Source organism: Janthinobacterium sp. HH106, from assembly GCF_001758725.1.
Classification (GTDB): Bacteria; Pseudomonadota; Gammaproteobacteria; order Burkholderiales; family Burkholderiaceae_D; genus Janthinobacterium.
This window is the reverse complement of the sequence record NZ_LRIC01000031.1, coordinates 1-57,671: the sequence shown is the minus strand read 5'-3', so window position 1 is coordinate 57,671 and position 57,671 is coordinate 1. Positions and strand designations below refer to the sequence as shown.

The window sequence follows — 57,671 nt, the reverse complement described above, 5'->3', positions numbered from 1 at the left end:
AAGGGCGTGGCGCGCAGCCAGATCGTCATTCTCGAAGCGCTGCTGAAACTGCGCCAGGTCTGCTGCGACCCGCGTCTGGTGAAATCCTTGCCGGCGAAGAAGCAGTCGGCCGGTTCGGCCAAGCTGCTCGACCTGATGCAGATGGTGGAAGACTTGCTCGACGAAGGGCGCAAGATCCTCGTTTTCTCGCAATTTACCAGCATGCTGGAATTGATCGAGGAAGAGCTGGAATCGCGCGATATCCCCTACGCGCTGCTGACGGGCGAAACGAAGGACCGGGGCGCGCAGGTGGCCGCCTTCCAGCAGGGCGCCGTACCGATCTTCCTGATCAGCCTGAAGGCGGGCGGCGTGGGCTTGAACCTGACGGCGGCCGACACGGTCATCCACTACGATCCGTGGTGGAATCCGGCGGCGGAAAACCAGGCCACGGACCGCGCCTGGCGCATCGGCCAGGATAAGCCTGTGTTCGTCTACAAATTGATTGCGAAGGGCACCCTGGAAGAAAAAATCCAGCTGCTGCAGCAAAAGAAATCGGAGCTGGCGCAATCGATCCTGGCCGAAGGCGAATCGCAGAAGATGGCCCTCACGCAGGAAGACTTGCAGCAGATTTTCGCCCCGCTGGAAGATTAAGGGCAGCGCACGCTTATACTTGGCAATTCTTTCTTGCCAGGTATAACGCATGCTGCCTATTTTCCTCCTGCTGCTTGCCGGCGCCGTCCTCATGGCGCTGCGCTTCGTCCAGTTGCGCCGCGCCCTGCTGCGCGCGCGCGCCGGCGAAGCGACGTTCCGCCTGCTGGCCGAACATGGGCGCGACGCGGCCTTCCTGCTCGACGCCACCACCCTCGAATTACGCTACATCAGCCCCGCGGCGCAACGCCTGACCGGTTACGACCTGGCAGCCTTGCGCGAACACGCGGCACGCCTGGCGGCGGACGTGCCGGCCCGGCTGCAGCGCTGGCGCGATGGCGACACCAGCCGTTTGACCCTGCTGCGCGAAGTGGAATTGCCGCACGCCGACGGCCGCCTGCTGGCGCTGGAAATCAGCTCGACCATCGTGCCTGTGGCAGCGGGGCGGGGCGTCACCATCGTCGGCACGGTGCGCGACGTCAGCGTCGCCCAGGCGCAGGAAGCCGAGCGGGAAAAGGAGCAGAAGCGTTTCGCCTCGATGCTGTCGCATGAATTCCGCACGCCGCTGGCCACCATCGACGGCGCCATCCAGCGCCTCGTCTCGACATCCCGAGACGCCGACGAGGCCACGCGCAAGCGCTACGTGAAAATCCAGGCGGCCGTCGACCGTTTGTTGGCCATGATCGACGACTATTTGTCGCCCGAACGCATGGCGGCCATCGGCCGCGAACGGGCGGCCGATGGCATCGCGCCGCTGGCCTTGTTGCAGCAGGCGGCCGCCACCGTGCCGGCCAGTCACCGCGTACAGCTGGAACTCGATGAAGACTTGCCGGCCCGGCTGCGCTGCGACGTGCCCGGTATGGCCCTGTGCCTGAAAATCCTGCTCGACAACGCGGTCAAGTTCAGCCCGCCGGGCAGCAGCATCACCGTGTCGGGCAAGCTGGTGCCCGAAGGCGGCGTGGCGCTGTGTGTGCGCGATGCGGGGCCCGGTTTGCGGGAAGAAGAACTGGCGCAGCTGTTCGAAAAAGGTTTCCGTGGAACCGATGCCACGCATGCCGGTGCGGGCCTGGGCCTGTACATGGCGCGCGCCGTGGTGGACGTGCATGGCGGGAGTTTACAGGGGCATAATCTGCCCGAAGGCGGGGCTATTTTCCGCATTTGGCTGCCGCTTCCTGGCTAGACTAGAAAAAAGTTGCTTCCGCTGAAGGCAACCGTGATAATTCCTTGACGTAAACCTATTGTGCCGTCCATCATGGTGCAGAAGTGAATGGCATGGTTTGCCCACGGTAGCTCACTAATGGAAGAATGGCGTTGCAATGACGAAAATACTGATCGTCGAAGACAATCTGGACTACGCCGAAGACATGGCGGAGTTTCTCGTTGAGCTCGAACACGAAGTGCATATCACCAGCTCCGCTGGCGGGATGTGGACGGCGTTGAGCCATGGCAATGTCGGGGTGGTCGTGCTGGACCTGGGCTTGCCCGATGAGGACGGCTTCAACGTCATCCCCCGCATGCGCCAGCTGTATCCGCAGATCGGCGTGCTGGTGCTGACGGGGCGTGTCGCCTTCGACAGCCGCATCCTCGGCTTGCGCCTCGGCGCCGACCACTATCTGACCAAGCCGATCAAATTCCCCGAACTGGCTGCCCACATCGAGGCGCTCGACCGCCGCGTCGGCCCGCAAGATCCCGTTCCCGAGCCGGGCAAGTGGACCTTGAAAGTAAGCGCTCGCCAACTTGAATTGATGGGCGCCGTCATCGCCCTGACGGAAAAGGAATTCAACTTCCTGCACCTGCTGACCATCAATACCCGCCCCGTGCCGCGCGACGTCATCGTGGCCGGCATGGGCGGCGAAGATCCGGATGCGGGCCGCCGCGTCGACATGCTCGTGTACCGCCTGCGCAAGAAAGCCAAGACGGGCCTGGGCCAGGACTTGCCGCTGCGCAGCGCGTATGGCGAGGGCTACAGCCTGTCGGCCAGTTTTAACCTGTCCTGACCGCCAGAGGCGGCCAGTAGCATGAAACGGCGCTTCCTATCTGGCCTGTTGTTGATCGTTGCACTGGCCAGTACCGCTCTCTGGCTGCGCAAGGAGTGGAAAATTGATAGTTGCCTCGATCATGGTGGTCGTTGGGACTACCAACTTGCCGCCTGCGAAGGTGCATAGTCTCCTGCAGGACAATTCAGGGACAGAGTCAATCGCTTTTTCCAGTATTTCAAATAAAACAGGGTCAGAGTCGCGTCCTGCGCTCGCAAGTGTGTAAAATCAAGGCCTTAGCCTTCACTTTTCGATTTTGCCATGGCCCGTTTGCCCCGCCTCATCATTCCCGCACTGCCCCATTACGTGATCCAGCGCGGCAGCAACCGCCAGAGCGTGTTCCAGGACGCGGCGGACTATGCCCAATTTCTGTCCTGGCTGAAAACGGGCGCGAAAATGTTCAAGGTGGCCATCCATGCCTACGTTTTATTGCCAGATCAGCTACATTTATTGGCGACACCAGCCGATGCGACGGGCCTGGGACAGCTGATGCAGTGGCTGGGACGCTATTACGTGCCGTATTTCAACCAGAAATACGGCCGTGAAGGGGCGCTGTGGCAGGGACGCTACAAAACTTCCGTCATCGATCCCGACAATTTCTTCCTTACTTGCTGCCGTTACCTGGAATGCGTGCCCGTGCAAACGAGGTTGGCGGGCCAGGCGCTCGATTACAGCTGGTCCAGCTATGCCCACCACGCCGGTGTGCGGCCCGATCCCGTCATCACCGACCATGCGCTGTACTGGGCGCTGGGCAACACGCCGTTCGACCGCGAGGCGGCGTATCTGCGCCTGTTCGAGCAGGGACTGGGCAGCAGCGAGGTGAAAACCGTGGAACAGGCTGTTTTGAAGGGCTGGCCGCTGGGTTCCGACGCTTTCAAGCAGGCGCTGGAGCAGAAAATGCAGCGGCAAGTGCTGCCCGCCAAGCGCGGCCGTCCCCGCAAAGTCGCGGCCGCAACGGACGCCAATTGAAAAGCATTCGCATTTAAAACAAAAAATGGTTGCTTTCTGACGTTTTATTGAAATGGCTTCGACTGTGTCCCTATTAAATTTTTAGAGCGACGGAATCGAATTTAATTCGACTCCGACCCTAATTGTTCTGGTTGAGTTTTTTGTTGCGTTGCACTACTCTAGTTTTTCGATAGTCATATGCAGCGGAGAAGCCCATGAAAGCGCAAGGCCTGTACGACCCAGCCAATGAACACGATGCCTGCGGCGTCGGTTTCGTCGCCCATATCAAGGGCAACAAGACCCATTCGATCGTCGAACAGGGTTTGCTGATTCTGAAAAACCTCGATCACCGGGGCGCCGTCGGCGCCGATGCGCTGATGGGCGATGGCGCCGGCATCCTGATCCAGATTCCCGACCAGTACTACCGCGAAGAAATGGCCAAGCAGGGCGTGGAATTGCCGCCGCCTGGCGAATACGGCGTGGGCATGGTCTTCCTGCCGAAGGAACACGCGTCGCGCATCGCCTGCGAACAGGAAATCGAACGCGCCGTGCGCATCGAGGGCCAGGTCGTGCTGGGCTGGCGCAACGTGCCCATCGATACGGACATGCCGATGTCGCCCACCGTGCGCGCCAAGGAACCGGTCATCCGCCAGATCTTCATCGGCCGTGGCCCGGACATCATGGTCACCGACGCGCTCGAGCGCAAACTGTATGTGATCCGCAAATCGTCGGGCCACGCCATCCAGGCCTTGAAGCTGTTGCACGGCAAGGAATTCTTCGTGCCGTCGATGTCGGCCCGTACCATCGTCTACAAAGGCTTGCTGCTGGCCGACCAGGTGGGCGTGTACTACAAGGACTTGCAGGATGCGCGCTGCATCTCGGCCCTGGCCCTGGTGCACCAGCGTTTCTCGACGAATACCTTCCCGGAATGGCCGCTGGCCCATCCCTACCGCCTGATCGCCCATAACGGCGAGATCAACACGGTGAAAGGCAACTTCAACTGGATGCGCGCGCGCGAAGGCGTGATGAAGTCGGCCGTGCTGGGCGACGACCTGCAGAAACTGTTCCCGCTGATCTATGAAGGCCAGTCCGACACGGCGTGCTTCGACAATGCGCTGGAATTGCTGCTGATGGCCGGCTACCCGATCGCCCAGGCGATGATGATGATGATTCCGGAAGCGTGGGAAAACCACACGACGATGGACGACAACCGCCGCGCCTTCTATGAATACCACGCGGCCATGATGGAACCGTGGGACGGCCCCGCCGCCATGGCATTCACAGACGGCCGCCACATCGGCGGCACCCTGGACCGCAACGGCTTGCGTCCGGCACGCTACATCGTCACGGACGACGACCTGGTGGTGATGGCGTCGGAATCGGGCGTGCTGCCGATCCCGGAATCGAAAATCATCCAGAAATGGCGCTTGCAGCCCGGTAAAATGTTCCTGATCGACCTGGAAGCGGGCCGCATCATCGACGACCAGGAACTGAAAAACACTTACGCGAACGCCAAGCCGTACAAGGCGTGGATCAACTCGGTGCGCATCAAGCTCGACGAGATCAAGCTGGCCGAAGGTCAAGCCAAGCAAGACCGCGCCCAGGGCGAAAAAGCCCAGCCATCGTTGCTCGACCGCCAGCAGGCGTTCGGCTACACGCAGGAAGACTTGAAATTCCTCATGGCGCCGATGGCACTGGCCGGCGAAGAGGCGACGGGCTCGATGGGCAATGACTCGCCGCTGGCCGTCATGTCGAACAAATTGAAGCCTTTGTATAACTACTTCAAGCAATTGTTCGCGCAAGTGACGAATCCGCCGATCGACCCGATCCGCGAAGCGATGGTGATGTCGCTGGTGTCCTTCATCGGCCCGAAACCGAATTTGCTCGACACCAACAACGTCAACCCGCCGATGCGCCTGGAAGTGGCGCAGCCCGTGCTGGGCTTTGACGACATGGCGCGTCTGCGCAACATCAGCGCCCACACGGGCGGCAAGTTCAAGTCGTACGAGCTGGACATCTGCTACCCGCTGGCCTGGGGCAAGGAAGGCGTGGAAGCGTGCCTGGCCTCGCTGTGCGCGGAAGCCGTCGACGCCGTGAAATCCGGCCACAACATCCTGATCGTCTCGGACCGCGCCATTTGCGCCGACCAGGTGGCGATCCCCGCGCTGCTGGCCACGTCCACCGTACACCAGCACCTGGTGAGCAAGGGTTTACGGGCGTCCACCGGTCTCGTCGTGGAAACGGGCTCGGCCCGCGAAACGCACCACTTCGCCTTGCTGGCCGGCTATGGCGCGGAAGCCGTCCACCCGTATTTGGCCATGGAAACCCTGGCCGAGATGGCGCACGGCTTGCCCGGCGACCTGTCGGGCGACAAAGCCATCTATAACTACACCAAGGCGGTCGGCAAAGGCTTGATGAAGGTCATGTCGAAGATGGGCATTTCGACCTACATGTCGTACTGCGGCGCGCAAATCTTCGAAGCCATCGGCCTGAACAAGTCGCTGGTCGACAAATACTTCAAGGGCACGGCCTCGAACGTGGAAGGCATCGGCGTGTTTGAAGTGGCGGAAGAAGCGCTGCGCCTGCACGCGCTGGCCTTCGGCAACGATCCCGTGCTGGTCGATAAGCTCGACGCGGGCGGCGAGTATGCGTTCCGCGTGCGCGGCGAAGACCACATGTGGACGCCGGACGCGATTGCGAAATTGCAGCACTCCACGCGCAGCAACAATTTCTCCAGCTATAAAGAGTATGCGCAAATCATCAACGACCAGAGCCGTCGTCACCTGACCCTGCGCGGCCTGTTCGAGTTCAAGCTCGACCCGACCAAGGCGATCCCGCTCGACGAAGTGGAACCGGCCAAGGAAATCGTCAAGCGTTTCGCCACGGGCGCCATGTCGCTCGGTTCGATCAGCACGGAAGCGCACGCGACCCTGGCGGTGGCCATGAACCGCATCGGCGGCAAGTCGAACACGGGCGAGGGCGGCGAAGATCCGAACCGCTACACGCAGGAATTGAAGGGCATCCCGATCCGCCAGGGCGACACCATGGCGTCCGTCGTGGGTGCCGAGCAGATCGTCGTCGATATTCCGCTGCAGGAAGGCGATTCCATGCGCTCGCGCATCAAGCAGGTGGCGTCGGGACGTTTCGGCGTCACGGCCGCCTACCTGAACTCGGCCGACCAGATCCAGATCAAGATGGCGCAGGGCGCCAAGCCGGGCGAAGGCGGCCAGTTGCCGGGCCATAAGGTGTCCGAATACATCGCCAGCCTGCGCTTTTCCGTGCCGGGCGTGGGCCTGATTTCGCCGCCGCCGCACCACGACATCTATTCGATCGAAGATCTGGCGCAGCTGATCCATGACTTGAAGAACGCCAACCCGCGCGCCTCGATTTCCGTGAAGCTGGTGTCGGAAGTGGGCATCGGCACGGTCGCTGCCGGCGTCACCAAGGCGAAAGCCGATCACGTGGTCGTCGCCGGCCACGACGGTGGCACGGGCGCCTCGCCTCTGTCGTCCGTGAAACATGCGGGCACGCCGTGGGAGTTGGGTCTCGCAGAGACCCAACAAACGCTGGTCTTGAATGGTTTGCGCAGCCGCATCCGCGTGCAGGCCGACGGCCAGATGAAGACGGGCCGCGACGTGGTCATCGCCGCCCTGTTGGGTGCCGACGAGATCGGTTTCGCCACGGCGCCGCTGGTGGTCGAAGGCTGCATCATGATGCGCAAATGCCACTTGAATACGTGCCCGGTAGGCGTGGCCACGCAAGATCCGGTGCTGCGCGCCAAGTTCTCGGGCAAACCCGAGTATGTCGTCAATTACTTCTTCTTCGTGGCAGAGGAAGCCCGTCAATTGATGGCGCAGCTGGGCATCCGCACGTATGACGAGCTGATCGGCCGTGTCGACTTGCTCGACAAATCGAAGGCGATTTCGCACTGGAAGGCGCAGGGGCTGGACTTTTCGTCCATTTTCTACAAGCCGGAAACCCCGGATGGCCAGGCTTGCCGCCACGTGGAATTCCAGGACCATGCGCTGGAAAAGGCGCTCGACCACAAGCTGATCGCGCAAGCGCGCGCGGCGCTGGAAAAGGGCGAGCGCGTCTCCTTCATCTCGCCCGTGCGCAACTTGAACCGCACGGTGGGCACCATGCTGTCCGGCGAAGTGGCGAAGAAGTACGGCCACGCCGGCTTGCCGGACGACACCATCCACATCCAGTTGCAAGGCACGGCGGGCCAGTCGGCCTGTGCCTTCCTGGCGCACGGCATCACGATCGACCTGGTGGGCGAGGGCAACGATTACGTCGGTAAAGGCTTGTCGGGCGGACGCATCATCGTGCGGCCCAATACCGAGTTCCGCGGCTGGGCCGTGGACAACATCATCATCGGCAACACGGTGCTGTACGGCGCCATCGCCGGCGAAGCCTTCTTCAACGGCGTGGCTGGTGAACGCTTTGCCGTGCGCAACTCGGGCGCCACCACGGTGGTCGAGGGCCTGGGCGACCATGGCTGCGAATACATGACGGGCGGCACGGTGGTGGTCCTGGGCAACACGGGACGCAACTTCGCGGCCGGCATGTCGGGCGGTATCGCCTATGTGTATGACCCGGCGGGCGACTTTGCCAGCAAGTGCAACACGGCCATGGTCAGCCTGGACAAGGTCGTGTCGGCGGCGGAACAGCATGTCGACCGCGACGCCTGGCACACGCAGCACCGCGACGGCGTGCCGGAAGCGGACGAAGTCATCCTCAAGCGCCTGATCGAGCGTCACTTCAAGCACACGGGCAGCACCCGCGCCCGCGTCCTGCTCGACGACTGGGCTGCGGCGCGCGGCAAGTTCGTGAAAGTCTTCCCGAACGAATACAAGCGTGCGCTGATCGAGATGGCAGCGGACGCCGCCATGGAAGTGCAAGCCGTCGCCGCCTGAGCCAGCCAAGCTCATTGCCAAATGAATGACCAGGGAGCGGCCCGGCCGCTCCCCGCCAGCCAAATACAAAGGAAACATCGTGGGTAAAATTACCGGCTTCATGGAATTCAAGCGCCAGGACGAACACTATCTGGAGCCTGCCGCGCGCCTGAAGAACTACAAGGAATTCGTCTTGCACCTGTCGGACGCGCAAGCGACCGTGCAGGGCGCGCGCTGCATGGATTGCGGCATTCCCTTCTGTACCACGGGTTGCCCCGTGAATAACATCATTCCCGACTGGAATGACCTGGTGTACCGCGGCGCCTACCGCGAAGCGCTCGATATCTTGCATTCGACGAATAACTTCCCGGAATTTACGGGCCGCATCTGCCCGGCGCCGTGCGAATCGGCCTGTACCCTGGGCATCCATGAAGATCCGGTCGGCATCAAGTCGATCGAACATAAAATCATCGACATGGGCTGGGAGCACGGCTGGGTCACGCCGCAGCCGGCGAGTTTTAGCACCGGCAAGAAAGTGGCCATCGTCGGCTCCGGTCCTGCCGGCCTGGCGGCGGCGCAGCAGCTGGCGCGCGCCGGCCATGCCGTCACGGTGTTTGAAAAGAGCGACCGGGTCGGCGGCTTGCTGCGTTATGGCATCCCCGACTTCAAGATGGAAAAATCGCACATCGACCTGCGCGTGAAACAGATGGAAGCCGAAGGCGTGGTCTTCCGCACCAGCGTGCTGGTCGGCAAGGATTTCCCTGCGCATGTAAACAACTGGGCCAAGGAAACCATTTTCCCGGAAGACCTGGAAAAAGAATTTGACGCCGTCATCATGGCCGGCGGCGCCGAGCAGCCGCGCGACTTGCCCGTGCCGGGCCGCGAATTGAAAGGCGTGCACTTCGCCATGGATTTCCTGCCGCTGCAAAACAAGGTCAACGCGGGCGACAAGCTCAAGGACCAGATCAAGGCGACGGGCAAGCACGTGGTGGTGATCGGCGGCGGCGACACGGGTTCCGACTGCGTGGGCACCTCGAACCGCCACGGCGCCGCCTCGGTGGCCCAGTTCGAACTGATGCCGCAGCCGCCGGAACAGGAAAACAAGCCGCTGGTCTGGCCGTACTGGCCGACCAAGCTGCGCACCTCGTCCTCGCACGAGGAAGGCTGCGAGCGCGACTGGGCCGTGGCCACCAAGCGTTTCGAAGGCAAGGGCGGCAAGGTGGAAAAGCTGATCGCCTGCAGAGTCGAATGGAAAGACGGCAAGATGAGCGAAGTGCCGAACTCGGAATTCGAGATGAAGGCGGACCTGGTCTTCCTGGCCATGGGTTTTGTTTCACCAGTACAACAAGTGTTGCAAGCGTTCGGCGTCGATACGGATGCGCGCGGCAATGTCAAGGCGACAACGGATGGCGCCGGCTGCTACCAGACCTCGGTGGCCAAGGTGTTTGCGGCCGGCGACATGCGCCGTGGCCAGTCGCTGGTGGTGTGGGCCATCCGCGAAGGGCGCCAGTGCGCGCGCGCCGTCGATGAGTTCCTGATGGGGGCATCCCTGCTGCCACGCTAATTAACGAGCAACTGTTCGTTTTTTGACAGGGCCACGGCGCGGATTGCGGCGTGGCCCTTGTTATTTTAGTTATCAAGTGGACGGCCATGAACGCCGGCGGATGGGGGCGCGATGCGCAGGTCAAATTTCCACTACAATATCTGACTTTCAATTCATTAGTGTTGTATTCTTCCCCTTTACGGGGCTGTCCCAAGGGGTGTCTCAGCAGAGGTTGGCGTTTCTGCACTACAATACGCCATTAAAATAGTGAGCTTCGTCGTGCCAAATCTTGTTGAGATCCGTGATTTACACTTTGCCTATGGAGAACGTTCGATTTTATCGGGCCTTCAAATGGATTTCCCACGTGGAAAAGTTGTGGCCGTCATGGGTGGCTCCGGCAGTGGCAAGACGACCGTACTGCGCCTGATCGGCGGGCAGCTGCGCCCCAGTTCCGGTTCCGTGAATGTGGACGGCCAGATCGTGCATACGCTGGGAACCGACGAGTTGTATCGGCTGCGCCGCAAGATGGGCATGCTGTTCCAGCACGGCGCCCTGTTTACGGACCTGACGGCGTTCGAAAACGTGGCGTTCCCCCTGCGCGAACATACGGACTTGAATGAAGAGCTGATCCGCACCCTGGTGCTGATGAAGCTGCACGCCGTGGGCTTGCGTAATGCGGCGCAATTGAAGCCGGCCGAGATTTCGGGCGGCATGGGCCGCCGCGTCGCGCTGGCGCGCGCCATCGCGCTCGACCCTGAACTGATCATGTACGACGAGCCGTTCGCCGGCCTGGACCCGATTTCCATGGGCGTGACGGCCAATTTGATCCGCAATCTGAACGATGCGCTGGGCTCCACGTCTATCCTGGTATCGCACGATGTGAAGGAGTGTTTCGCCATCGCTGATTACGTCTATTTTCTGTCATCGGGCAAAATTGTGGCGCACGGCACGCCGGCCGAGATGGCCGTGTCGACGCATCCGTACGTCAAGCAATTCGTCAATGCCGAGGCCGATGGCCCCGTGCCGTTCCATTACCCGGGCAAGTCGCTGGCCGACGACCTGGGCCTGCATGCGGGAGCGGGCCGATGATCGCGCGTTTCCTCGCGTCGATCGGAGCATGGTTGCGCAATTCGGTACAAGACCTCGGCTTTGCCGTGCGTTCGTTCTTTATCATCATCGCCTCGTCGGGCGGCCTGTGGCGCCGTCCGCGCCTGGTGATCGAGCAACTGTTTTTTATCGGTAACCGCTCGCTGGTGATTACCGCCGTCTCCGGCCTGTTTGTCGGCATGGTGCTGGGTTTGCAAGGCTATTACACCTTGACCACGTATGGCGCCGAGCAGTCGCTGGGCTTGCTGGTGGCGCTGTCGCTGACGCGCGAACTGGGCCCTGTCGTCACGGCGCTGCTGTTCGCCGGCCGCGCCGGCACCTCGCTGACGGCGGAAATCGGCCTGATGAAGGCGGGCGAGCAACTGTCGGCCATGGAAATGATGGCCGTCAACCCGATCCAGCGCGTGCTGGCGCCCCGTTTCTGGGCCGGCGTGATCGCCATGCCGATCCTGGGCGCCATCTTCACGGCCGTCGGCATCATCGGCAGCTACCTGGTCGGCGTGGTGCTGATCGGCGTCGATGAAGGCTCGTTCTGGTCGCAGATGCAAGGCGGCGTGGATGTCTGGAAAGAAGTGGGCAACGGCACCATCAAGAGCCTGGTGTTCGGCATCGCGGTGACCTTCATCGCGCTGTTCCAGGGTTACCAGGCGCAGCCGACGCCGGAAGACGTGTCCGGCGCCACCACGCGCACGGTGGTCATTTCGTCGTTGATGGTGTGGTGGCTCGATTTCATGATGACGGCGTTGATGTTTAGCAAGTAATTGCCGATAGGCGACAAAATTATCGGCCTGGGCAGTGTTCTGCGCAGGTGGCGGCAAGTAAAAATTATTTAGGATTGTTTATGCAACGTAAATCTTTGGATGTCTGGGTCGGCTTGTTCGTCTTGCTGGGTGTGGCGGCATTGATGTTTTTGGCGCTCAAGGCCGGCAATATGAGCTCGCTGTCTTTCAGCAAGACGTATACCATTACGGCCAAGTTCGACAATATTGGCGGTCTCAAGCCGCAGGCGCCCGTCAAGGGCGCTGGCGTGGTGGTGGGGCGCGTGGCGGAGATCCGCTTTGACGACAAGACGTATCAGGCGCTGGTGAAACTCGACATCGAAGATGGCTACAAATTTCCGAAAGACAGCTCGGCCAAGATTTTGACGGCCGGTTTGCTGGGTGAGCAATATATCGGCCTGGAAGCAGGCGGCGATTTGGCGAACTTGGCAGAGGGCGACAAGATCGCCCGTACTCAATCGGCCACAGTGCTGGAAGACCTGATCAATCAGTTCATCTACAGCAAGGCAGCGGAAGGAAAGGACAGCAAATGAGCGAGTCGACCAAGAAACCCCAAGGCAGCCTGGCGCGTATCAGCCTGGCCCTGGCCATCGCCGCCAGCGTGAGCGCTTGCGCCACCGGCACCAATCCGCGCGACCCGCTGGAAGGGTATAACCGCGCGATGTTCAAGTTTAACGATACCGTCGACCAGGTGGCGCTGAAGCCCGTTGCCACGGCCTACAAGACGGTGACGCCGTCGTTCGTGCAAACGGGCGTGGGCAACTTCTTCGGCAACCTGGCCGATGTGTGGAGTGCCGTGAACAACTTGCTGCAAGGCAAGGGTGAAGCGGGCTTGCAAGACGTCGTGCGCGTCAGCATGAACTCGACCTTCGGCATCCTCGGCCTAATCGACATCGCGTCGCAGGCCGGCATTCCCAAGCATAACGAAGACTTTGGCCAGACCCTGGGCTGGTACGGCGTCCAGTCGGGTCCGTACGTGATGCTGCCGCTGCTGGGTCCATCGACCGTGCGCGACACGGTGGCCTTGCCGCTCGATATCGCGGGCGACCCATGGCGCTACAAGGATCCCGTCAATGTACGCAATATCGGCACGGTGACGCGCGTGGTCGACAAGCGCGCCGCGCTGCTCGACGCGACCAACCTGATGGAAGCGGCCGCGCTGGACCGTTATGAATTCATCCGCGACGGCTTCCTGCAAGCGCGTGAAAGCAAGGTTTTCGACGGCGATACGGACCGCCGCGACCGCAAAGTGCCAAAAAACGACACCAGCGATTACGAGCCGGAGTACGAGGCCAAACCGCAAGCTGCCAATGACGCGCCTGCGGCCACGGCCGCCGCCGAGGTGGCGCCAGCGGACCTCGTAACATCTGGTAGCAATACCGTTGCTTCCGAGGCCAGGCCCCAGGAGTAAACTCCGGTACAGAAACACCACGGCTGCGATCAACGCCAGCCGGTGCATAGCAACACCATGAAAGGTAGAACCATGAAATTGATGAAACAACTGCTGGCGATGGCGACCATCGCCTTTGCCACCGCCGCCCAGGCCGCTCCTGCTGTCGAAGCGCCGGACGTCTTGGTCAAGCGCATCAGCCAGGACGTGATCGACACGGCCAAGAACGACAAGGCCATTCAGGCTGGCGATATCAAGCGCGTCACCGAGTTGGTGGAAAGCAAAATCCTGCCTTACGTGGATTTCCAGCGCATGACGGCCCTGGCCGCCGGCCGCTTCTGGCGCGACGCCACGCCGGACCAGCAAAAGCAGCTGTCGGCGGAATTCCGCACCCTGCTGATCTACACGTACTCGGGCGCCCTGTCGCAGATCAAGAACGAAACCGTGGAATTCAAGCCGCTGCGCGCCGACCCGGCTGACACGGAAGTGGAAGTGCGTTCGCAGGTCAACGTGGCGCGCGGCGAACCCGTGCCCCTGAACTACCGCGTGGCGAAAACCCCGTCCGGCTGGAAGATCTATGACATCAACGTGCTGGGCGCGTGGCTGGTGGAAACGTACAAAAGCAGCTTCGCCAGCGAGATCAGCAAGGGCGGCATCGATGGCCTGATCAAGACCTTGCAGGCAAAAAACAAGGCCCTGGCCAGCCGTCCCGCTGCCAAAGCCAAATAATCGGCTATCATATAGCTCCAGACCCAGCTCCAGATCAGCGCAGCCCGACGCCATGCCCGACTCTCTCGACACCTTGCAGTCCCTGACTTCCCTGACCGTGCACAATGCCACTTCGGCATTGGAGCAGGGTCTGGACGCCATCCGCTCGGGTCAGACGAAGTTCGACTTGCGCAACGTCAAGGCCGTCGATTCGGCCGCCGTGTCCGTCATGCTGACGTGGCAGCGCGCCGCGCAGGACGCGGGCGGCGTGCTGGAGCTGAAAAACCTGCCGAACAACCTGAAAAACCTCACCAAGCTGTATGGCGTCTGCTCGCTCGTTTCGAGCACCTTGACGGCCGACGACTGCGCCAGCGCCGGCGGCCACGCCGAGCGCAGCCCGTCCGACCTGCATCATCATTGATCCTGTCCCACTCCCCGCATCAGCAGTAGCTTTCAAGCCGGCAGGCCAGCAGCGCCGCCGGATTGATCTCCAAGTGTTCCACGAAGTTTCCAACTATAATTGACTGTTGCGCCACCCTCCACGGAAGGGGCGCCCTGCGCCGGCCTGCCAGCCTGGCTTTCCCCGGCAGCCGGCGCATCACACCAGACGCATTACACTTGAAACAAGCACATGACCGCAATTCAAATCACGAATGTAGAAAAGAGCTATAAATCGCTCAAGGCGCTGGGCGGCGTGTCGCTGGCCATCGAAGAAGGCGAGTTCTTTGGCCTGCTCGGTCCCAACGGCGCCGGCAAGACCACCCTCATTTCCATCATCGCCGGCCTGATACGCCCCGACGCGGGCACCGTCAAGATCCACGGCCACGACGTGGTCAAGGACTTCCGCAATGCGCGCCGCAACCTGGGCGTGGTGCCGCAGGAACTCGTGTTCGACCCGTTTTTCACCGTGCGCGAAACCCTGCGCCTGCAGTCCGGCTACTTCGGCCTGCCGAACAACGACAAGTGGATCGACGAGGTCATGGAAAACCTCGACCTGACCGGCAAGGCCGACACGAATATGCGCGCGCTGTCCGGCGGCATGAAGCGCCGCGTGCTCGTGGCCCAGGCGCTGGTGCACAAGCCGCCCGTCATCGTGCTCGATGAACCGACGGCCGGCGTCGACGTGGAACTGCGCCAGACCCTGTGGAAGTTCATCTCGCGCCTGAACCGCGAAGGCGGCCACACGGTCGTGCTGACCACCCACTACCTGGAAGAGGCGCAAGCCATGTGCCAGCGCGTCGCCATGCTGAAAAGCGGGAAGGTGGTGGCGCTCGACACCATGTCGGCGCTGATCCGCCGCATCGCCGGCTCGCAGCTGCAGGTGCACCTGAAACACGGCAGCCTGCCGGCCGACCTGCAGCACCTGGTGCTGCACCCGGAAGAACAGCAGGCACCGAACAAGTTCAGCCTGCGCGTCAACGAATACAGCGAAGTCGAGAAAATCCTCGCCCGCCTGCGCGAAGCGGGCGTCGAGATCGATGAAATGCAATTGCAACAAGCCGACCTGGAAGATATCTTCTTGCAGATCATGGATAAAGGTACCGTATGATTTCGACAGGATTTCGCACCCTCGTCTACAAAGAGACGCTGCGCTTCTGGAAAGTGGCGACGCAAACCGTGGCCGCACCCGTGCTCACGTCGATGCTGTACCTGCTGGTGTTCGGCCATGTGCTCGACGGCCGCGTGGAGCCGAGCCCCGGCGTTAGCTACACGGCCTTTCTGATTCCCGGCCTGGTGATGATGAGCGTGCTGCAAAACGCGTTTGCCAATTCCTCGTCCTCGCTGATCCAGTCTAAGATCACGGGCAACCTGGTGTTCGTGCTGCTCACGCCCCTGTCGCACTGGGAAATCTTCTCGGCGTATGTACTCGCTTCCGTCGCGCGCGGCCTGGCCGTGGGCTTTGGCGTGTTTGCCATCACCTGCTGGTTCGCCGACCTGTCGTTTGTCGCGCCGCTGTGGATCGTCATCTTCGCCTTCCTGGGCGCCGCCATGCTGGGCACCATGGGCCTGATCGCCGGCATCTGGGCCGAGAAATTCGACCAGCTGGCCGCCTTCCAGAACTTTTTGATCATGCCGGCCACCTTTTTGTCGGGCGTGTTCTACTCGATCCACTCGCTGCCGCCATTCTGGCAGACGGTATCGCACCTGAACCCCTTCTTCTACATGATCGACGGCTTCCGCTACGGCTTCTTCGGCGTGTCCGACGTCAGCCCGTGGCTCAGTCTTTCCATCGTCGCCGGCTTCCTCGTGATCCTGGCGCTGGCATCGATCCGCCTGCTGAAAAGCGGTTACAGATTGCGCCATTGATTACGGCACATCACATCACTACATTATTCAATATCAAGGACTTATCGTGACCACCACTCCAGAACTGATCCACGGCTACCTGTCGGCCGGCCTCGAATGCACGCACCTCGAAGTGGAGGGCGATGGCCAGCACTTCCAGGCCGTGATCGTCTCGCCCGCGTTTGCCGGCAAGCGCCTGATCCAGCGTCACCAGATCGTCTACGCGGCGCTGGGCGACCGCATGCGCGAAGAAATCCACGCGCTGTCGATGAAAACCCTGACACCTGAAGAATTCCAAGGATAAGCACATGGACAAGCTCCTCATCAACGGCGGCAACCGCCTGAACGGCGACATCGCCATCTCCGGCGCGAAAAACGCCGCCCTGCCCATCCTGTGCGCGGGTCTGCTGACCGCGGGCGACCTGGACCTGACCAACGTGCCGCATTTGCACGACGTGGCCACCATGCTCAAATTGCTGGGCCAGACGGGCCTGAAAGTGCAGCAGGACGGCGACCGCGTGGTTCTCAACGGCAGCGCCATCGACACCCTGGAAGCGCCGTATGAACTGGTGAAAACCATGCGCGCCTCGATCCTCGTGCTGGGCCCCATGCTGGCGCGCTTCGGCGAAGCCAAGGTCTCGCTGCCGGGCGGCTGCGCCATCGGTTCGCGTCCCGTCGACCAGCACATCAAGGGTTTAGAGGCGCTGGGCGCCGAGATCCGCATCGAAGCGGGCTACATCTACGCCAAGTGCGCCAAGCTCAAGGGCGCGCGCATCGTCACCGACATGATCACCGTCACTGGCACCGAAAACCTGCTGATGGCAGCGACCCTGGCCGAAGGCGAGACCATCCTGGAAAACGCCGCCTGCGAACCGGAAGTGACCGACCTGGCGCACCTGCTGGTGGCCATGGGCGCGAAGATCGACGGCATCGGCACCAGCCGCCTGGTGATCCAGGGCGTGGACGCCTTGCACGGCGCCTCGCACGCGGTGATCGCCGACCGTATCGAAACGGGTACCTTCCTGTGCGCCGTGGCGGCCACCGGCGGCGACATCACCCTGCGCAACGTGCGCACCGACATTCTCGACGCGGCGCTCGACAAGCTGCGCGCCATGGGCCTGACGATGACCTTCGGCGCCGACTGGATCCGTGCCGAGATGTCGGCCCGTCCGAACCCCGTCAGCTTCCGCACGACGGAATACCCGGGCTTCCCGACCGACATGCAGGCGCAGTTCATGGCCGTCAACACGATTGCCAATGGCGCCAGCCGCGTCACCGAGACGATTTTCGAGAACCGCTACATGCACGTGCAGGAAATGAACCGCCTGGGCGCCGACATCACCATCGAGGGCAATACGGCCATCATCGCCGGCGTCAAGCAGCTGCGCGGCGCGCCCGTGATGGCGACCGACCTGCGCGCCTCGGCCTCGCTGGTGATCGCGGCCCTGGCCGCCGACGGCGAAACGCTGATCGACCGCATCTATCACCTCGACCGCGGCTACGACCGCATGGAAGTCAAATTGTCGGCCGTCGGCGCGAACATCGTACGTATTAAATAACAAGGAACGAGCATGAACGGATCGAACAACGGCGACAGCTCCCAGCTGATCCTGGCGCTCTCGAAGGGCCGCATTTTTGAGGACACCATGCCGCTGCTGGAAGCGGCCGGCATCAAGGTGCTGGAAAACCCGGAGACTTCGCGCAAGCTGATTTTGGCCACCAACGATCCGAACGTGCGCGTCATCATCGTGCGCGCCAGCGACGTACCGACCTACGTGCAGTACGGCGCGGCCGATTTCGGCGTGGCGGGCAAGGACGTGCTGCTGGAACACGGCGGCGAAGGCCTGTACCAGCCGATCGACCTGAATATCGCTTCCTGCCGCATGTCGGTGGCGGTGCAGGCCGGTTTCGACTATGAAAAGGCCGTGCACCAGGGCGCGCGCTTGCGCGTGGCCACCAAATTCGTGCACACGGCGCGCGAGCATTTCGCCGCCAAGGGCGTGCACGTCGACCTGATCAAGCTGTATGGCTCGATGGAGCTGGCGCCGTTGGTCGGCCTGTCCGACGCGATCGTCGACCTGGTCAGCACGGGCAGCACTTTGCGGGCGAACAACCTCGTCGAGGTCGAGCACATCATGGAAATTTCGTCGCGCCTGGTGGTTAACCAGGCGGCATTAAAGCTCAAGCGCGAGCGCTTGCAGCCGATTATCGAGGCGTTTGAACGCGCCTCGCAAGCCTAGACACATTCAGTAGCAGAAAGCCGATTATGCCGATACAGATACGCAAGCTCGATTCAAGCCAGGAAGGTTTCCAACAATCGCTCGACACCTTGCTGGCGTTCGAGGCGGGCACCGATGCAGCGATTGAAACGTCGGTCGCAAAAATCCTGGCCGACGTGAAAACGCGCGGCGACGCCGCCGTCCTGGAATACACCAACCGTTTCGACCGCATCCCGCATGGCGGCGCGGCGGAAATGGCGGCCTTCGATATTTCGCAAGCCGAACTGCAGGCGGCCCTGAACGGCCTGCCGTCGGCCCAGCGCGAGGCGCTGCAGATCGCCGCCCAGCGCATCCGCGCCTTCCACGAACGCCAGCGCGAGGAATTGCGCGGTTTTACTTACACCGAGCCCGATGGCACGGTGCTGGGGCAAAAAATCACGCCGCTGGACCGGGTCGGCATCTACGTCCCGGGCGGCAAGGCCGCGTATCCGTCGTCCGTGCTGATGAACGCCATTCCCGCGCACGTGGCGGGCGTGGGCGAGATCATCATGGTGGTGCCGACGCCCGATGGCGTGAAAAACCAGATGGTGCTGGCCGCCGCCGCGATCGCGGGCGTGACGCGCGTGATCACCATCGGCGGTGCGCAAGCCGTCGGCGCGCTGGCCTACGGCACGCAGACGATTGCCGCCGTCGACAAAATCGTCGGCCCCGGCAACGCCTATGTGGCGGCCGCCAAGCGCCGCGTGTTCGGCATCGTCGGCATCGACATGATCGCGGGGCCTTCCGAAATCCTCGTGCTGTGCGACGGCACGACGGACCCGGACTGGGTCGCGATGGATCTGTTTTCGCAGGCCGAGCACGACGAACTGGCGCAGGCGATCCTGCTGTGCCCCGACGCGGCCTACATCGCGAAAGTGGAAGAGAGCATCGCCAGGCTGCTGCCGACGATGCCGCGCCAGGCCACCATCAGCACTTCGCTGGCCGACCGCGGCGCGCTGATCAAGGTGCGCAGCATGCAAGAGGCGTGCGAGATCGCCAATGCCATCGCCGCCGAGCACCTGGAAATCTCGGCGGACAACCCGCAGCAGTGGGCCGAGCAGATCCGTCACGCGGGCGCCATGTTCCTGGGCCGCTTTTCGTCCGAATCGCTGGGCGACTATTGCTGCGGTCCCAATCACGTGCTGCCGACGTCGCGCACGGCGCGCTTTTCGTCGCCGCTGGGCGTGTACGACTTCCAGAAGCGTTCGTCCATCATTCACGTCAGCGAGGCGGGCGCGCAAACCCTGGGCCGTGTCGCCGCCACCCTGGCGTATGGCGAAGGCTTGCAGGCGCACGCGCGCAGCGCCGAACTGCGTCTGAAGCCGCAGCCATGACGAATATGGCGGAGCGGCCGGACTGGGTCAACCGGGTCTATTGCGAAGATGCGCTGGCGGGGCTGGCGCGCATTCCCGATGGCTCGGTGGACCTGATCCTGACGGATCCGCCGTACAACCTGGGCAAGGATTACGGCAATGCCTCGGACCAGCAGTCGGTGGCCGACTACCTGCGCTGGACGGAACAGTGGATCGATTCGGCGCTGCCCAAGCTCAAAGCCAACGGCAGCCTGTATATCTTCCTCACCTGGCGCTATTCGCCGGAGATCTTCGTCATGCTGAAACAGCGCATGGCGATGATGAATGAAATCATCTGGGATCGCCGCGTGCCGTCCATGGGCGGCAGCGTGCGCAGCTTTTCATCGGTGCACGACACCATCGGCTTCTTCGTCAAGCGCAAGGATTACTACTTCGACCTTGACGCGGTGCGCATCGCCTACGACGCGGCCACCAAGAAGGCCCGTTCGCGCTCGATCTTCATCGGCGCCAAATGGCTGGAAGTGGGCTACAACCCGAAAGACTTGTGGAGCGTGTCGCGCCTGCACAAGGAACACCCGGAACGGGCCGACCACCCGACGCAAAAGCCGCTCGAAATCATCGAGCGCATGGTCAAGGCGTCGTGCCCGCCCGGCGGCGTGGTGCTCGACCTGTTCATGGGCAGCGGCACCACGGCCCTGGCGGCCAAGCGCTGCGGGCGCGATTTCGTCGGTTTTGAACTCAATCCCGACTACTGCGCCATCATCGAACAGCGATTGGCGGCCCTCGCGCAGGAGCTGGCCGAACCGGCCACATCGCCCGCGGCCAAGCCCGCCAAGGCGGCGAAAAAGCCGGCGGCGGTCAGAAAAACGGCTGCCGTGAAAAAGCCGCCCGCCGTGAAAAAAGCGCCGGCCCGCAAGGCGCGCAGCGCTAGCGTGCCGGAAGACGTCGTCATTTAGTCTCCATTTCATTTCATCAGGAGTGTTTGCAGCATGTCTTTCCTCGATCAGTTAATCAGCAACACCGTGCGCGCCGATGTGCGGGCCGTCAAGAGCTACCAGGTAGCCGATGCCAGCGGTTACATCAAGCTCGATGCGATGGAAAACCCGTATCCGCTGCCGCAGCATCTGCGCGAGGAACTGGGCGCGCGCCTGGCCGGCGTGGCGCTGAACCGCTATCCGCCGTCGTACGCCAGCCTGCAGGCGGCCATCTGCGCCAAACTGGGCGTGCCCGCCGGTTACGACGTCATGCTGGGCAACGGCTCCGATGAACTGATTTCCATCCTGGCCATGGCCTGCGCCCGCCAAGCGCCGGGCCAGCGCGCCGTGCTGCTGGCGCCCGTGCCGGCCTTCGTCATGTATGCGCGCTCGGCGCAGTTTGCCGGCATGGATTTTGTCGGCGTGCCGTTGAACCCGGACTTCAGCCTGGACATGCCGGCCATGCTGGCGGCCATCGAAGCGCACCGCCCGGCGCTGGTCTTCCTCGCGTATCCTAACAACCCGACGGGCAACCTGTTCGCCACTGCCGATATCGAAGGCCTCCTCGCCGCCCTGGGCGACACGGGCATCGCCGTCGTCGACGAAGCCTACGAGCCGTTCGCGCAGCGCAGCTTCATGGGCCGCCTGCCCGAATATGAAAACCTGGTGGTGATGCGCACCGTGTCGAAACTGGGCCTGGCCGGCATCCGCCTCGGCTACATGTCGGCCGCGCCGGCCTTGCTGGCGCAGTTCGAGAAAGTGCGTCCGCCGTACAATGTGAATGTGCTGACGCAGGCGGCGGCCGAATTCGCGCTCGAGCACCTCGACGTGCTCAACGCGCAGGCGGCTCTGCTCAACAGCGCGCGCGACGACCTGGCACGGCGCTTAGCGGAGCTGCCCGGCGTGACGGTATTTCCCTCGAAGGCAAATTTTCTTCTGATTCGTGTGGCAGATTCCGACGATGTTTGCGCAAAACTGCTTGCCCGCAGGGTTTTAATTAAAAATATGAGTAAAATGCATGCTGCGCTGGCCAATTGCCTGCGCATCAGCGTCAGCACCCCGGAAGAAAATTCCCTTTTTTACGATGCCTTCAAGGCATCCCTCGTTTAGCCTATCGCCAGAGCCTCCCATGAACCGCACCGCAGAAATCACGCGCAACACCAATGAGACGCAAGTTCGCGTCGCCCTCAACCTGGACGGCACGGGCCACCAAAAGCTCAATACCGGCGTGCCCTTCCTCGACCATATGCTGGACCAGATCGCCCGCCATGGCTTGATCGACCTCGATATCGAAGCGACGGGCGACGTGCATATCGACAACCACCATACGGTGGAAGACGTGGGCATCACCCTGGGCATGGCCGTGGCCAAGGCCATCGGCGACAAGAAGGGCATCCGCCGCTATGGCCACGCCTACGTGCCGCTGGACGAGGCGCTGTCGCGCGTGGTGCTCGATTTCTCGGGCCGCCCTGGCATCGAATACCACATCCCGTTTACGCGCGCCATGATCGCCGGCTTCGACGTCGACCTGACCCTGGAATTTTTCCGCGGCTTCGTCAACCACGCGGGCGTGACCTTGCATATCGACAACCTGCTTGGCACGAATGCCCACCATCAGTGCGAAACCGTGTTCAAGGCCTTTGGCCGCGCGCTGCGCATGGCTGCCGAGCTCGACGAGCGCGCGGCCGGCATCATTCCATCGACCAAGGGCAGCCTGTGAGCGCCGCTCTCGCTATATTGTAGATTCCGGGATCAAACATGAATAAAATTGTGGTGGTGGATTACGGCATGGGCAATTTGCGCTCGGTGGCGCAAGCGTTGCGTGCCGTGGCGCCGGACGCCGACGTGCGCATTTCCGGTGTCGCTGCCGACATCGACAGCGCCGACCGCATCGTCCTGCCGGGCCAGGGCGCCATGCCCGACTGCATGCGCAGCCTGCGCGAATCGGGCGTATTGGAGGCGCTGCTGCGCGCCGCCGACAGCAAGCCCGTGCTGGGCGTGTGCATCGGCGAGCAAATGCTGTTCGACGGCAGCGAAGAGGGCGACGCGGCCGGTTTGGGCTTGCTGCCAGGCAAAGTCGTGCGTTTCCAGCTCGACGGCCAGGTGCAGGAAGACGGCTCGCGCTTCAAGGTGCCGCAAATGGGCTGGAACCAAGTGCGGCAAACGGCGTCCCATGTCATGTGGGATGGCATCGCCGACAACGCGTATTTTTACTTTGTGCACAGCTATTTTGCTCAACCTCAAGAGGCAGCGCACACGGTGGGCGAGACTGTCTATGGCGCGCCGTTCGCCTGCGCCGTCGCCCGTGATAATATTTTCGCGACACAGTTCCACCCTGAAAAAAGTGCTGCCGCTGGCTTGCAGCTGTACAAGAACTTCGTTCACTGGCAACCTTAACGTTGGCTCTCCGGCTTTTTTTCCGCCTCTCACTCACTTTTAAATCACACTGACCATGCTGCTTATTCCCGCCATCGACCTGAAAGACGGTCACTGCGTACGCCTGAAACAAGGCGATATGGAACTTGCCACCGTATTTTCCGAAGACCCGGCCGAGATGGCCCGCCATTGGCTGATGCAAGGCGCGCGCCGGCTGCACCTGGTCGACCTGAACGGCGCTTTTGCCGGCAAGCCGAAGAACGAAGGCGCCGTGAAAGCCATCCTGAAGGCCGTGCAAGATTTCGCCGTGGAAAACGACATCGAGGAAATCCCCGTGCAGCTGGGCGGCGGCATCCGCGACCTCGACACCATCGAGCGCTACCTCGACGCCGGCATCACCTACATCATCATCGGCACGGCGGCCGTGAAAAGCCCCGGCTTCCTGCACGACGCCTGCGGCGCCTTCCCGGGCCACATCATCGTCGGCCTCGATGCCAAGGATGGCAAAGTGGCAACCGATGGCTGGAGCAAGATGTCGGGCCACGAAGTGATCGACCTGGCGAAAAAATTCGAAGCCTACGGCGTCGAGTCGATCATCTACACGGACATCGGCCGCGACGGCATGATGGGCGGCATCAATATCGAAGCCACCGTCAAGCTGGCGCAAGCCGTCAAGATCCCCGTCATCGCCTCGGGCGGCCTGCACAATATCGGCGACGTGGAAGCGCTGTGCGCGGTTCAGGCCGAAGGCATCGAAGGCGTGATCTGCGGCCGTTCCATCTATGAAGGCACGATCGACCTGGCGCAAGCGCAGGAACGCGCCGACGAACTGACCGACGCCGCCGTTTAAGCCTGCCCGGCCGGGACGCGCCTGCGCGCGTTCTGGCCTGGCGACAATCTGGAACCCATCATGCTTGCAAAACGTATCATCCCCTGCCTCGACGTGACCAATGGCCGCGTCGTCAAAGGCGTCAACTTCACGGAATTGCGCGACGCGGGCGATCCCGTGGAAATCGCCCGCCGCTATGACGAGCAGGGCGCCGACGAAATCACTTTCCTCGACATTACCGCTTCGAGCGACAACCGCGGCCTGATCTTCGACATCATCGAAGCGGTGGCGTCGCAAGTGTTCATTCCGCTGACCGTGGGCGGCGGCGTGCGCGTGGTGGAAGACGTGCGCCGGCTGCTCAACGCGGGCGCCGACAAGGTCAGCATCAACACCTCGGCCGTGACGAACCCCCAGCTCGTGTTTGAGGCATCGCAAAAGCACGGTTCGCAATGCATCGTCGTCGCCATCGACGCCAAGCAGGTGTCGCCCGGCAAGTGGGAAGTGTTTACCCATGGCGGACGCACGGCCACGGGCCTGGACGCGTTCGAATGGGCGCGTAAAATGGAAAGCCTGGGCGCCGGTGAAATCTTGCTCACCAGCATGGACCGCGACGGCACCAAGGTGGGCTTCGACCTGGGCCTGACGCGCGGCGTATCCGACGCCGTCAGCATCCCCGTGATCGCCTCGGGCGGCGTGGGTGGCTTGCAAGACCTGGTCGATGGCATCAAGGTGGGCCGCGCGGACGCCGTGCTGGCCGCCAGCATCTTCCACTATGGCCAGCACACGGTGCAGGAAGCCAAGCAGTTCATGGCGCAGCAGGGCATTCCCATGCGCCTGGCGTAAAGTACATACAAGCAGGATAGAAGAACATGCAAAACGGAACCATCGTAGCAAGCAATGCCAAGTGGCTGAAAAAGGTCAAATGGGACGAGCACGGCCTGGTGCCCGTGATCGCGCAGGAAGCGGGCAGCAATGACGTGCTGATGTTCGCCTGGATGAACCGCGACGCGCTGGCGCGCACGGTGGAGCTGGGCGAAGCCGTATACTGGAGCCGTTCGCGCAAGAAACTGTGGCACAAGGGCGAAGAATCGGGCCACACGCAAAAGGTGCTGGAAATCCGCCTCGATTGCGACGAAGACGTGGTCTTGCTGAAAATCGAGCAAGCGGGCGGCATCGCCTGCCATACGGGCCGCCATTCGTGCTTCTTCCAGAAGTTCGAAGGCGACGAGAAAACGGGCGAATGGCAGATCACCGACCCCGTCCTGAAAGACCCTGAGACGATTTATGCGGAAAGCAAGAGCAAATGAGTGAAACGTTAAAACGCCTGGCCGCCGTGATCGAATCGCGCAAGCTGGCCAACGGCGGCGACCCCGCCACTTCCTATGTCGCGCGTCTGTTTGCCAAGGGCGATGATGCCATCTTGAAAAAAATCGGCGAGGAAGCGACGGAAACGGTGATGGCCGCCAAGGATGCGCGCCGCGACAACGACCCGTCGAAGGTCTTGTACGAATGCGCCGACCTGTGGTTTCACTCGCTGGTGATGCTGGCGCAGTTCGACCTGACGCCGCAGCAGGTGCTCGACGAGCTGGCGCGCCGCGAAGGCCTGTCCGGCCTCGAGGAAAAGGCGGCGCGCAAGGACGAGCTGCGCGACGCCGGCGAAACAGACAAACACTGACCTACTGGAGCGTGCGTGGATAACTGTATTTTCTGCAAGATTGCTGCAAAACAAATTCCTTCGACCATCGTGTATGAGGATGACGACTTGCTGGCCTTCAAGGACATCAACCCGGCCGCCCCCGTGCATCTGCTGTTGATCCCGAAGCGCCACGTGGCGACCCTGTCCGATTGCGACGACAGCCATACGGAAACGCTGGGCAAGCTGCTGCGCCTGGCGCCGAAACTCGCCGCCGAATTTGGCTGCGCCGTCAGCTATGACGCCGATGGCACGCCTGCCGGCGGCTTCAAGACCATGATCAACAGCGGCCCGAACGGTGGGCAAGAGGTGTATCACCTGCACATGCATGTGTACGGCGGTCCCCGTCCCTGGCGCGGCCAGCACTGATTTCGCCGTGCGCCGGGTTCGCGTGTATACTACCGGCATTGGTTGACGCTATTCGGGCACCGTCCCGCAAGGAGAATGTGATGGGTTCATTGAGTATTTGGCACTGGGTGATCGTTCTGGTTATCGTGATGCTGGTCTTCGGCACCAAGAAACTGGGCAATATCGGCGGTGATATCGGCAAGGCCGTCAAAGGCTTCAAGGATGGCGTCAAGGGCGACGATGACGCGCCGGCAGCCAATACCCCTCCTGCTGCGCCATCGCAAGTGGCCGACAAAAGCACCATCGACGTGGAAACGAAAGAGAAAAGCAAGTCCTGATAGCGTGGCGGGGCGCTTGCCTCGTCCGGTAACAGCCTTGTCCGCTTATGATCGATCTCGGTCTCTCTAAAATCGCCATCATCGGCGTGGTTGCGTTGATAGTCATCGGCCCTGAAAAGTTGCCGAGAGTGGCGCGCATGGCCGGCACCCTGTATGGCCGCGCGCAACGCTACCTGAACCAGGTGAAATCCGAAGTCTCGCGCGAAATTGAAATGGAAGAGCTGAAAAACCTGCAGAAGGAAGTGCAGGAGGCGGCCCATTCCGTCAAGCAAAGTGTGGAGAAATCCATGCATGGCGTGGAAAATTCGATTTCCGGCAACCTGGCCGAGGTGGAAAACGCCTGGCGCGGCGATTCCAGTTCGTATGAGGGGCATCACGACGCCCATGAAGCCATGCTGCGCGCCACCAACGATGACCTGGCCCGCAAGGCGCGCGAATTCCGCCGCAAGAAACTGGTGCGCAATTCCGCCATCCCCGGCTGGTACAAGCAGCGCCATGGCGGCAAGCTGCACGTGCAGTCGGCGGCCGCCCGCGTGGCGCGTTTCCGTCCGCGTGCCAGTTCCTCCTCCTTTTACTCATGAGTAGCAAATCTCCGGTGGAAGAAACCTTTATCTCGCATCTGGTCGAGCTGCGCAACCGCCTGGTCAAGGCGTTGATCGGCATCGCCGTCGTCTGCGCCGTGCTGTTTTACTGGCCCGGCCCTTCGCATATCTACGATTTCATTGCCGCGCCGATGATCGCCTCGCTGCCTGCCGGCTCGAAAATGATCGCCACCGGCGTCATCTCGCCCTTCCTCGTGCCGATGAAAGTGACGCTGGTGATCGCCTTTATCGTCGCCTTGCCCTGGGTGCTGTACCAGATGTGGGCGTTTATCGCCCCCGGCCTGTACACGCATGAAAAGCGTTTGATCGCGCCGCTGGTCATCTCCTCGTCGCTGCTGTTCATGGCTGGCGTGGCCTTCTGCTATTTCTTTGTGTTTGGCCGCGTGTTTCACTTCATCAGCGACTTTTCGCCGTCGTCGATCGCGGTGACGCCGGATATCGAAAACTACCTCGATTTCGTCATGTCGATGTGCCTGGCCTTTGGCGCCACGTTCGAAGTGCCCGTGGTGGTGGTGATCCTCGTGCGCATGGGGCTGGTTTCCATCGCGAAACTCAAGGAAGTGCGCCCCTACATCATCGTCGGCGCCTTCGTCATTGCCGCCATCGTCACGCCGCCGGACGTGGTCAGCCAGTTCTCGCTGGCCATCCCGATGTGCCTGCTGTTCGAGCTGGGCCTGCTGGTGGCGCCCATCTTCGTCAAGGCCACCCAGGCGCCGGAAGAGGCGTCCTAGACGCTTTACTATACTCGCAAGTAAAAGCCGCTGACCTCCCCCGGGAGCAGCGGCTTTTTTGTTGCCAGGAAAGTGAGTGCGCGCTTACTGCAGCATCAGTTTGCTGAGGATGCCCAGGTTGAGCAGGATCAAGGTGCTCATCATCCAGTAGACGTGTTTCATGTCGGCGCCATGGCGCAAGTCCAGGCGTTCCAGGCGGGCGTCGAATTTTTGCTCCAGGGCGTCTATTTTGGTGTCGAGCCTGAGCTCCAGCGTATCGATCTTCACCTCCAGGGCGCCTACCTTGGTATCGACGTTCTGCGACACCAGCTTGATTTCCCCCAGCAGATTGCGCTCCAGCGCCGCCAGTTCGCCATGCACGACGACGGCCGAACCCAGTACCTCGCCCAAGGCCGTGGCATGGGCTTCCGCCTGCTGTGTGGGCACGCCCGCCGAGGCGAGGCGTTTGGCGTAATCGAGGGTGTCGAACTGGATGGGCATATGCATGGACGCTCCCGACTCTCACCCTAGCAGAAAAATCGGCAATTGCCAGTGAGGAGTGCGGTGGCGCCTGCCTTCCCGTCAGCTTAATGGACAGGGACGCTGGCGGTTTGCGATGGCGCAAACGCATGCAAAAAGGGCGCCGCAGCGCCCTTTGCAAGCTGACGGCGAGCGCCGCTTAATTCATCAATTCCTTGATGACTTTGACAGGGGCACTGCCGTAGCTGAGGAATTGCTCGTGGAAATCCTTCAGCACGAACTTGTTGCCCAGCGCTTGCTTGCGCTGTTCGCGCAAGTCCATGATTTCGCTGTAGCCGCTGAAATAGCTGGTCAGTTGCACCGAGCTCAACTGCACGCGGCGCCATTTTTCCGTCGCTTCACGCTTGGTCTGGAACGCCTGGCGCGTCAGCAGGTCGAGCGCTTGCGCTTCCGTCATGCCCAGCACGTGCACGCTGTAGTCGAGGATGGTGTTGGTGACGCTGCGCAAGTTCCACTTCGAATACATCAGCCACATTTCCGGCGCGTTGTTGCCATAGCCCGATTCGAGCATCATGCGCTCGCCATACACGGCCCAGCCTTCGATCATGGCGCCATTGCCGAAGATCGATTTGACCAGCGACGGCGACTTGTTCGCGTACACGAGCTGCGTGTAGTGGCCGGGGATGGCTTCGTGGATGTTCAGGATCTGCAAGATCCAGTGGTTGTACTCGCGCAAGCTGCTTTCCGCCTGTTCCGGCGTTTCGCCGTCGAGCGGCGTCACGTTGTAATAGGTGCGGTCCTGCGGGCGGTAGGGGCCGGGCGCCTCGATGCTGGCGCCGGCCACGCCGCGCTGGTAGGCGGGTGTTTCACGCACGACGAGGGGCTTTTTCGGGTCCATCGTCAGCAGGTTGTGGCTGGTCACCCATTCCTGCAATTCCGGGATCTGGCGGCGGATTTCCGGCACGAAATCGGCGGGGGCCACATGCTTGCTGGACAGCTTGTCGATCACCATGCCGATCTTCGCCGTGCGGTCCGCCGGCTTGGCCGTGCTGCCCATGGTTTTCACCCACAGCTCGTCGGACAGGCTATCCATGTGCTCGAGCAGCTTTTCGCGCGCGGCCAGAGCTTTCTGGTACATCTGCTCGGCGCTCACGCTGGCCTGGATATCGTAGGCGAATTTCTGTTCATATAAATCTTTGCCGATGCGGAAGGAGCGCGCATTGCCGTTCTGCGCCAGCGCGGCATCCTGTTCCGTCAGCCAGGCCGCATAGCCTTGCACGGCCGTGCGGGCCGCGGCGATGCGCGCGTTGTACAGCTGTTTTTCCGCCGGCGTCAGGATGGAACCCTGTGCCGTCTTGTTCAGGTCGTCAAGCACGCTGAGCACGCCGGCGCTCTGGGCGATGGCCAGCTGCGTGTGTTCGCGCGTGGGATTGACGATGCTGGCGCGGGCGGCCGCATAGTATTGCGGCACGCTGGCGATACGCTTGAGCAAGGTGCGCAGGCGCTGCGGCTGGGCCGCGTATTCCGTGTTCAGGATGAAATCGATGGAGCCGGCCACGTTGTACTGGGCGGGATTCCATTCGAATTCGCGGAAGGTGGTCAGATACCAGCGGTCCGACTGCAATTTATTCGTCAGCAAGGCCAGGTCGGTGCGTTGCTTGTCCGACATCTTGCCGGCATTCAGCTTGCCGAATTTGCCCAGCCATTCTTCGATGAAGGCCAGCTGCTTCTGGCGGCTGGCCGCGTCGGGAATGCTCAGGTTGGCGGCGCCATCGTACTTGCCGACCGAAATCGCGCTTTCCGGGTCCAGGCGCCACAGGGCCGTGAGGAACTGGCCGCTGAGGTTATTCATGGAGCGGTCGCTGCTGTTCTCGCTGGCGACGGCGGCGACCGTGGCTGCCGTGACGACGGCTGCCTTCTTGCCGACGGTTTTTTTCTTGCTGCTGCTGGTGCCGGCCTTGCCTTGCTTCTGCGGTTTCTTGGCGGCGCTGGCTGGTGTCAGGGTAAAAGCCATCATCAATGCGGCGAGCACAACTTTATTTTTGATCAGCATAGTTTATCTCTTGAATATTTTGCTGTCTGTCAGTATCAGAAAATAATAAACTGATAATATAAGTAACAAACAACTATTGAAAGGTTGGCCTTGCTTGCCTGGGCGGCCCAAAGATTAGCATTAATTGCCGCCGCTGCGCAGTTTTTTGCGCCGGGAGCGCGCGGCGCTAGACGACGATGGCGCTGCCGCGCAGCAGGTCCTGGTGGCGCGCATTGATGGCCGCCACGGCATCCTTGCCGCGCGCCATGCCGGTGGCGTGGATTTCCGTTTCCTGCGTGTAGCGCTGGCGGACTCTTACCGTATAGGACTGGAACAGCCAGCTCCAGAAGTTGGTTTCATAGACGGCTTCATCCATGTCGCGCCATTTGACGCCCGTCAGTTTCTTTTTCCACGGCAAGATGCCGGACGCCAGCCACACGCCCGCCTCGTCGTAGTACAGCTGATAGCTGCGGATGGTCAGCAGGCGGTAGCCGACGATCAGCGCCGAGCCGATCAGCACGACGAAGGCGGCGCGCGCGTTGTACTTGAAGGCCAGCGGCAGGGCGGCAAAGAACAGCAGCACGGCGATGATGAAAGTGCTGACATAAGCGGTCCAGGATTTGCCGCACAAAAAGGTGGCGCGCTGGCCGGCGCTGGTGGCGATATAGTCGGTCATGGCGTGGCATCAAAACAGGGAAAAACGATCATCGCATGGAACGCGGCTTCCCCGTGCATTTTTTCAAGCTCATCGCTTCAGCCCTTCCTGTAGCATGCCCAGCATGTCACTGGCCGACATGCGCGCGGCCGCATCGCTGCCTTCCAGCAGACTGTCGGCCAGGTCGCGCTTGTGCTGGTGCAATTCGACGATGCCTTCCTCGATCGTGTGTTTCGCCACCAGCCGGTAAATGGTAACGGGGCGCAATTGCCCCATGCGGTGGGCGCGGTCCGAGGCCTGGTCTTCCACGGCCGGGTTCCACCACGGGTCCATGTGGATCACGTAATCGGCCGCCGTCAGGTTGATGCCCATGCCGCCCGCCTTCAGGCTGATCAGGAAGACGTCGCCATCGCCCGCCTGGAAGGCGTCGACCCGGCGCTTGCGCTCCTGCATGGGCGTGCTGCCGTCGAGACACTGATAGCTGACGCCATGCTGCTCCAGGTGCTTGCGGATGAGTGTCAAATGGTCGACGAACTGGCTGAAGACGAGCACCTTGTGGCGGTTTTCCAGCAAGCCCGAAAGCAGCTCGGCGAAGGCGGCCAGCTTGCTGCTGGCCAGGCCCAGTTCCGGCGCCACCAGTTGCGGATTGCAGCAGGCGCGGCGCAGTTTCATGATCTCGGCCAGGATCTGGATGGCCTTTTTCGAGGCCGGTCCTTCCACCATGGCCAGCTTTTCCAGCGCTTCGCGGCGCAAGGATTCGTACAGCGCCGTTTCCTGCGGCGACAATTCCACTTCCAGCACGATTTCCGTGCGTGACGGCAATTCCGACAGCACTTGCGTTTTTGTCCGGCGCAGGATGAACGGCGCGATCAGGCGGCGCAGCCGCAGGCGCGCGCCGGCCGCCGCCCGCTTGTCCTGATCCTTTTCGATCGGTCCCGCAAAGCGCAAATTGAACTGGTCCAGGGTGCCCAGCAAGCCCGGGTTAATAAAACGGAACAGATTCCACAGTTCGCCCAGGTGGTTTTCCAGCGGCGTGCCGCTGGCCACCATGCGGAAATCGCCTTGCAGGGCCATCACGGCTTGCGAGCGCTTGGTGGCGCCATTCTTGATCGCCTGCGCTTCGTCGAGCACGATCGTATGCCAGCGCACGCCGGCAAACATGGCGGCTTCCTGCTGCAGCAAGCCATAGCTGGCCACCACCACGTCGAACGGCTGCAGGGTGTCGAGCATGTCGGCCCGGTCGCCGCTGCCGAACAGTTTGACGTTCAAGGTGGGCGCGAAGCGCTGCGCTTCGCTGATCCAGTTCATGCACACGGACGTGGGGGCGACGACGAGGGTGGGGCCGTTCGGCGCGCGCGCGAGGATCAGCGCCAGCGCCTGCAAAGTCTTGCCGAGTCCCATGTCGTCGGCCAGGCAGGCGCCCACGCCCCAGTGCGCCAGGCGCGCCAGCCATTGGTAGCCGGCCAGCTGGTAGTCGCGCAAGTCCGCCTGCAGGGTGCTGGGCAGCTGCGGTTGATAGTCGTCGAGCGCGCGCAGGCGCAGCAAGTGTTCGCGCCATAGTTTGTCGGCCTTCACGCCGCCCGCATCGTTGGCCAGCTCTTCCAGCGCAAACGCGGCCAGCGGGTGGATGTGCACGCCATCGGCATGCGATTCGCCATACGCGGCCAGTTCCGACAGGCGGCGGTGCAGCTCGTCGCTGAGGGCGAGGAACTGGTTGTCGCCCAGGGCCACGAAGCGGCTTTTATTGTTCTGCATCAAATCGAGCAGGGCGCGCAAATCCATCACCTTGTCTTCATCGATCTGCACTTCGCCGCTGGCGGCAAACCAGTCTTTTTCACTCTTGATATTCAAGCGCATCTGGCCGCTGTCGATGCGTTTCGACACGCGCATGGTTTCGCCTTCGGGCCAGGCCAAGACCATGCCGGCGGGGTCGAGCGATTGCAGCTCCACCAGCAATTGCAGGCCCAGCGCTGGCTGGCCCAGCAGCCATTCGCCATGCTCTTCTTCCGCCTCTTCCAGCACCAGACATTTTCCGATCAGCTGGCGCTGCGCTTCGCGTTCCGCATTCAGGTCGCGCCGCGCTTGCACGGCCCGGCCCGCCACATCGGCAAACACGCTTTCGGCGCCGCTGCCCGGTGCGTAATAGGCGCCGTTGTCGAGCAGCGGGCGCACGAGAATTTGCATCTTCAACCCCTGCTGGTAGGGCAGCAAATGCACGTGCAGGCGGTGGTCGGCCGTGATGACTTCCGCGTCGCCGGCGCCGCCGCCGATGTCGGACTGCACGGTGACCATGGACGAGATGGCGCCGATGGCCTGCATCACCTGTTTTTCCGCATGCAGGGGCACGGACAAGCCCAGACCCACGATGGCGCCGATGCGCCGGTGCTCGTCGAGGATGTGCACCACGCGCAAGCGCGTCGGCGTTTCCTTCTGCACCACGACGTTGCCGCCGTTGTCGGGCAGCGGCGGCTGCATGCCCAGCCACAGCTGTCCCTCGTGCGACTTGATCAGGAGTTCGGGCGCGCCGGCGATCAGTTCCACGCGCGTGTCGGGGTGATCGAGCCAGAAGACGAGCGGGTGGCCCACCAGCAGCACGGCAGCCTTGTCCAGCTCGATTTCATAGCGCGGCGCCGACGAATAATATTGTTTGAACGGCGCGATGCTGCCGGCCGCGCGCGCGTCTTGCGGCGTGAGGAAATCGATGTCGCCCGCCTCTTCGGCCAGGCGCTTGAGGCCCATGGCGCGGCCCTTGCTCCAGCCGCCCCGCGCGTCGCGTTTCTGCTCGCGCACTTCCACGGCCGTCAGGCCGAAGCGCGGGTCGAACGCCACCAGCCACACGAGGCGCGAGACGCCGCCCAGCGCTTCGGCGGGCGCGTTCTGCTGCAGGTTGATCAGGGCGCTCAGCTGGCGCTGCCACGCTTCCTGGCGCTCGAACCACGGCGCCATGTCCGTCAGACCGTGTTGCGCGCGCTTGGCCGTGGCATAACGCTCCTGCTGCGGCTCGCCCAGCAAGCCCAGCAAGCCGGCCGCCTGCGCGGCAATCAGGTCGTAGCCGGCCGCGTCCGCTTGCTGCACCAACAGGCGCAGTTGATCCTTGCGCCCGCTCAATTGCGGCAGGGCCAGCCAGTAGTACAGCAAGGCCTGGAACAGCTGCGCCTGCAGTCCCGTTTCCCAGCTGCGCGTGGGGATCGCATCGGCTTGCAGCACGCCGGCGCGCACCAGGCGCAAGGTGTTCAGTTGCTGGTAGACGATGCTGTCGTGGTTCGGTTGCGCATGCAGCGCGATATCGAGGTAGGTCTCCGCGCTTTTCAGCAGCTTGGCATCGTTGCCGCGCAGCAGGGCCAGCACGTACAGGTGGCCGCCGATGCCCGTAAAGCACAGCTTGCGCTTGCCCGTTTCCTTGCGCAACCCTTTCAGGGCCGTTTCAAAGCCCGCCACGGCGTGGGCATGTTCGCCGCGCAACAGGGCGATGCTGCTGTCGACAAACAGTGCCTGCGGCCCCTGCTGGCCCGCCAGGTAGCGCGCGGCCGCGTCGAGTTCGCCGCACAGCAGGGCGTCTTCGGCCAAGGCCAGCGGCAGGGCGGCGCCGATGTGGTCGCCGGCGGCCGCCTGGCGCGCGTGGTGCGCGCGCGCGTAGGTACGGATGGCGTGCGCCGTGGCCGGTTCGCGCGGGGCGTTGCCCAGCAGCACGGCGAGGATGTCGTCCTGCAGTTGCGGCATGACGAAAGACAGCATTTCCGGCTCGAACGGCCGGCCGAAGATCTCGATCAGCGGATGCAGCTGCTGCGCTTCATAGCACGCCATGCAGGCGGCCAGGATGGCGGCCACGTGGCGCACCTCGTCATTGCGCAAGAGGGCGATGCGCAGGCGCGCCACGCCTTGCCGGTAGCTGCGCAATTCCACATAGCCATCCCAGTTGCGCCGCACGGGGTTGATGAGCTCGATGGCCTGGCACAGGTCGCGGAACACCAGGTGCTCGATGGCGGCGCGCATGGCGGGCCAGCGCAGCTTCGCTTCGCAGGCATAGCCCCGTCCCACCACTTCGGACGCCAGCGCGTGCCGCGTCAAATGCTGCAGCATGCCCGTGACGGTGAGCAGGGCAAACGGCGTGCCGTCCGGCTCGACGACATTGGCGCGCTGCAAGTGTTCATACACGGCATGCTTGCCCACGGGTTCGCCCGCGATGGCCAGCAAGGCCAGGATCATCTGTTCGTGCTGCTCCAGGGCGGCGAACTCGTCCAGCAGATGTTGCTCTACATTCGGTTCGCTCATGCGGGTAAATTGGCGATATGCACGGGCGGCTCGCCGGCCGTCACGGGCAGGCCGAATACGCGCTGGTAGAAATACAGTTCCGCGTCGAGGGTGCGCACGATGTTTTCCGCCTTGCGGAAGCCGTGGCCCTCGCCTTCGAGCGGCACGTAGGCGACGGGCACGCCGCGCGCCTGCAGGGCGTCGACCATCAGCTGCGACTGCTGCGGCGGCACCACCTTGTCATCGAGGCCCTGGAAGAAGATCATCGGGCGCGACAGTTTATCCGTATGGTGGATGGGCGAGCGCTCGCGGTACAGCGCCTCGGCTTGCGGCTGGGGGGCGATCAGGTAATCGGTGTAGCGCGATTCGAACTTGTGCGAATCGTCGTCCAGACCCTTCAGGTCGGACACGCCATAGTAGCTGGCGCCGGCCTTGAAGACGTCGTGGAAGGTCAGCGCGCACAGGGTCGTCAGGCCGCCCGCGCTGCCGCCGCGGATAATCAGGCGCTCGGGGTCGGCCAGGCCCTCGGCGGCCAGGTAGCGGGCGCCGGCGATGCAGTCTTCCACGTCGACGATGCCCCACTGACCGCGCAGCGCGTCGCGGTATTCGCGGCCGAAACCGCTGCTGCCGCCGTAATTGACGTCGAGCACGCCGATGCCGCGGCTGGTCCAGTACTGCGTCGCCAGCTTCAAGGTATTGCTGGCCATGCTCGTGGGGCCGCCATGGCTGATGACGATGACGGGGGGTAATGTTCCCTGGGGCGCCTGCACGTCGTCATTTTTCGGCGGATAAAAGAAGGCGTGCGCCGTGCGGCCATTGCTGCTGGTAAAACTCAAGCTGCGCGGCACGGACAGGTACGCCAGCGCGGGCAAGGCCGTGATCGACTGCGCCAGCACTTCCAGTTCATGGTTCGACAGGTCAATGCGCGCCAGTTCCAGCGCGATGGTGGGACTGCCGCCGAGCAGCGCGACGAAGCCGGGCCCCACGCGCAGTTCGCGGATTTCCTGGTACGGGTGCGGTATCGGTTCCAGCTTGGCCGCCGTCACGTTCAGCTGCGCCAGGTAGCTGATGCCGGACTGGATATACGTGCAGACGATCTCGGCGTCGGAAAGAAAATCGTACATGCTGCCGCCGAAGGTCCAGTGCGGCGTGGCAAATTCCGCTTCCATCGGGCACAGCGCCTCGATGTCGGCGCCATGCAGGCGGTACAGATTCCACCAGCCGCTGCTGTCGGAAACGAAGTGCAGCAAGCCGCTCGGCGACCATTCCGGCTGGCAAATCGACTCGCGCGCACCGCCGGCGATCAGGCGGGGCGAACCGAGACTGCCGTCCGCCTGCACGTCGGCCAGCCACAGTTCCGTGCCTTGCCACGGCAGGCGCGGGTGGTCCCAGCTGATCCAGGCGAGCTGGCTACCGTCCGGCGACAAACGCGGCGCCGCATAAAAATCGTGGCCGCGCGCCAGCACCGTTTCGTGCCCGTCGAAGCCGACGGCCGCCAGGCAGTTTTCCGGCTGCGCATGGCCCTCTGCCGGATGCTGTTCGCGCACGGCGATCAGGCGGGCACGGGCCGCATCGACGACGAAGTCCGCGTGGCGCGTATTGCCGCCCGTGGTGAACGCTTCGGGCGCGGCGTCGCCGGCCACGCGGTACAGGCAATTGTCGGCGAAATGCGAGAAATACACGGTATTGCCGGCCACCGCATACGCGCCGCCGCCGTATTCATGCACGCGGGTGCGCACATTGAACGGCGCTGGCGTGAGTTCATCGACACGCGCGCCGCGCTGGCGCAGCAGGGTGTTGCGGCCCGCCTCGCTGGCGCGCCCGGCCAGCCAGAACACGTCGGCGCCATCCGCTCCTCCCAGGGCCAGCTGCGTCAGCGGCGAGGCGCCGGCGGCGACGATGGCCGCGCTGATCGGCGATGGCCAAATGCCATAAGGGGTGCTGGATGCGGTCGAGGTCATGCGGGCTCCGTGTCGTGGTGGGTAGAGGGGCCTCCAGGCGGCGTCAGGCAGCGCGGCGGCGTTCATCATCATAATGGAAGGGCAGGCACAACGAAAGTCATCGCTGTGCGTGGCAAATGCTGCAAAGCGGCACCGGAATCAATGAAATGGCGGCGATTGGATGCGATAATACCGCTTCTCCAAGCTCGATTGCCTGCCATGCCACAATTTGCTCCGCTCCAGAATGACACTTTCCTGCGCGCCCTGCTGCGCCAGCCGACCGAGCACACTCCTGTCTGGCTGATGCGCCAGGCAGGCCGCTACCTGCCCGAATACCGCGCCACGCGCGAGCGGGCCGGCTCCTTCCTGGGCCTGGCGAAGAATCCCGATTACGCAACGGAAGTGACCTTGCAGCCCCTGGAGCGTTTCCCGCTCGACGCGGCGATTTTGTTTTCGGACATTCTGACGGTGCCGGACGCCATGGGCCTGGGCCTGTATTTCGCCGATGGCGAAGGCCCGAAGTTCGAGCGCCCGCTGCGCACGGAGCAGGACGTGAAGGCCTTGCAAGTGCCGGACCTGGCATCGCTCGACTATGTCTTCAAGGCCGTCACGCAAATCCGCACGGAACTCAATGGCCGTGTGCCGCTGATCGGTTTTTCCGGCAGCCCGTGGACCCTGGCGTGCTACATGGTGGAAGGCGGCGGCTCGAAAGAGTTCCATACCATCAAGAAGATGCTGTACAACCGCCCTGACCTGATGCACCACATCCTGGCGATCAACGCCACGTCCGTGGCGCAGTACCTGAATGCGCAGATCGACGCCGGCGCGCAAGCCGTGATGATTTTCGATTCCTGGGGCGGTGCGCTGGCCGATGGCGCCTACCAGGAATTCTCGCTGGCCTACATGCAGCAAGTGGTGGCGCAGCTGAAACGCGACAAGGATGGCGTCAAGATTCCCGCCATCGTGTTTACCAAGGGCGGCGGCCAGTGGATCGAGCAGATCGCCGACATCGGCGCCGATGCCGTGGGCCTGGACTGGACCGTCAACCTGACGCGCGCGCGCCAGCTGGTCGGTCATAAAGTGGGCTTGCAGGGCAACCTCGACCCGGCCATCCTGTTCGCCAGCCCCGAGCAGATCCGTGCCGAAGTGGCGAAAGTGCTCAACGCCTTTGGCGCGCCATCGGCAGGTACGGGCCACGTGTTCAACTTGGGCCATGGCATTTCCCAGTTCACGCCGCCGGAATCCGTGGCAGCGATGGTGGACGCCGTGCACAGCATGAGCCGCGCCATGCGCAGCGGCCAGTAAATCGTCATTTTCCCCTGGTGCAGGGGCAGAAAAGGCAGGCTTTCCAACGGAAGCCTGCCTTTTTCTTTGCTGCGCCTTAGCAAGACATACCGACTTATGCACAATTTTTTTTGCTGCGGAAATAAGAGGCAGTGTCAAAGCCATGCCCGGGGGGGATTTGCAAGTGATTGATTATTAAGGAATAAAAAATTCATTGACTAGCGGACTTTGTTGCTATTGATAAGGTTATTCTTTCGTCCGCTTGCCTTATTCCTTCATTGTCCACAAAGTTATCAACAGATTCTGTGGATAAAATTGAAAAGTATTTTGTTAACCGATACTTAGCGCCGATGTTCAGGTTTCACCTGAAGTGCATGTTGCAGTGCATGATAATTGAACAATGTTTCGCCGTCCGTCAGGTAAAAACGAACGCTTGCCCGGCAATTGTCAATTTTGCTGCATGCCGTCCGCGTTTTTGCCGATCGGACGCCTCAAAATGGTGCCGATTTCTGTATAAATACATTACAAATGGCTCAGTTATGCACAGCGGCGGAAATGCCCTGTGGATTTGTGACCGCCCGGGCATCAATTTTTAAGCCATTGATTTTAAATGATTAATTTTTCTTGCGTGCCGCTCTTGACGGCAGTCGAAATTTTATGTCCACATTTTTCTGAAAGTTAATTTTGCTTTGTCCACAAAGTTATCCACAGAATTTTCTTCAGGCACGAGAGCACGCCGTCCCGTCCGTCGTTAGGCGTTTGACGGATGAAACAAGTATCATGGCCCGCTGGCTTGATGCCGGACATCCCGCCGCGCCATCGCCCCTGCGGCGCGTTTTTTTATTGAGATAGGCCCTACCCCCATGTCGCAGTGCATTTTGACGTCGTGCATCCTGAAAATCGCGCTCGACACGCCCTTGAACGCCTTGTTCGACTACCGCTGGACAGCGGCGGCGGATACGGGCGCTGCCGTGCCGCTGCCGCAAGTGGGGCAGCTGGCGCTGGTGTCATTCGGCCGGCGCGAAGTGATGGGGCTGATCGTCGGCGTGTCCGACAGCACCGATGTGCCCGCCGCGAAATTGAAGGACGTGCTGGCCGTGCGCAGCCAGCTGGCGCCGCTGTCGGAACAGTGGCTGGCGCTGGCCGCCTTCGCCGCCGATTACTACCAGCGCCCGCTCGGTGAAGTGGCCTTGCCGGGTTTACCGAAGAATTTGCGCGTGCTCACCACCGTGGCGCTCGACCGCGCCATCAAGAAGCTGGCCAAGCTGGCCGATGCGCATGACGGCACGCCGCTGAACATGCCGGCGCTCAATGCCGCCCAGCAAGAGGCGGCGGACGCCATCGGCGGCGCGCAGGGTTTCAAGCCGACCCTGCTGTACGGCGTGACGGGCAGCGGCAAGACGGAAGTGTATCTGCAGGCGTGCGCCCAGGTGCTGGCGCGCGAGGACGATGCACAAATCCTGATTTTAGTGCCGGAAATCAACCTGACGCCCCAGCTGGAAGGCAATATCCGCGCGCGCTTTCCCGGCGTCATGCTGGCCACTTTGCATAGCAGCCTGTCCGAAGGCGAGCGCATGCTGCACTGGCTGGCCGCGCACCAGGGCCAGGCGCGCATCGTGCTCGGCACGCGCTTGGCCATCCTGGCGTCCTTGCCGAAACTCAAACTGATCGTCATCGACGAAGAGCACGATCCTTCCTACAAGCAGCAGGAAGGCTTGCGTTATTCCGCGCGCGACCTGGCCGTGTGGCGCGCCTGGCAATTGCAGATTCCCATCGTGCTCGGTTCGGCCACGCCGTCGCTGGAAAGCTGGCACCACGCGCAGACGGGGCGCTACCGCAAGCTGGAATTGCGCGAGCGGGCCGTCAAAAATGCGGTCTTGCCGCGCGTCAAGATCCTCGACATGGAGCGCGACAAGCCGAAAGACGGCCTGACCTCGCATCTGGTCGCCGCATTAAAACTGCGCATGGAGCGCGGGGAGCAGTCGCTGCTGTTCCTGAACCGGCGCGGCTATTCGCCCGTGATCTGCTGCGAATCGTGCGGCTGGATCAGCAATTGCACGCGCTGCACTTCGTTCATGGTGCTGCACAAGCCCGAGCACCGCTTGCGCTGCCACCATTGCAGCCTGGAATTGCGCATTCCCCGCCATTGCCCCACGTGCGGCAACGTCGACTTGCAGCCGCTGGGACGGGGCACGCAGCGCGTGGAAGAGGGCTTGCAGCAACTGTTTCCCGAGGCGCGCATTTTGCGCATCGACGCCGATTCCACGCGCAAGAAGGGCAGTGCGCAGGAAGCGTTCGACACCGTGCACCGGGGCGAAGTCGATATCCTGATCGGCACGCAGATGGTGGCCAAGGGCCACGATTTCAAAAAGCTGACCCTGGTCGGCATCCTGAACCCGGACACGGCCCTGTTTTCCCAGGATTACCGGGCCAGCGAACGCCTGTTCGCCCAGCTGATGCAGGTGGCGGGCCGGGCCGGGCGGGCCGCGCAGACGGAAGGGGGCAGCGTCAGTGAAGTGCTGATCCAGACGCGCTATGCGCGTCATCCGCTGTACGACGCCGTCGTCAACCACGATTACGATCACTTCGCCACGACCTTGCTGGAAGAGCGGGCCCAGGCGGCGCTGCCGCCGTATCTGTTCCAGGCCCTGCTGCGCGCCGAGGCGCCCGAGCTGGCCACGGCCATCGAATTCCTGCAGGCGGCGAAAGAGTGCATGGAACACCCGCAGGTGACCATCAACGACCCGATTCCCATGAGCATGACGCGCGTCTACAACGTGGACCGCGCCCAGCTGCTGCTCGAATCGCCTTCGCGGCCGGCCTTGCAGGCGTTCCTGAAGGAATGGTTAGCGGAGTTGCGCGCCATGAAGACGCGCGTGAAATGGTCGCTGGAAGTGGACCCGCTCGATATTTAAATTACTGCAGGTAATCGCGCGCCGATTTGACGATCTGTTCCGACAACAGCTTGGTAAACGGCGTGTCCAGGGTCCACGCGTGCCAGCTCAGCGGCACATCCAGGGTGCTGCCCGGCAGCAGGTCGACCAGCCGGTCCGTCGCCAGCGCCTGCGCGGCCAGGCGCTGCGGCATCAGGCCGTAGGCCAGGCCATCGAGCACGCAGGCGCGGCGCGCCGCTTCGACCGGCAAGGTATGGTGCGGAAACGGTTCACGCATGCTCAATTGTTCAGCGAGGAAACGCGCCAGCAAGCCGTGCTGGCCCACGACGGCCGGCGCCAGTTGCACGGCCTCGGCAATAAAACCATCGCCGAACCAGTGACCCGCAAACACGGGCGTGGCCACGCAGACATAGCGCAAGGTGCCCAGCGGCGTGACGCTGGTGGCCGCCGCCGCGTCGAGCGCTGTGCCGGACTCGGCCGCCACGCAGCCAAACACGGAGCCGTCGCGCACCATCTGCAGGGCGCTGTCGCTGTCGGCCAGGCGCACGTCGAGTTGGCAGCGGGGTGGCGCCAGCAGGGCGGACAAGGTGTCGGGGAACCACGTGGCCAGGCTGTCGGCATCGATGGCGATGGCGATTTCCGGCATGCTGACGCTGTTGCCCAGGTCGATGTCGAGCGATGCTTCCATCAGCTTGACGTTGCGGTGATGCACGATCAATCGCTGGCCCAGGCCCGTCGGCACGGCTGGCTGGCCACGGATGATCAGCAAGCGCCCGCTGGCGTCTTCCAGCGCCTTGATGCGCTGCGAGACGGCCGACTGGGTGATGCCCAGGGCCAGGGCGGCCTTGTCGAAACTGCCATGGCTGGCCACGGCGTCCAGCACGGCCAGCGCGCGATAATCGAGTGATCCCATTAGCTCAGCTTATAAATTTTAAAATTGATTAGTTATACTAATACACATATTGCAGCAAAGTAAAACCTTATTTTCGGCAAACGGGTAGTATCGAACGCTGTGAGCAATCTGACGCGGAGATAAGTAGCACGATGAAAACGATACAAGTGGATGTAGCCGTGATCGGCAGCGGCACGGCCGGCATGACGGCGCACAAGGCCGCGCGCATGCAGGGCAAGCGCGTGCTGATGATCGAAAGCGGGCCGTACGGCACGACGTGCGCCAGGGTCGGCTGCATGCCCAGCAAACTCCTGATCGCGGCGGCCGAGGCGGCCCATGCGGTGGCCGCCGCGCCCGCTTTTGGCGTGCATCCGGGCCCCGTGCGCATCGACGGCCGGCAAGTGATGGCCCGGGTGCGCAGCGAGCGCGACCGTTTTGTCGGCTTCGTGCTCGACGGCGTCAACGCCATCCCCGAGGAAGAAAAACTGCGCGGCCACGCCCGCTTCATTGCGCCGGCCAAGCTGCAGGTCGACGAACATACGCTTGTCGAAGCGGCCAGCGTGGTGATCGCCACCGGTTCCACGCCCATCGTGCCGCCCGAGTGGCAGGCGGCGGGCGAGCGCGTCATCACGAGCGACGCCGTGTTCGAATGGACGGACTTGCCAAAGTCAGTCGCCGTGGTCGGCAGCGGCGTCATCGGTCTGGAACTGGGCCAGGCGCTGGCGCGGCTGGGCGTGCGCGTGACCTTGTTTGCGCGCGGCAATAAAGTCGCGCAGCTGACGGACCCGCTGGTGCTGCGGGAGGCCGATGCCGTGCTGGCGCGCGAAATCGATATCCGTTTCATGACCCAGGTCGCGCACATGGCAACAACGCCGGACGGCGGCGGCATCGCGCTGACCAGCCGCGATGATGCGGGTCAGGAAAAAACCGAGCAGTTCGAGTACGTGCTGGCCGCCATCGGCCGCCGTCCGAACGTGGACAAGATCGGCCTGGACACGGCGCAAATCGAGCTCGACCGCCACGGCATCCCTCTGCATGATACACACACCATGCAGTGCGGCACCAGCGCCATCTTCATCGCGGGCGATGCCGACAACGCCTTGCCGCTGCTGCCCGAAGCGGCCGACGAGGGCCGCATAGCGGGTGACAACGCGGCGCGCTTTCCCGACGTCAAACCTGGCTTGCGCCGCACGCCGCTGGCGATCGCTTTCACGGAGCCGCAGATCGCCACCGTGGGCGCCACCTACCAGCAATTGTGCGTCAGTCACGCGGGCCGCTTTGCCGTCGGTGCCGTGTCGTTCGGCAACCAGGGCCGCAGCCGCGTCATGCTGCAAAACCAAGGCATGTTGCGCGTGTATGCGGAATTCGGCAGCAAGCGCTTTCTCGGCGCCGAGCTGATCGGCCCACGGGCGGAACACCTGGGCCACTTGCTGGCCTGGGCCTGCCAGGCGCAGCTGACGGTGCCCGCCATGCTCGACATGCCGTTCTACCACCCCGTCATCGAGGAAGGCGTGCGCACGGCCTTGCGCGAGCTGGCGCTGCACCTGGAAAAAGACCCGGAACACGCACCGGACTGCGCCGACTGCTCGCCTGGCGTCTGATGCAATTTTGATATTTATACAATTTTGTAGACAAGCGCACATGATTGCGCGATCATCGCTGCCACATTGAAATATTGATTAAAAGCAAAAAACATTTCAATTGGCACATGCCGCTGATGCCAGGATGGTAAAAACAAGCGGGTGCAGGCGATGATGGAGACGATGTGAAAATTCGGCGCATTTACGCGGGAGAACTCGCCCTGGGCGTGGCCCTGCCCTGGGACGTGCATGGCGAAACGGGCGGCTTGCTGGCCAGGCTGGGCCATGTCATCAGCAGCGAAAACCAGATCGCATTGCTGCTGGCGCGCGGCGTCATCGCCGATACCAGCGCCGACGTGCCGCGCACGGCCACGGAAGCGCCATCGGCCCTGCGCATGCTGAACCTCGTCACGGCAGGGCTGGCCCTCGTCTTGCCGGTCATCGCCGCCGGGCAGGCGGGCAGCCACCTGTCCCTGGCGCCGCTGGCGCAACTGGTGGAAGAGGCCGTTGTTCTGGATGCCGACGTGGCGCTGGCCTGCATCCTGCACAACCAGGGCGCGGGCGACTTTGCCGTGCGCCACAGCGTCGACACGGCCGTCATCACGGCCCTGCTGGCGCGCGCCCTGAAACTCGACGACGCCGTCGTGCGCAGTGTGCTGCTGGCCGCGCTGAGCATGAATGTGGGCATGCTGGAACGCCATGCGGATTTCCAGCACAAGGCGGGCCCGCTGGACGCGCAGGAACGCGCCTATTTGCGCGCCCATCCGCAAGCCGGTGTCGACTTGCTGCGCGTGGTCGGCGTCACGGACGCCGTCTGGCTGCAGGCCGTGCTGCAGCACCATGAAAATATCGATGGCAGCGGCTATCCGCTGGGCACGCAAGGCGAGGCGATCGGCATCGGCGCCCGGCTGATCATGCTGGCCGACCGCTATTGCGCGCGCGTGTCGAAGCGCAGCTACCGCCAGCCTTTGCTGCCGAACGTGGCCCTGCGTGAAATGTTGATGGCCGACAAGGCCACCCTGGATGCGCCGCTGGCGTCCCTGCTGGTGCGCGAGCTGGGCATCTACCCGGTCGGCACTTTCGTCAAATTACTCAACGGGGAAATCGGCGTTGTCACGCGCAAGGGCTTGAACGCCACCACGCCCCACGTGCAGTCGCTGGTCGGCCCCCGCGGCGCGCGCCTGGACGTGCCGCTGCGGCGCGATACGCGCGTGGACTTGCACGCCATCCGCGAAGTGCTCAGCGCGGAGCAGGCGGGACTGCAGTTTCGCCCCGACCAGCTATGGGGCCGCAGCGCACGAATTTAGCGTGGGAGCTTAATTCAGCAGACCTGCATCGAGCCGTCCCTCGAGCGCCAGTTCGCGCATGATGCGCACCGTGTCGATGTCCGACTCCTTGTAGGCCGAGCGGCGGAAGTCGTCGTACAGGGCGTTGGCCGCATCGGTGGCCGCGTCATGGCCGTCGTCGTACTGGAAGCGCACCCACAGGCTCGCTTCGTCGGGCATTTCGATGGTCATCACCAGCGAGGAAGCGCTGATATCCTGTTGCGCCGGCACTTCATAGCGCACCTGCAGTTGCGGCACCAGCACCACCTTGTCGTTGATGACCAGTTCGCCATAGCGCAGGCTGCGCGCGAAACCGGCGTCGCAGCGCTCGCTGATCCGGCACTCATCGAGGTGCGGCACGAACAGCTTCGGCGACTCGGCGCGCAAGACCAGGCCGCGCCACACTTGTTCCAGGGTCAAGGTATCGATCAGCGGATTCAACGGATCATTGATTTCAATCAGGTGTTCAAATTTCATGGGACTGCCATTCGGTAAGTGGGCGCGCACGGGCGATATAGGCGGAATGGTACTCCAGGCGTGGCATCGCCGCACGCATTGCATCGGCCAAGATGGCGGCATATGGCGATATATCAATGCCATTGCCTGTTTTTCAGGCATGGTCCGGCATGCAAATAGGCTGCACGACGCTGTTACAATGGGCTGCTGTTCCCTGCGGAAATACCCTGATGTCCAAAGCACCACAGTTCGGTCTGAATGCGCCCCAAAGCGAAGCGGTTACCTACCTCGACGGCCCCTGCCTGGTGCTGGCGGGCGCCGGTTCGGGCAAGACGCGCGTGATCACGCAAAAGATCGCCCATCTGATCGAAGACCGGGGGTATGACCCGCGCACCATTGCCGCACTGACCTTCACCAACAAGGCGGCGCTGGAAATGCAGGAACGCATCGCCAAATTATTGAAACAGCCGCGCCAGGCCAAGCAGTTGACGGTGTCGACCTTTCACTCGCTGGGCGTGAAAATCCTGCGCCAGGAAGCCAATGGCGTGGGGCTGAAGGACCGCTTTTCCATCATGGACAGCGACGATTGTTTTTCCCTCGTGCAAGATCTCGCCATTACCACCGATAAACAGGTGATCCGCGGCATCCAGAATGCCATGTCGCTTTGGAAAAATGGCCTGATCGATCCGGACATGGCGCTGGCGCAAGCCAAGGATGAAGATGAAGCCAACGCGGCGCGCATCTACCGCAGCTATGTGGCCACGCTTTCCGCCTACCAGGCCGTCGATTTCGACGACCTGATCCGCCTGCCCGTGGAATTGTTCCGCAACAACGGCCCCGTGCGCGACAAGTGGCAGCGCCGTTTGCGCTACCTGCTGGTCGATGAATACCAGGATACGAATACCTGCCAGTACGAACTGGTCAAACTGATGGTGACGGGCATCGGCAAGAAGCCGATGTTTACGGCCGTGGGCGACGACGACCAGGCGATCTATGCGTGGCGCGGTGCCACGGTGGAAAATTTAAAAACGCTGGAAACGGATTTCCCCGACTTGCGCGTGATCAAGCTTGAGCAGAATTACCGCTCCACCATGCGCGTGCTCAATGCGGCCAATGCCGTCATCGGCAACAATCCGAAGCTGTTTGAAAAGTCGCTGTGGTCCGAACACGGCCTGGGCGAGCCGATCAAGGTGCTGAGCATGCAGACGGACGAGCAGGAGGCGGAGCAGGTCGCCATCATGATCTCGGCCGACCATTTCGAGCGCAAGAACAAATTTTCCGATTACGCGATTCTGTACCGGGGCAACCACCAGGCGCGCATCATCGAACAATGTCTGCGCAAGGAGCGCATTCCGTACACGATCTCGGGCGGCCAGAGTTTTTTTGATAAGGCCGAGATCAAGGACATCATCAGCTACCTGCGTTTGCTGGCCAACGAAGACGACGACCCGGCCTTCATTCGCGCCGTGACGACGCCGCGCCGTGGCGTGGGCCAGTCGACGCTGGAGGTGCTGGGCGCATTCTCGGGGCAGTGGCAGTGCTCGCTGTTCCAGGCCGTGTTCAAGGGCGGCATCGAGGCCAAGCTGACGGATCGCCAGCTGGGTCCGCTGCGCGACTTCTGCAACTTCATCAACGACCTCGAGTCGCGCGCCAGCCGTCCCGGCGCTGCCGGCAGCGGCGACAACGCGGCCGAAGTGCTGGACGACATGATGAAGGAAATCCACTACGAATCGTATCTGTACGATGCCTTCGAGGAACGGCAAGCGCAAAGCAAGTGGCAGAACGTGCTCGAATTCGTCAACTGGCTCAAGGAACGGGGCAGGGGCGGCAAGGACCGCGATGGCGAAGAAAAGAACGTGCTGGAACTGACGCAGATGGTGGCCCTGATGACCATGCTCGAGGGCAAGGACGAAGAGCAGGACGCCGTGCGCATGTCCACCCTGCACGCGTCGAAAGGGCTGGAGTTTCCGCACGTATTTCTCGTTGGCGTGGAAGAGGGGATCTTGCCGCACAAGGGCGATCCTGACGCGCCGGCCGAAACCATCGCCGCGCGTATCCAGGAAGAGCGGCGGCTGATGTATGTGGGCATCACGCGCGCGCAGCGCACCTTGCACGTCACCTGGTGCAAGAAGCGCAAGCGGGCGGGCGAGCAAGTCCATTGCGACCCGTCGCGCTTCATCAAGGAAATGCAACTCGACGTGGGCGATGCCGTGCCGACGGAGGCGGAAGTGATTTCGCCCAAGGAAAGATTGGCGCGCATGAAGGCCTTGCTGGCCGCGCCGAAGGCTTAAGCAGCGTTCACGCTTCCACGGTGCTGTCGGGCGTGGTTTTGGGCACGATGGCCAGCTGCATGCCCAGCGCATCGAGCATCTTCAAAATGGTTTCAAAGCGCGGCTTGCTGCCTTCGCGCAAGGCTTTATATGCGCCTTCGCGCGTGATGTCGGCCCGGGCCGCCACCTTGCCCATGCCGTACGCGCGCACCACGTCGTTCATGGCCGACTGGAACAGTTCGGCGTTACCGGTGGCGACGATTTCGCTCATGTAGGCGGCCACGGCGGCCTTGCTGGTCAGGTGTTGGGTTGGGTCAAATTTGCTAAGGCCTAAGGCTTCCAGGTCGTCGAGGTCGAAGGTGTCATGGTCGATATGGTGGTTCATTTCTTTCGTGCTCCTGTCGATGGGCTTGCCGCCGCTTTCCGGATGGCTGCCTGCCGGGCTTTCAAGTCCTTGAGTATCGCTTGCGCCTGTTTGATGTCGCGCTGCTGGCTCGATTTGTTGCCACCCAGCAGCAGCAAGATCAGGGTGCCCCGATTCGTTTCGTGAAAGTACACGCGCCAGCCGGGTCCCGTCTGTAAAAAACGCAGCTCGCACACGCCTTCGCCCACTGGCCGCCAGTCGCCCTTTTTACCGTGCTGCAAATGCTTGATGCGTGCATCGATGGCGGCGGCCGCCACATCGTGCAGGGAGTCTTCCCAGCGCCGGTATTCGGCCGTCTTGCGCGTATCGATCAGTACTGGTTCGGGTCGCGTTGGTGTGTTCATTGTAATCGTTTGTTCTCATTCGTCAAGCGGCTTGAGCCTATCCAGGAAGAATAAACAGAAATCGGGCCCCGTCCGGCGGCGAATGGACGCAGTTTGTCCTGGCTCACGCCGCTGCGGCGGTAGAATGCCCCCTTTCAGTCAGGAATCACCGAGAGCACCATGGACAATGCAGAACAGATGGAAACACGTTTCGTCGATATCGAAATCAAGCTGGCGCAGCAGGAAGACCTGGTCGAGTCGCTGAACCAGATGGTGTACCAGCAGGGCAAGCGCATCGACCAGCTGGAAGCGATGCTGCACAAGCTGGGCGAGCATGTGAGGGACGGGGCGCAGCAGGCGAATGGCGGGCTGGTCAACGAACGTCCGCCGCATTATTAAATCGGCATCGTAGTGCGGGGCGCATGAAAACCGTTCATTACTGGCAGGCGCGCTACCACCGGTAGTTGCTGGTGACGCAAGTGTGTCAGGCTGTTATTATTTCAGGCTGGCCCGCGACACAATCGCGGCTCTCTTGCGTTCCTTGAAAGAAGACATGACCCGTCCTACAATGCTCGTCATCGCCGCCAGCCTGATGCTGGCGCCAGCCGCCGCCGCTTTTGCCGCCACCGCCGCTACCACCGTGCCCGCCGCTACCGCCGCCTTGCCCGCCTCGAACCCGTTTGCGCAAGCGAGCAGCCTGCCATTCCAGTATCCGCCGTTCGACAAGGTGCAGGATGCCGACTACGCGCCCGCCTTTACGGCAGGCATGGCCGCCAACCTGGCGGAAATCAACGCGATTGCCAATAACCCGAAAGCGGCCACCTTCGACAACACCATCGTGGCCATGGAACGCTCGGGCCAGCTGCTGGGCCGCGTGCGCACCGTGTTTTCCGTGATGTCCGGTTCCAACACGAATGATACGATCCAAGGCCTGGAACGCGAACTGGCGCCGAAGATGGCGGCCCACAGCGACGCGATCATGCTCAACGACAAGCTTTTCCAGCGCATCGACACCCTGTACGCCAAGCGCGACAAGCTGGGTCTGGATGCGGAATCGAAACGCCTGCTCGAGCGCTACCACACCGATTTTGTCCGCGCCGGCGCCAAGCTGTCGGCGGCGGACAAGGAAAAGCTGCGCGCCTACAACGGCCAGCTGGCTGCCCTGTCGACCAAGTTCGCACAAAATGTACTGAAGGAATTGAACGCTTCGGCTGTCGTCGTCGATACGCGCGAAGAACTCGACGGCTTGTCGCCGGCCGCCATCGAAGTGGCCGCCGGCCTGGCCAAGAAGCGCGGCCTCGACGGCAAATATGTGATCGCCCTCGTCAACACGACGGGCCAGGCGCCGCTGTCGCTGCTGACCAACCGCGCCGTGCGCGAACGCATCATGGCGGCATCGCAAGCGCGCGGCAGCCGTGGCGGCGAGTTCGACAACACCGAGGAAGTGCTGGCACTGGCAAAGCTGCGCGCCGAACGTGCCGCGCTGATGGGCTACCCGAACTACGCGGCCTATTCGCTGGAAGACCAGACGGCGCACGACACCACCGCCGTCAACGCCCTGCTGGGCGAGTTGGCGAAGCCGGCCGTCGTCAATGCGCGCCGTGAAGCGGACGATATCCAGAAGGTCATCGATGCAGGCAAGGGCGGCTTCAAGGTGGGCGCCGCCGACTGGGCCTTCTACAGCGACAAGGTGCGCGCCGAACGCTACAACTTCGATGAGACGCAGTTGAAACCGTACTTTGAAATGCACAGCGTGCTGACCAAGGGCGTGTTCTTTGCCGCCGGCAAGTTGTACGGCCTCACTTTCAAGCAGCGCACCGACTTGCCCGTCTACACGTCCGACATGCTGGTCTACGACGTCTTCAATGAAGACGGTACGCAACTGGCCATCTTTACGCTCGACCCTTACGCGCGCAGCAACAAGCGCGGCGGCGCCTGGGCGAATGCCTATGTGGGCCAGTCGACCTTGCTGAACCGTAAGCCGGTGATCGCGAATAACCTCAACATTCCGAAACCGGAAGCGGGCCAGCCGACCCTGATGACGTTTGACGAAGTCAACACCATGTTCCACGAATTCGGCCATGCGCTGCACGGCATGTTTTCGAACGTGAAATACCCGCGCTTCGCCGGCACCAGCGTGCCGCGCGACTTCGTCGAATACCCGTCGCAAGTCAATGAAATGTGGGCGCTGTGGCCGGAAGTGCTGCAAAACTACGCCAAGCACTACCAGACGGGCGCGGCCATTCCGGCCGAACTGCTGGCGAAAGTGACGGCGGCCGACAATTTCAACCAGGGCTATAAAACCACGGAATACCTGGCCTCGGCCCTGCTGGACCAGCGCTGGCATCAGCTGACCCCGGCACAGATCCCCACCGACGTGCTGGCGTTTGAAAAAACCGCCTTGACGGAAGCGGGCGTCGATTTCGCCCCGGCGCCGCCGCGCTACCGCACCACGTATTTCTCGCACGCGTTCGCGGGCGGTTATTCGGCCGGTTACTACGCGTATCTGTGGTCGGAAAAGCTCGATGCCGACACGGTCGAGTGGTTCAAGGAAAACGGCGGCTTGACGCGCAAGAACGGCGACTGGTTCCGCAATAAACTGCTATCGCGCGGCGGCAGCGCCGACGCGCTCGACATCTACCGCAACTTCCGCGGCCGCGATGCGAAGATCGAGCCGCTGCTGGAACGCCGTGGCTTGAACGGCAAGTAATTTCTCCCCAGCACCGGCCTCGTCTGTGCTGAACATCAATGGCCGCCCGGCAATTGGCGGCCATTTTTATTTGGGGATTTTGCCTGTAAACCGTGGTAAACCGCGCATTTGGCGTGCTGCACCACAGGATCGCCCATGTTGGATGACGCCTGTGTGACAGGCTGCTATGATCTGCCACTGGCCCGCGACGCGATCGCGGTTCTTCCCCGCGCTTCCTGAAAGATGTCATGATCCGTCCACAACTGCTCGTCATCGCCGCCAGCGTCATGCTGGCCCACGCCGCCCCATCCGCCATGGCCGCCGCCGCTGCACCTGCCGCCGCCGTCAGCGCCCAGAATCCCCTGCTCAAAGTGAGCCCGCTGCCGTTCCAGATGCCGCAGTTCGGCCTGATCAAGGATGGTCACTACGCGCCGGCGTTTGCCGAAGGCATGAAACGCCAGCTGGCCGAAGTCAATGCGATTGCCAGCAACCGCCAGCCGGCCACGTTTGAAAACACCATCGTGGCCCTCGAGCGCACGGGACAGCTGCTGCACCGCGTGCAGAGCATCTTCAGCAACATGACCTCGACCAACACGAACAGCGTGCTGGAAGCGGTGGAAGTGGACGTGTCGCCGAAACTGGCCGCGCATGGCGACGCCATCACGCTGAACCCGAAACTGTTTGCCCGCATCGACACCCTGTACGCCAAGCGCGACAAGCTGGGCCTCGATGCCGAATCCCTGCGCCTGCTCGAACGCTATCACACGGATTTCGTGCGCGCCGGCGCCAAGCTGTCCGATGCGGACAAGGAAAAACTGAAAGCCTATAACGCCGAGCAGGCGGGCCTGGAAACGGCCTTCGCGCAAAACGTGCTGAAGGAAACGAATGCCAAGAGCATCGTCGTCGACACCCGTGCCGAGCTGGCCGGCATGACGGACAGCGATATCGACACGGCTGCCGCGGCCGCCAAGGAACGGGGCTTGACGGGCAAGTTCGTCATCGCCCTCGTCAACACCAGCGGCCAGCCGCCGCTGGCCGTATTGACGGATCGCAAGACGCGTCAGCGCCTGATGGACGCGTCGCTGAACCGCGGCAGCCAGGGCGGCGAGTTCGACAACCGCGCCATCGTGCTGAAATTGGCCAAACTGCGCGCCGAACGGGCGACCTTGCTCGGTTACGCCAACTACGCCGCGTACTCGCTGGAAGACCAGACGGCCAAGACCACGACGGCCGTCAATACCCTGCTGTCGGAACTGGCGAAACCGGCCGTCGCGAATGCGCGCCGCGAAGCGGCCGACCTGCAGCAAGTGGTCGATGCGGAAAAGGGCGGTTTCCAGGTGGCAGCGGCCGACTGGGCCATCTACACGGACAAGCTGCGCAAGCAGCGTTTCAATTTCGATGAAAACGAGCTGAAACCGTACCTGGAACTCAACAGCGTGCTGAACAATGGCGTCTTCTTTGCCGCGAACAAGTTGTACGGCATCAGCTTCAAGGAGCGTAAGGACTTGCCGGTATACAACCCGGACGTGCGCGTCTACGACGTTCTGGATGCCAACGGCAAGCCGCTGGCCCTGTTCATCGCCGACTTCTATGCGCGCGGCAACAAGCATGGCGGCGCGTGGATGAATGAATATGTGTCGCAATCGTCACTGATGGGCACGCATCCCGTCGTCGCCAACCAGTTGAATATTCCGAAGCCGCCCGCCGGCCAGCCGACCTTATTGACGTTTGATGAAGTGACGACCATGTTCCACGAATTCGGCCATGCGCTGCACGGCATGTTTTCGAACGTGAAATACCCGCGCTTTGCCGGCACCAGCGTGCCGAGCGACTTCGTCGAGTACCCGTCGCAAGTCAATGAAATGTGGGCCGTCTGGCCGGAAGTGCTGCAAAACTATGCCAAGCACTACCAGAGCGGCGCGGCCATGCCGCAGGAATTGCTCGACAAGGTCACGGCGGCGAAGAAATTCAACCAGGGTTTCATGACGACGGAATACCTGTCGGCGGCCTTGCTGGACCAGCGCTGGCACCAGCTGGCGCCAAGCCAGATCCCGACGGACGTGCTGGCCTTTGAAGCGGCATCGTTGAAAGACGCGGGTGTCGACTACGCGCCCGTGCCGCCGCGCTACCGCACCACGTATTTCTCGCACAGCTTCTCGGGCGGCTACTCGGCCGCGTATTACGCCTACCTGTGGTCGGAAAAGCTGGACGCGGAATCGGTCAACTGGTTCAAGGAAAACGGCGGCCTGACGCGCAAGAATGGCGACTGGTTCCGCAGCAAATTGCTGTCGCGCGGCGGCAGCGTCGATGCGCTGCAGCTGTTCCGTGACTTCCGCGGCCGCGACGCCACAGTGGAACCGCTGCTGGAACGCCGGGGCTTGAACGCCAAGTAAGACGTCCTCATCAGAAGCTTGCGTTGCGTTGACATGGCGCACGCAAGCTTTCCGTGCCGGCGGCGTAGAATTGAGTAAGATGTAAACAAGAAGGCAGTTGAAAGAGTATATGAGTCAGCAAGATTTGAATGGCATTACCCTGGAAGGTATCGTGACGCGCCTGCACGCCCACTACGGCTGGGACGGCCTGGCCAAGCACATCGATATCAATTGCTTCATCAGCGATCCCAGCATCAAGTCGAGCCTGAAGTTTTTGCGCAAGACCCCGTGGGCCAGGAGCAAGGTGGAACAATTGTTCCTGGACACGCAATTTACTGACTGACAGGAAAAAACATGGATAGCAAACTCAAGGAATCGCTGCAACAGCTGCATTCGACACTGGCAAGCAGCGGTCCCGTCGATGAAGAACTGCATGGTTTGCTGCAAAAACTCGATGTCGACATCAAGTTGCTGATGGAAAAGCGCGCCGCGCAGGAGCAGGAAGAAGAGTCGACCACGTATGGATTGGCCGAGCGCAGCCAGGAATTGTCGGCCAAGTTTGCCGTCAAGCATCCGAAACTGGAGCCGGCGCTGCGCGAACTTGGCGAGATTCTTGCCAATATGGGGATCTGATGTAACCCGGGGAAAAGCTGGGGTCAGACCCCCGAAGGGTCTGACCCCAAGGGCCTTCTTTCCCCAAGTGATTGAAAAATAAACGTTTTTTGTACTGAAATCCAACAGTAAAAAGCAGGCCGTCAGGTTGGAAATGGCCAATTCCGGTACAATCCGTACCCTATGAGCTCCCCTACCAATTTATTTGCGACCGTTCCCAAGCGGTCTGCCCGCGCTGCCGTGGCGCCTTTCCTGCCGATGTCGCGTGCCGAGATGGACGCGCTGGGCTGGGACCAGTGCGACGTCATCCTCGTCACGGGCGACGCCTACATTGACCATCCGAGTTTCGGCATGGCCCTGGTCGGCCGCCTGCTCGAAGCGCAGGGTTATCGCGTCGGCATCATCAGCCAGCCCGACTGGCTGTCGGCCGACGCCTTCCGCATCCTCGGCAAGCCGCGCCTGTACTACGGCATTACCGCCGGCAACATGGATTCCATGGTCAACCAGTACACGGCCGACCGCAAGATCCGCTCCGACGACGCCTACACGGCCAATGCCGAACCGAACAAGCGCCCGGACCGCGCCGTCACTGTGTACGCCCAGCGCGCGCGCGAAGCGTATTCCGACGTGCCCATCGTCATCGGCAGCATCGAAGCGTCCTTGCGCCGCATCGCCCATTACGATTACTGGTCGGACAAGGTCCGCCGTTCCGTCTTGCCCGATTCCAAGGCTGATTTGTTGATCTTCGGTAATGCCGAGCGGGCGCTGGTCGACCTGACGCACCGCCTGGCCGCCGGCGAACACATCAAGGATATCCGCGACTTGCGCGGCACGGCCTTCATGGTGCCGGCCGGCTGGCTGCCCGGCGACGACTGGGGCGTGCACAATTCCACCCGCGTCGACGTGCCCGGCAAGATCGACCCGCACTACAGCCCGTACGAGATGGTGCAGGAAGACAAGACCGCCTGCGCCACGGAAAACGCCTCCAAGTCGGCCGAAGTCATCAAGCCCATCCGCATCATGAGCCGCGAAGAGCGCCTGGCCATGGCCAAGGAAAAGCACGACAAGACGGTCGTGCGCCTGCCCGCCTACGACGTCGTCAAGGATGACCCCGTCATGTATGCGCACGCGTCGCGCGTGTTCCACCTGGAATCGAATCCCGGCAATGCGCGCGCCATGGTGCAGGCGCACGGCGAGCGCGACGTGTGGCTCAATCCGCCGCCGCTGCCGCTGGCCATGGACGAGATGGATGGCGTGTACGACATGAATTACGCGCGCGCCCCGCACCCGAGCTATGGCAAGGCGCATATCCCCGCCTGGGAAATGATCCGCTTTTCCGTCAACATCATGCGCGGCTGCTTCGGCGGCTGCACCTTCTGCTCGATCACGGAACATGAAGGCCGCATCATCCAGAGCCGTTCGGAACCGTCGATCCTGCGCGAAATCGAGCATATCCGCGATAAAACCAAAGGCTTTACGGGTACCATTTCCGATATGGGCGGCCCGACGGCGAATATGTACCGCCTGGCCTGCAAGGAAAAAGAGATCGAAGTGTCGTGCCGCCGCCTGTCCTGCGTGTACCCGTCCATCTGCGTGAACCTGGGCACGGACCACAGCAAGCTCATTTCCCTGTACCGCAAGGCGCGCGCCATTCCCGGCATCAAGAAAGTGCTGATCAGTTCGGGCTTGCGCTACGACCTGGCCGTGCGTTCGCCCGAGTACGTGAAGGAACTGGTCACGCACCATGTGGGCGGCCTGTTGAAGATCGCCCCTGAGCACACGGAAGAGGGCACCTTGTCGAAGATGATGAAGCCCGGCATCGGCGCCTACGACGAATTCAAGGAAATGTTCGACCGTTTTTCGCTGGAAGCGGGCAAGAAGCAATACCTGATCCCGTATTTCATCGCCGCCCATCCGGGCACGACGGACCTGGACATGCTGAACCTGGCCCTGTGGCTGAAGAAAAACAATTTCAAATTGGACCAGGTACAGACCTTCATGCCCACGCCGATGGCCATGGCGACCACCATGTACCACACGCGCAAGAATCCGCTGCGCAAGGTGACAGCCGACTCGGAAGTGGTGGAAACGGCGCGCAGCGGCAAGATCCGTCGCACCCATAAAGCGTTCCTGCGCTACCAGGACCCGGCCAACTGGCCGATCTTGCGCGAAGCGCTGGTCAACATGGGCCGTGGCGACTTGATCGGCAATGGCGACAAGCATCTGATCCCCGCCTGGACGTCGTCGGAATCGGGCGGCCTGGCCGCAGGCGAACGCAGCCGCCAGACGCATGGCGCCGGCACGCCGGACAAGTTCAAGGTCACGCCGGGCAAGAACCGCATCGCCCTGGGCGGCACGGCAGCGGCGCCCAAAGCGTCGGCCGCCGAGTCGAAAGTGCGTCCATCGATTCTGTCGACCATCAAGACGAAGGCCAAGCCGGCCGCCGTGCCGATGGGCCGTGGCAGCAAGCCGCCAGCCAAGGGCGGCCATGCCGCGCCGGCACGGGGTGGACGCAAGTAGATAGTCTTTGGCCCTCGGGCTTTGAAAAACCCGGCAACGCGTACTGCGTTGCCGGGTTTTTTGCTATGGGCGCACCAAGATGGGGCGGCAAACCGCCGTGGCGGCGGGATTTTTACCAATATTTAAAAATTGAATAGAGCAAAAAGCAATTTTCCCTTGTGGCAACTTGGTGTTTGAAAATATACTCGTTGGATATTTAGCCGTACGGCAACAAAGCTGCCTTTCTGGCAAGCGCCAGCGTACGCGACTCCCAGCGTTGATATGAAAAGAGATGCCAATTGAAATGCCTTTCCTGCCAAGCCGAGAATAAGCCGGGCGCCAAATTCTGTTCTTCCTGCGGCACCACGTTTGCCGCCGCCACGACCGCCGCCGCTGCCGTGCCGGGCAAATCCTGTGGCCAGTGCGGCCATGATTGCAAGCCCGATGCCAAGTTCTGCCCCAAATGCGCATTCAGCTTTGCTGTGGCGCCAGTGCTGCCGCCAGAACCTGTTGCGGCACCTGTGCCGGCGCCGATTCCCGAACCAGTGAGTGTGGTCGTTCCTGAGCCCGCTCCAGTGGCAGAAATGGTCGCGCAAGCTGTTCCGGAACCCGTTCCCGTCTTCATCCCGGAGCCGGTCGCGCCACCGCCGCCACCGCCGCCACCGCCCGTGCTGGAAAAGCGCCGTGCCGATCCTGCACCCGCACCCGCACCCGCACCCGTACTGGAACCCGCACCAGCGCCAGCTCCCGTGGCCGACACGCCAAGTGACAGCCCAGCGGCGGGCAGCCGCATGAAACTGATCGCTGCAGCCGTCGCCGCAGTAGTACTGCTGGGCGGTGCGGGCGCTTACTATTTTCTCTCAAGCAAGGCGGCTGCACCGGCGCCGGAAGCTGTTCCAGTCTTGCCCGCGCAGGCGGAACCTGCGCCTGCCG

Annotated in this window: 51 protein-coding genes and 1 pseudogene (1 of these 52 running past the window's edge); 42 read left to right on the top strand and 10 right to left on the bottom strand. The window is 62.3% G+C overall.

Annotation, left to right across the window (positions count from 1 at the left end):
- The 30 genes from JAB8_RS14635 to tatC all read left to right on the top strand — a co-directional run.
- Window positions 1-630 carry the final stretch of a DEAD/DEAH box helicase gene (locus JAB8_RS14635; protein ID WP_070290329.1) on the top strand. The gene continues 2,475 nt to the left of window position 1, outside the view, so 630 of the gene's 3,105 nt are visible here — the last part of the coding sequence; its start codon lies beyond the left edge, outside the window; it ends in the stop codon at window positions 628-630.
- A gap of 49 nt (window positions 631-679) precedes the next feature.
- On the top strand, window positions 680-1,807 hold the full coding sequence (locus tag JAB8_RS14630; RefSeq protein ID WP_070290327.1) for a PAS domain-containing sensor histidine kinase: 1,128 nt from the start codon (window positions 680-682) through the stop codon (window positions 1,805-1,807).
- 136 nt (window positions 1,808-1,943) lie between these two features.
- Window positions 1,944-2,624, top strand: a complete 681-nt coding sequence (locus JAB8_RS14625; protein WP_034753797.1) for a response regulator transcription factor — start codon at window positions 1,944-1,946, stop codon at window positions 2,622-2,624.
- Window positions 2,625-2,924: 300 nt separating this feature from the next.
- Entirely contained in the window at window positions 2,925-3,632 is a 708-nt protein-coding gene (locus JAB8_RS14620) for a transposase (RefSeq protein WP_070290325.1), read from the top strand.
- A gap of 194 nt (window positions 3,633-3,826) precedes the next feature.
- A complete protein-coding gene (locus JAB8_RS14615) occupies window positions 3,827-8,527 on the top strand; it encodes a glutamate synthase-related protein (RefSeq protein WP_070290323.1) in 4,701 nt (1,566 codons plus the stop codon).
- Window positions 8,528-8,606: 79 nt separating this feature from the next.
- A complete protein-coding gene (locus tag JAB8_RS14610; RefSeq protein WP_070290321.1) occupies window positions 8,607-10,070 on the top strand; it encodes a glutamate synthase subunit beta in 1,464 nt (487 codons plus the stop codon).
- Between the two features lie 258 nt (window positions 10,071-10,328).
- Window positions 10,329-11,138, top strand: a complete 810-nt coding sequence (locus tag JAB8_RS14605; RefSeq protein WP_070290376.1) for an ABC transporter ATP-binding protein — start codon at window positions 10,329-10,331, stop codon at window positions 11,136-11,138.
- Entirely contained in the window at window positions 11,135-11,917 is a 783-nt protein-coding gene (gene mlaE / locus JAB8_RS14600; protein WP_070219663.1) for a lipid asymmetry maintenance ABC transporter permease subunit MlaE, read from the top strand. The genes JAB8_RS14605 and mlaE overlap by 4 nt, the downstream gene beginning before the upstream one ends.
- A gap of 80 nt (window positions 11,918-11,997) precedes the next feature.
- Window positions 11,998-12,468 carry an outer membrane lipid asymmetry maintenance protein MlaD gene (gene mlaD / locus JAB8_RS14595; protein ID WP_070219660.1) on the top strand — a complete coding sequence of 157 codons (471 nt, stop codon included), beginning with the start codon at window positions 11,998-12,000 and terminating at the stop codon, window positions 12,466-12,468.
- The gene (locus JAB8_RS14590; RefSeq protein ID WP_070290319.1) at window positions 12,465-13,346 is read left to right on the top strand and encodes a VacJ family lipoprotein; all 882 of its coding nucleotides are present in this window, start codon (window positions 12,465-12,467) and stop codon (window positions 13,344-13,346) included. The genes mlaD and JAB8_RS14590 overlap by 4 nt, the downstream gene beginning before the upstream one ends.
- Window positions 13,347-13,418: 72 nt before the next feature.
- The gene (locus tag JAB8_RS14585) at window positions 13,419-14,054 is read left to right on the top strand and encodes an ABC transporter substrate-binding protein (protein ID WP_070219656.1); all 636 of its coding nucleotides are present in this window, start codon (window positions 13,419-13,421) and stop codon (window positions 14,052-14,054) included.
- 52 nt (window positions 14,055-14,106) lie between these two features.
- The gene (locus JAB8_RS14580; protein ID WP_070219654.1) at window positions 14,107-14,454 is read left to right on the top strand and encodes an STAS domain-containing protein; all 348 of its coding nucleotides are present in this window, start codon (window positions 14,107-14,109) and stop codon (window positions 14,452-14,454) included.
- A gap of 210 nt (window positions 14,455-14,664) precedes the next feature.
- Window positions 14,665-15,582, top strand: coding sequence for an ABC transporter ATP-binding protein (locus tag JAB8_RS14575; protein ID WP_070290317.1), 918 nt, complete (start codon window positions 14,665-14,667; stop codon window positions 15,580-15,582).
- Window positions 15,579-16,340 carry an ABC transporter permease gene (locus tag JAB8_RS14570; protein WP_070290316.1) on the top strand — a complete coding sequence of 254 codons (762 nt, stop codon included), beginning with the start codon at window positions 15,579-15,581 and terminating at the stop codon, window positions 16,338-16,340. Before JAB8_RS14575 ends, JAB8_RS14570 begins: the two co-directional genes overlap by 4 nt.
- A gap of 46 nt (window positions 16,341-16,386) precedes the next feature.
- Window positions 16,387-16,623, top strand: a complete 237-nt coding sequence (locus tag JAB8_RS14565) for a BolA/IbaG family iron-sulfur metabolism protein (protein ID WP_034753824.1) — start codon at window positions 16,387-16,389, stop codon at window positions 16,621-16,623.
- Between the two features lie 4 nt (window positions 16,624-16,627).
- Window positions 16,628-17,878, top strand: a complete 1,251-nt coding sequence (gene murA / locus JAB8_RS14560; protein ID WP_070290314.1) for a UDP-N-acetylglucosamine 1-carboxyvinyltransferase — start codon at window positions 16,628-16,630, stop codon at window positions 17,876-17,878.
- 12 nt (window positions 17,879-17,890) lie between these two features.
- The gene (hisG, locus tag JAB8_RS14555) at window positions 17,891-18,559 is read left to right on the top strand and encodes an ATP phosphoribosyltransferase (protein WP_070219646.1); all 669 of its coding nucleotides are present in this window, start codon (window positions 17,891-17,893) and stop codon (window positions 18,557-18,559) included.
- A gap of 26 nt (window positions 18,560-18,585) precedes the next feature.
- A complete protein-coding gene (gene hisD, locus JAB8_RS14550) occupies window positions 18,586-19,911 on the top strand; it encodes a histidinol dehydrogenase (protein ID WP_070219644.1) in 1,326 nt (441 codons plus the stop codon).
- 5 nt (window positions 19,912-19,916) lie between these two features.
- On the top strand, window positions 19,917-20,846 hold the full coding sequence (locus JAB8_RS14545; RefSeq protein ID WP_070290375.1) for a site-specific DNA-methyltransferase: 930 nt from the start codon (window positions 19,917-19,919) through the stop codon (window positions 20,844-20,846).
- Between the two features lie 33 nt (window positions 20,847-20,879).
- Window positions 20,880-21,974 carry a histidinol-phosphate transaminase gene (gene hisC / locus JAB8_RS14540; protein WP_070290312.1) on the top strand — a complete coding sequence of 365 codons (1,095 nt, stop codon included), beginning with the start codon at window positions 20,880-20,882 and terminating at the stop codon, window positions 21,972-21,974.
- A gap of 19 nt (window positions 21,975-21,993) precedes the next feature.
- On the top strand, window positions 21,994-22,584 hold the full coding sequence (hisB, locus tag JAB8_RS14535; RefSeq protein ID WP_070290310.1) for an imidazoleglycerol-phosphate dehydratase HisB: 591 nt from the start codon (window positions 21,994-21,996) through the stop codon (window positions 22,582-22,584).
- A gap of 38 nt (window positions 22,585-22,622) precedes the next feature.
- Window positions 22,623-23,261 (top strand): imidazole glycerol phosphate synthase subunit HisH, encoded by a 639-nt coding sequence (gene hisH, locus JAB8_RS14530; RefSeq protein WP_071650181.1) that lies wholly within the window; start codon window positions 22,623-22,625, stop codon window positions 23,259-23,261.
- 55 nt (window positions 23,262-23,316) lie between these two features.
- A complete protein-coding gene (gene hisA, locus JAB8_RS14525; RefSeq protein WP_070219639.1) occupies window positions 23,317-24,090 on the top strand; it encodes a 1-(5-phosphoribosyl)-5-[(5-phosphoribosylamino)methylideneamino]imidazole-4-carboxamide isomerase in 774 nt (257 codons plus the stop codon).
- A 60-nt stretch (window positions 24,091-24,150) separates the two neighbouring features.
- Window positions 24,151-24,912: an imidazole glycerol phosphate synthase subunit HisF gene (gene hisF, locus JAB8_RS14520; protein WP_070290307.1), complete on the top strand. Its 762-nt coding sequence runs from the start codon at window positions 24,151-24,153 to the stop codon at window positions 24,910-24,912.
- 26 nt (window positions 24,913-24,938) lie between these two features.
- A complete protein-coding gene (hisI, locus tag JAB8_RS14515) occupies window positions 24,939-25,376 on the top strand; it encodes a phosphoribosyl-AMP cyclohydrolase (protein ID WP_070219635.1) in 438 nt (145 codons plus the stop codon).
- The gene (locus tag JAB8_RS14510; protein WP_034753849.1) at window positions 25,373-25,744 is read left to right on the top strand and encodes a phosphoribosyl-ATP diphosphatase; all 372 of its coding nucleotides are present in this window, start codon (window positions 25,373-25,375) and stop codon (window positions 25,742-25,744) included. Before hisI ends, JAB8_RS14510 begins: the two co-directional genes overlap by 4 nt.
- Window positions 25,745-25,759: 15 nt before the next feature.
- Window positions 25,760-26,131 carry a histidine triad nucleotide-binding protein gene (locus JAB8_RS14505; protein ID WP_070290305.1) on the top strand — a complete coding sequence of 124 codons (372 nt, stop codon included), beginning with the start codon at window positions 25,760-25,762 and terminating at the stop codon, window positions 26,129-26,131.
- An 80-nt stretch (window positions 26,132-26,211) separates the two neighbouring features.
- A complete protein-coding gene (gene tatA / locus JAB8_RS14500; RefSeq protein WP_046683197.1) occupies window positions 26,212-26,448 on the top strand; it encodes a Sec-independent protein translocase subunit TatA in 237 nt (78 codons plus the stop codon).
- A 47-nt stretch (window positions 26,449-26,495) separates the two neighbouring features.
- Window positions 26,496-27,029 carry a Sec-independent protein translocase protein TatB gene (tatB, locus tag JAB8_RS14495; RefSeq protein WP_070290303.1) on the top strand — a complete coding sequence of 178 codons (534 nt, stop codon included), beginning with the start codon at window positions 26,496-26,498 and terminating at the stop codon, window positions 27,027-27,029.
- The gene (tatC, locus tag JAB8_RS14490) at window positions 27,026-27,781 is read left to right on the top strand and encodes a twin-arginine translocase subunit TatC (RefSeq protein ID WP_070290300.1); all 756 of its coding nucleotides are present in this window, start codon (window positions 27,026-27,028) and stop codon (window positions 27,779-27,781) included. Before tatB ends, tatC begins: the two co-directional genes overlap by 4 nt.
- 84 nt (window positions 27,782-27,865) lie before the next feature.
- Here the strand turns inward: tatC and JAB8_RS14485 are convergent, their stop codons facing one another.
- The 5 genes from JAB8_RS14485 to JAB8_RS14465 all read right to left on the bottom strand — a co-directional run bounded on the left by JAB8_RS14485 (window position 27,866) and on the right by JAB8_RS14465 (window position 37,139).
- Entirely contained in the window at window positions 27,866-28,267 is a 402-nt protein-coding gene (locus tag JAB8_RS14485) for a hypothetical protein (protein WP_139143052.1), read from the bottom strand.
- 172 nt (window positions 28,268-28,439) lie between these two features.
- Window positions 28,440-30,290: a DUF885 domain-containing protein gene (locus tag JAB8_RS14480; RefSeq protein ID WP_070290373.1), complete on the bottom strand. Its 1,851-nt coding sequence runs from the start codon at window positions 30,288-30,290 to the stop codon at window positions 28,440-28,442.
- Between the two features lie 169 nt (window positions 30,291-30,459).
- Window positions 30,460-30,948, bottom strand: a complete 489-nt coding sequence (locus JAB8_RS14475; RefSeq protein WP_070290296.1) for a hypothetical protein — start codon at window positions 30,946-30,948, stop codon at window positions 30,460-30,462.
- A gap of 69 nt (window positions 30,949-31,017) precedes the next feature.
- The gene (locus JAB8_RS14470) at window positions 31,018-35,199 is read right to left on the bottom strand and encodes a DEAD/DEAH box helicase (RefSeq protein ID WP_070290293.1); all 4,182 of its coding nucleotides are present in this window, start codon (window positions 35,197-35,199) and stop codon (window positions 31,018-31,020) included.
- A complete protein-coding gene (locus tag JAB8_RS14465) occupies window positions 35,196-37,139 on the bottom strand; it encodes a prolyl oligopeptidase family serine peptidase (protein WP_070290292.1) in 1,944 nt (647 codons plus the stop codon). The genes JAB8_RS14470 and JAB8_RS14465 overlap by 4 nt, the downstream gene beginning before the upstream one ends.
- A gap of 198 nt (window positions 37,140-37,337) precedes the next feature.
- On the opposite strand from JAB8_RS14465, the gene hemE reads away from it, so the two are divergent.
- Both hemE and JAB8_RS14455 read left to right on the top strand, forming a co-directional pair.
- Complete coding sequence (gene hemE, locus JAB8_RS14460) at window positions 37,338-38,423, top strand: uroporphyrinogen decarboxylase (protein ID WP_070290289.1); 1,086 nt, start codon at window positions 37,338-37,340, stop codon at window positions 38,421-38,423.
- Window positions 38,424-39,265: 842 nt separating this feature from the next.
- Window positions 39,266-41,317 carry a primosomal protein N' gene (locus tag JAB8_RS14455; protein ID WP_070290287.1) on the top strand — a complete coding sequence of 684 codons (2,052 nt, stop codon included), beginning with the start codon at window positions 39,266-39,268 and terminating at the stop codon, window positions 41,315-41,317.
- Window position 41,318: 1 nt separating this feature from the next.
- Here JAB8_RS14455 and JAB8_RS14450 read toward each other — a convergent pair whose 3' ends face one another.
- On the bottom strand, window positions 41,319-42,209 hold the full coding sequence (locus tag JAB8_RS14450) for an ArgP/LysG family DNA-binding transcriptional regulator (RefSeq protein ID WP_070290284.1): 891 nt from the start codon (window positions 42,207-42,209) through the stop codon (window positions 41,319-41,321).
- A 131-nt stretch (window positions 42,210-42,340) separates the two neighbouring features.
- On the opposite strand from JAB8_RS14450, the gene JAB8_RS14445 reads away from it, so the two are divergent.
- Both JAB8_RS14445 and JAB8_RS14440 read left to right on the top strand, forming a co-directional pair.
- The gene (locus tag JAB8_RS14445) at window positions 42,341-43,789 is read left to right on the top strand and encodes a dihydrolipoyl dehydrogenase (protein ID WP_070290282.1); all 1,449 of its coding nucleotides are present in this window, start codon (window positions 42,341-42,343) and stop codon (window positions 43,787-43,789) included.
- 164 nt (window positions 43,790-43,953) lie between these two features.
- The gene (locus JAB8_RS14440) at window positions 43,954-45,075 is read left to right on the top strand and encodes an HD domain-containing phosphohydrolase (RefSeq protein ID WP_254679519.1); all 1,122 of its coding nucleotides are present in this window, start codon (window positions 43,954-43,956) and stop codon (window positions 45,073-45,075) included.
- A 9-nt stretch (window positions 45,076-45,084) separates the two neighbouring features.
- On the opposite strand, the gene JAB8_RS14435 is transcribed toward JAB8_RS14440, so the two are convergent.
- Entirely contained in the window at window positions 45,085-45,570 is a 486-nt protein-coding gene (locus tag JAB8_RS14435) for an SRPBCC family protein (RefSeq protein WP_070219615.1), read from the bottom strand.
- Between the two features lie 209 nt (window positions 45,571-45,779).
- Here JAB8_RS14435 and JAB8_RS14430 point away from each other — a divergent pair, with 209 nt between their 5' ends.
- Entirely contained in the window at window positions 45,780-47,840 is a 2,061-nt protein-coding gene (locus JAB8_RS14430; protein WP_070290279.1) for a UvrD-helicase domain-containing protein, read from the top strand.
- Between the two features lie 7 nt (window positions 47,841-47,847).
- On the opposite strand, the gene JAB8_RS14425 is transcribed toward JAB8_RS14430, so the two are convergent.
- Together JAB8_RS14425 and JAB8_RS14420 are read right to left on the bottom strand one after the other, a co-directional pair.
- Window positions 47,848-48,204, bottom strand: a complete 357-nt coding sequence (locus JAB8_RS14425; protein ID WP_070290278.1) for an addiction module antidote protein — start codon at window positions 48,202-48,204, stop codon at window positions 47,848-47,850.
- Window positions 48,201-48,587 (bottom strand): type II toxin-antitoxin system RelE/ParE family toxin, encoded by a 387-nt coding sequence (locus JAB8_RS14420; RefSeq protein ID WP_070290276.1) that lies wholly within the window; start codon window positions 48,585-48,587, stop codon window positions 48,201-48,203. The genes JAB8_RS14425 and JAB8_RS14420 overlap by 4 nt, the downstream gene beginning before the upstream one ends.
- A gap of 159 nt (window positions 48,588-48,746) precedes the next feature.
- On the opposite strand from JAB8_RS14420, the gene JAB8_RS14415 reads away from it, so the two are divergent.
- The 6 genes from JAB8_RS14415 to JAB8_RS14390 all read left to right on the top strand — a co-directional run bounded on the left by JAB8_RS14415 (window position 48,747) and on the right by JAB8_RS14390 (window position 56,759).
- Window positions 48,747-48,965, top strand: coding sequence for a SlyX family protein (locus JAB8_RS14415; RefSeq protein ID WP_070290273.1), 219 nt, complete (start codon window positions 48,747-48,749; stop codon window positions 48,963-48,965).
- A gap of 154 nt (window positions 48,966-49,119) precedes the next feature.
- Window positions 49,120-51,276 (top strand): M3 family metallopeptidase, encoded by a 2,157-nt coding sequence (locus JAB8_RS14410; RefSeq protein WP_070290272.1) that lies wholly within the window; start codon window positions 49,120-49,122, stop codon window positions 51,274-51,276.
- 227 nt (window positions 51,277-51,503) lie between these two features.
- Window positions 51,504-53,648 carry a M3 family metallopeptidase gene (locus JAB8_RS14405; RefSeq protein ID WP_070290270.1) on the top strand — a complete coding sequence of 715 codons (2,145 nt, stop codon included), beginning with the start codon at window positions 51,504-51,506 and terminating at the stop codon, window positions 53,646-53,648.
- 109 nt (window positions 53,649-53,757) lie between these two features.
- Window positions 53,758-53,970, top strand: a complete 213-nt coding sequence (locus tag JAB8_RS14400) for a VF530 family protein (RefSeq protein WP_070219603.1) — start codon at window positions 53,758-53,760, stop codon at window positions 53,968-53,970.
- Between the two features lie 11 nt (window positions 53,971-53,981).
- On the top strand, window positions 53,982-54,260 hold the full coding sequence (locus tag JAB8_RS14395; protein ID WP_070219601.1) for a DUF4404 family protein: 279 nt from the start codon (window positions 53,982-53,984) through the stop codon (window positions 54,258-54,260).
- Window positions 54,261-54,497: 237 nt separating this feature from the next.
- Complete coding sequence (locus JAB8_RS14390) at window positions 54,498-56,759, top strand: YgiQ family radical SAM protein (protein WP_070290369.1); 2,262 nt, start codon at window positions 54,498-54,500, stop codon at window positions 56,757-56,759.
- 122 nt (window positions 56,760-56,881) lie between these two features.
- Here JAB8_RS14390 and JAB8_RS29940 read toward each other — a convergent pair whose 3' ends face one another.
- Window positions 56,882-57,169, bottom strand: coding sequence for a hypothetical protein (locus JAB8_RS29940; RefSeq protein ID WP_240453482.1), 288 nt, complete (start codon window positions 57,167-57,169; stop codon window positions 56,882-56,884).
- Window positions 57,170-57,313: 144 nt separating this feature from the next.
- On the opposite strand from JAB8_RS29940, the pseudogene JAB8_RS29935 reads away from it, so the two are divergent.
- Window positions 57,314-57,671, top strand: a pseudogene (locus tag JAB8_RS29935) (DUF3108 domain-containing protein); the annotation flags it as partial.

Excerpts from the sequence above, each read along its gene's own strand:
- JAB8_RS14630 (WP_070290327.1), top strand. The coding sequence starts at position 680 with ATGCTGCCTATTTTCCTCCTGCTGCTTGCCGGCGCCGTCCTCATGGCG.
- JAB8_RS14625 (WP_034753797.1), top strand. The coding sequence starts at position 1,944 with ATGACGAAAATACTGATCGTCGAAGACAATCTGGACTACGCCGAAGAC.
- JAB8_RS14620 (WP_070290325.1), top strand. The coding sequence starts at position 2,925 with ATGGCCCGTTTGCCCCGCCTCATCATTCCCGCACTGCCCCATTACGTG.
- JAB8_RS14615 (WP_070290323.1), top strand. The coding sequence starts at position 3,827 with ATGAAAGCGCAAGGCCTGTACGACCCAGCCAATGAACACGATGCCTGC.
- mlaE (WP_070219663.1), top strand. The coding sequence starts at position 11,135 with ATGATCGCGCGTTTCCTCGCGTCGATCGGAGCATGGTTGCGCAATTCG.
- mlaD (WP_070219660.1), top strand. The coding sequence starts at position 11,998 with ATGCAACGTAAATCTTTGGATGTCTGGGTCGGCTTGTTCGTCTTGCTG.
- JAB8_RS14590 (WP_070290319.1), top strand. The coding sequence starts at position 12,465 with ATGAGCGAGTCGACCAAGAAACCCCAAGGCAGCCTGGCGCGTATCAGC.
- JAB8_RS14585 (WP_070219656.1), top strand. The coding sequence starts at position 13,419 with ATGAAATTGATGAAACAACTGCTGGCGATGGCGACCATCGCCTTTGCC.
- JAB8_RS14580 (WP_070219654.1), top strand. The coding sequence starts at position 14,107 with ATGCCCGACTCTCTCGACACCTTGCAGTCCCTGACTTCCCTGACCGTG.
- JAB8_RS14575 (WP_070290317.1), top strand. The coding sequence starts at position 14,665 with ATGACCGCAATTCAAATCACGAATGTAGAAAAGAGCTATAAATCGCTC.
- JAB8_RS14570 (WP_070290316.1), top strand. The coding sequence starts at position 15,579 with ATGATTTCGACAGGATTTCGCACCCTCGTCTACAAAGAGACGCTGCGC.
- murA (WP_070290314.1), top strand. The coding sequence starts at position 16,628 with ATGGACAAGCTCCTCATCAACGGCGGCAACCGCCTGAACGGCGACATC.
- hisG (WP_070219646.1), top strand. The coding sequence starts at position 17,891 with ATGAACGGATCGAACAACGGCGACAGCTCCCAGCTGATCCTGGCGCTC.
- hisD (WP_070219644.1), top strand. The coding sequence starts at position 18,586 with ATGCCGATACAGATACGCAAGCTCGATTCAAGCCAGGAAGGTTTCCAA.
- JAB8_RS14545 (WP_070290375.1), top strand. The coding sequence starts at position 19,917 with ATGGCGGAGCGGCCGGACTGGGTCAACCGGGTCTATTGCGAAGATGCG.
- hisC (WP_070290312.1), top strand. The coding sequence starts at position 20,880 with ATGTCTTTCCTCGATCAGTTAATCAGCAACACCGTGCGCGCCGATGTG.
- hisB (WP_070290310.1), top strand. The coding sequence starts at position 21,994 with ATGAACCGCACCGCAGAAATCACGCGCAACACCAATGAGACGCAAGTT.
- hisH (WP_071650181.1), top strand. The coding sequence starts at position 22,623 with ATGAATAAAATTGTGGTGGTGGATTACGGCATGGGCAATTTGCGCTCG.
- hisA (WP_070219639.1), top strand. The coding sequence starts at position 23,317 with ATGCTGCTTATTCCCGCCATCGACCTGAAAGACGGTCACTGCGTACGC.
- hisF (WP_070290307.1), top strand. The coding sequence starts at position 24,151 with ATGCTTGCAAAACGTATCATCCCCTGCCTCGACGTGACCAATGGCCGC.
- hisI (WP_070219635.1), top strand. The coding sequence starts at position 24,939 with ATGCAAAACGGAACCATCGTAGCAAGCAATGCCAAGTGGCTGAAAAAG.
- JAB8_RS14510 (WP_034753849.1), top strand. The coding sequence starts at position 25,373 with ATGAGTGAAACGTTAAAACGCCTGGCCGCCGTGATCGAATCGCGCAAG.
- tatA (WP_046683197.1), top strand. The coding sequence starts at position 26,212 with ATGGGTTCATTGAGTATTTGGCACTGGGTGATCGTTCTGGTTATCGTG.
- tatB (WP_070290303.1), top strand. The coding sequence starts at position 26,496 with ATGATCGATCTCGGTCTCTCTAAAATCGCCATCATCGGCGTGGTTGCG.
- tatC (WP_070290300.1), top strand. The coding sequence starts at position 27,026 with ATGAGTAGCAAATCTCCGGTGGAAGAAACCTTTATCTCGCATCTGGTC.
- JAB8_RS14485 (WP_139143052.1), bottom strand. The coding sequence starts at position 28,267 with ATGCATATGCCCATCCAGTTCGACACCCTCGATTACGCCAAACGCCTC.
- JAB8_RS14475 (WP_070290296.1), bottom strand. The coding sequence starts at position 30,948 with ATGACCGACTATATCGCCACCAGCGCCGGCCAGCGCGCCACCTTTTTG.
- JAB8_RS14470 (WP_070290293.1), bottom strand. The coding sequence starts at position 35,199 with ATGAGCGAACCGAATGTAGAGCAACATCTGCTGGACGAGTTCGCCGCC.
- JAB8_RS14465 (WP_070290292.1), bottom strand. The coding sequence starts at position 37,139 with ATGACCTCGACCGCATCCAGCACCCCTTATGGCATTTGGCCATCGCCG.
- hemE (WP_070290289.1), top strand. The coding sequence starts at position 37,338 with ATGCCACAATTTGCTCCGCTCCAGAATGACACTTTCCTGCGCGCCCTG.
- JAB8_RS14455 (WP_070290287.1), top strand. The coding sequence starts at position 39,266 with ATGTCGCAGTGCATTTTGACGTCGTGCATCCTGAAAATCGCGCTCGAC.
- JAB8_RS14450 (WP_070290284.1), bottom strand. The coding sequence starts at position 42,209 with ATGGGATCACTCGATTATCGCGCGCTGGCCGTGCTGGACGCCGTGGCC.
- JAB8_RS14445 (WP_070290282.1), top strand. The coding sequence starts at position 42,341 with ATGAAAACGATACAAGTGGATGTAGCCGTGATCGGCAGCGGCACGGCC.
- JAB8_RS14435 (WP_070219615.1), bottom strand. The coding sequence starts at position 45,570 with ATGAAATTTGAACACCTGATTGAAATCAATGATCCGTTGAATCCGCTG.
- JAB8_RS14430 (WP_070290279.1), top strand. The coding sequence starts at position 45,780 with ATGTCCAAAGCACCACAGTTCGGTCTGAATGCGCCCCAAAGCGAAGCG.
- JAB8_RS14425 (WP_070290278.1), bottom strand. The coding sequence starts at position 48,204 with ATGAACCACCATATCGACCATGACACCTTCGACCTCGACGACCTGGAA.
- JAB8_RS14420 (WP_070290276.1), bottom strand. The coding sequence starts at position 48,587 with ATGAACACACCAACGCGACCCGAACCAGTACTGATCGATACGCGCAAG.
- JAB8_RS14415 (WP_070290273.1), top strand. The coding sequence starts at position 48,747 with ATGGACAATGCAGAACAGATGGAAACACGTTTCGTCGATATCGAAATC.
- JAB8_RS14410 (WP_070290272.1), top strand. The coding sequence starts at position 49,120 with ATGACCCGTCCTACAATGCTCGTCATCGCCGCCAGCCTGATGCTGGCG.
- JAB8_RS14405 (WP_070290270.1), top strand. The coding sequence starts at position 51,504 with ATGATCCGTCCACAACTGCTCGTCATCGCCGCCAGCGTCATGCTGGCC.
- JAB8_RS14400 (WP_070219603.1), top strand. The coding sequence starts at position 53,758 with ATGAGTCAGCAAGATTTGAATGGCATTACCCTGGAAGGTATCGTGACG.
- JAB8_RS14395 (WP_070219601.1), top strand. The coding sequence starts at position 53,982 with ATGGATAGCAAACTCAAGGAATCGCTGCAACAGCTGCATTCGACACTG.
- JAB8_RS14390 (WP_070290369.1), top strand. The coding sequence starts at position 54,498 with ATGTCGCGTGCCGAGATGGACGCGCTGGGCTGGGACCAGTGCGACGTC.
- JAB8_RS29940 (WP_240453482.1), bottom strand. The coding sequence starts at position 57,169 with ATGGCCGCACTGGCCACAGGATTTGCCCGGCACGGCAGCGGCGGCGGT.